Raw genomic sequence first — 57671 nt, forward strand, 5'->3', positions numbered from 1 at the left:
CGGGCGCCTGCGGCCAGGAGGGGTGCGAGGACGAACCGGACCGGCCGGACGACCGCCCCGAGGACGGCGGCGACGGCTGCCCCGAGGACTCGGGCGAGGACCGGTGCGCGGACTGTGGTGTGGACGAGGCGACCGTGACGTCCGGCCAGGACGGCTGTGCGGGCGGTTCGGGCCACGATGTGGGAACGTCCTGGCGACCGTTCTCGGGCCAGGACGTGGGAACCTCGCGCCGGGGAGCCTCTCGCGGAGGCACCTCGGGCCAGGACGGTGGGGGGTGCGGTGCTCCGGAATGCTCCGTTGCCATGGCTCCCGTACCTCCTGGTGGTGTTATGTCCTCGTTTGGCGCATGGCGCATGATCTCATGGGATTTTCCAGGAGACTCAGCGCGTTCCGCAGCGAAACGAGCGAAGCCGTAGGGATCCGTCGGCGGGTCCTGCAGGGGCAGGCCGGCAACGGATCCGTCGTACTCCGCCCGAGATCTCACGGGGTTGAGGGTAATCTAATGGGACATATGAGGTCACAACGGATAGATCACCATCGGGTATCGCGTGACCTGAAGTGCCTATTGTGCCGCTCCGCCTGCTTCGAGTATCGGCATTCCCTTGAAGAGGTGCGCTAGGCTTGACCTATGCGTGCCGCGACCCTGCTTCTTAGCGGGCCGCGACGGCCCTAGGTCTCGCCGTCGCGGCTGCCCCTCGTCCTGCGCACGAGGGGTTTTCTTATGGGTCCGAGTCGAGCCAGAAGGACAATCGCCGTGAGTGAGTACGATCCGCAGGCGCTGCAGGCCAAGTGGCGGCAGCGATGGGAGGAGCTGGACCCGTTCCGGGCGGGGGAGGACCCCACCGACCCCCGGGAACGGCGCTACATGCTCGACATGTTCCCCTATCCCTCCGGTGACCTCCACATGGGGCACGGCGAGGTCTTCGCGATCGGCGACGTCGTCGCGCGCTACTGGTTCCAGCGCGGCTACAACGTGCTGCACCCCATCGGCTGGGACTCCTTCGGCCTGCCCGCCGAGAACGCCGCCATCAAGCGCAACGCGCACCCGGCCGAGTGGACCTACGCCAACATCGAGACCCAGGCGCACTCCTTCAAGCGCTACGGCATCTCCTTCGACTGGTCGCGCCGCCTGCACACCAGCGACGCCGACTACTACCGGTGGAACCAGTGGCTGTTCAACCGGTTCTTCGAGCGGGGCCTGGCCTACCGCAAGGGCGGCCTGGTCAACTGGTGCCCCAACGACCAGACGGTGCTGGCCAACGAGCAGGTCGTGGCCGGCAGGTGCGAGCGCTGCGGCGCCGACGTCATCCGCCGCGAGCTGACGCAGTGGTACTTCAAGATCACTGACTACGCCCAGCGGCTGCTGGACGACATGAGCCAGCTGGAGGGCGGCTGGCCCGAGCGCGTGCTGACCATGCAGCGCAACTGGATCGGCCGCTCCGAGGGCGCCGACGTGCTGTTCGAGATCGAGGGGCGCGAGGAGCCCGTCCACGTCTACACCACGCGCCCCGACACGCTGTTCGGCGCGACGTTCTTCGTGGTGGCCGTCGACGCCCCGCTGGCCGACGAGATCGTCACCGAGGAGCAGCGCGAGGCGTTCGAGGCCTACCGCGCCGAGGTCGCCAAGCTGAGCGACATCGAGCGGCTGTCCACCGACAAGGAGAAGACCGGCGTCTTCCTGGGCCGCTACGCGATCAACCCGGTCAACGGCGAGCGCATCCCGGTCTGGGCCGCCGACTACGTGCTGTCCGACTACGGCCACGGCGCCATCATGGCGGTGCCCGCGCACGACCAGCGCGACCTCGACTTCGCGCTGAAGTTCGGGCTGCCGGTCAAGGTCGTCGTGCACACCGGCCTGGCCGACCCGGGCGAGACGGGCGAGGCCACACCCGGCGAGGGCACCCTGGTCAACTCCGGGCCGCTCGACGGGCTGACCAAGGTCGAGGCCATCCGCAGGATCATCGAGATCCTGGAGGCCGACGGCAAGGGCACCGCCTCGGTCAACTTCCGGCTGCGCGACTGGCTGCTGTCCCGCCAGCGGTTCTGGGGCACGCCGATCCCGATCATCCACTGCCTCGACTGCGGCGAGGTGCCCGTCCCCGACGACCAGCTGCCCGTCACGCTGCCCGACCTGCGCGGCGAGGCGCTGGCCCCGAAGGGCATCTCCCCGCTGGCCGGCGCGACCGACTGGGTCAACGTCGAGTGCCCCAAGTGCGGCGGTCCCGCCATGCGCGACACCGACACGATGGACACCTTCGTCGACTCGTCCTGGTACTACCTGCGCTACTGCTCGCCCGGCTACACCGACGGCCCGTTCGACGTCGAGCAGGTGCGCAAGTGGGGTCCGATCAACCAGTACGTCGGCGGTGTCGAGCACGCCGTGCTGCATCTGCTGTACTCCCGCTTCTTCACCAAGGTCCTGCACGACATGGGCATGGTCGACTTCACCGAGCCGTTCCTGCGCCTGCTCAACCAGGGCCAGGTGATCAACGGCGGCAAGGCCATGTCCAAGTCCCTGGGCAACGGCGTCGACCTGGGCCAGCAGATCGACGCCTACGGCGTCGACGCGGTCCGGCTGACCATGGTCTTCGCCGGGCCGCCGGAGGACGACATCGACTGGGCCGACGTCTCGCCGGCCGCGTCGCAGAAGTTCCTGGCCCGCGCCTTCCGCGTGATGGACGAGGTGAGCAGCGCGCCGGGCGTCCCGTTCGACGGCGGTGACCTGGAGCTGCGCAAGGTCACCCACCGCACGATCGACGAGGTCACCCGGCTGGTCGAGTCGCACCGCTTCAACGTCGCGGTGGCGCGCATGATGGAGCTGACCTCCGCCGCCCGCAAGGCCATCGACGCCGGACCCGGCGCCGCCGACCCCGCCGTGCGCGAGGCCGCCGAGGCGCTGGCCGTCATGCTCTCGCTGGTCGCCCCCTACACGGCCGAGGAGGGCTGGGAGCGGCTGGGCCACACCGGCTCGGTGGCGCACGCCGGCTGGCCGGTCGCCGACCCCGCCCTGCTGGTGCAGGAGTCGGTCACCTGCGTCGTCCAGGTGGCCGGCAAGGTCCGCGACCGCCTGGAGGTGCCGCCCTCCATCACGGAGGACGACCTGCGAGCCCTGGCCCTCGCCTCGGAGAAGATCAAGCCCTACCTGTCGGGCGAGCCGCGCAAGGTCATCGTGCGGGTGCCCAAGCTGGTCAACATCGTCCCCTGACGACCCGTCGGCCGCGCGGCGCACCCGCACCGCGCGGCCCGCCGTGGGAAGCGTTCCCGGCCGCTACAGCTCGCGCAGCGCCGGCAGCAGCTCCTTGCCCGCCCAGTCGAAGAACGGCTCCTGCCGGTCGTGCCCGATCTGTACGAGCGCGAGGTGGGTGTGGCCCGCCTCGACGTACGCGCGCACCGCCTCCACCACCGCGCCGACGTCGTCGCCGCACGGCACGCTGGAGGCGACGTCCTCCGGCCGGACGGTCTGGGTGGCGGCGGCGAAGTTCACCGGTCCCGGCAGCTCCGCCATGACCTTCCAGCCGGACGTCGCCCACCGCCACAACCGGTGGGCCCGCCGCCTGGCGGCGTCGGCGTCGGTGTCGTACGACACGGCGAGCTGGCCGTACACCGGCTTGCCCGAGCCGCCCTCGGCGCGGAACCGCTCGACCGCCTCGGGCGCCGGCTCGTTGGAGATCAGCAGATCGCCGTACTCCGCCGCGACGCGCACCGACTGCGGACCGGAGGCGGCCACGCCGATCGGGACCGGCTCCTCCGGCAGGTCCCACAGCTTGGCCGAGTCGAGGTCGAAGAACTCGCCCTGGTAGGTGACGTAGTCGCCCTCGAACAGCTCTCGGATGATCTGCAGCGCCTCCCGGAACATCCGGTGCCGGGTGTCCGCGGGCGGCCAGCCCTCGCCGATGACGTGCTCGTTCAGGTTCTCGCCCGCGCCGAGGCCGAGCGTGAACCGCCCGCCGCTCAGCACGCCCATGGTGGCGGCCTTCTGCGCGACGACGGCCGGGTGGTAGCGCATGGTCGGGCAGGTGACGTACGTCATCAGCGGCAGCCGCTCGGTGGCCTGCGCCACCGCGCCGAGCACGGACCACGCGTACGCGGAGTGCCCCTGCTCCTCCAGCCACGGGAAGTAGTGATCGGAGATGACCGCGAAGTCGAAGCCGGTCCGCTCGGCCGTGACGGCGTCCTCGACGAGCTGACGCACCGGCGTCTGCTCACACATCAAGGTGTATCCGATTTGTACCATGATGGGCGGCTACCCGGCAGAGGTCCGGACTAGCGTGGCGAGGCCGCTCAGCGGTGGAGCAGCTCGTCCAGCACCAGGCCGAGCCCGATGCCGAGCAGCCAGACGTCCTTGGCCAGGCCGAGCCCCTGCTGCGACGGTCGCAGGCTGCCCTCCTCCCGCATGCCCGGCGTCTTGAGGTACAGGCCGAGCAGCCCGCCCGCGAACCCGGTCAGCGCGGCGCCGACCGGCAGCGACGGCACCGCCGGGACGAGGAGCGCCACCCCCAGCGCGATCTCGGCTTTCGACAGCAGCCGGGTGAAGGCCTCGGGCTCCAGTTTCCGCAGGAACGGGTACGTGCCGGCGGCCATGCCGTGCACGCCCTGCGCGGTCTCCCGGTCGGCCGTGGTCTTGGACAGCCCCGAGCTCAGGAAGAAGGCGCCGGCGGCCACGCGCGGTGGCATCTGGTGCGCCTGGGCGAACATCCTCATGATCCCTCGCAGTGTGCTCTGGTGAGCTTTCACCCCTGCCCAGGCGCCCCGTGCCCATCCCCGGCCGTCCCCCAGGGCAGGACAAATTTATGCCCGGTCACGATCGACGGCATTAGTGTTCACCTGTGACTACTGGCGCATACCTGAGATATCCGCATCTGCACGGTGATCTGGTCACCTTCGTCGCCGACGACGACGTCTGGCTGGCCCCGCTGTCGGGAGGCAGGGCTTGGCGGTTCACCGCCGACCGCGTCCCCGTGTCGTACCCGAGATTCTCACCCGACGGCGCCCGCCTGGCGTGGACCAGTCACCGCGAGGGGGCGCCGGAGGTGTTCGCCGCCGAGGTCGACGGTCCCGAAGGCGATCGGCTCACCCACTGGGGCAACGCGATGACGGGGACCCGAGGGTGGACCGCCGACGGCGACGTGCTGGCGGTCACCTCCTTCGGCCAGGGCGGGCGCAGCCGGATGTGGGCGTACGCGGTCCCGCTCGACGGAGGACCGGCCGCGCGCCTGCCGTACGGCTGGGTCAGCGAGGCCGCGACCAGCGGCGACAAGGTCGCGACCGTCTCCGCCGTGTGGCGCGAGCCGTCGCAGTGGAAGCGCTACCGGGGCGGCACGGCCGGCAAGATCTGGGTGGACGCCGAGGGGGACGGCGCGTTCACCCGGCTGTTCGCCGACAACGCGGCGCAGCACTGGTCCGTCATGTGGGTGGGGGAGCGGCTGGCGTTCCTCGCCGACACCGACGGCGCAGGGAACGTCTACTCGTCCCTGCCCGACGGCTCCGACCTGCGGCGGCACACCTCTCACGACGCGTTCTACGCCCGCCACGCCTCGACCGACGGACGGCGGGTGGTCTACAGCCACGCCGGCGACCTGTGGCTGCTCGACGGCCTGGACGCCGAGCCGTACAAGCTGGACATCACGCTCAGCGGCCCGCGGCCGGCCCGCGCCCGGCGTCCGGCGCCGGCCCGCGTCGGCGGCTTCTCGCCGGACGCGACCGGACGGGCGAGCGCGGTCGAGATCCGCGGGACCGCCCACTGGGTGACCCACCGTGACGGGCCCGCCGGCACGCTGCGGGCCCAGCCGGGTGTCCGCGTACGGCTCCCGCGCGTGCTCGGCGGCGACGGGCAGGCCGTCTGGGTGTCCGACGCCTCCGGCGAGGACGGGCTGGAGATCGGCACGCCCGGCGGAGAGATCCGCACCCTGGCCGCCGGCGAACTGGGCCGGGTGCTGGACCTGGCCGCGGCGCCCGACGCCAAGCACGTGGCCGTGGCCACCCACGACGGGCGGCTGCTGCTCGTCGACGTCGAGTCCGGGCAGAGCAGGGAGCTCGACCGGACCGCGCACGGCGACATCAGCGGGCTGACGTTCTCCCCGGACTCCGCCTGGCTGGCCTGGGTGCACCCGCACCAGATGCCGCTGTCGCAGATCAGGATGGGCCGCGTCGACGGCACGTCGGTCATCGACGTGACTCCGGTGCGCTTCTCCGACTACGACCCCGTCTTCACCCGGGACGGCAGGCATCTGGCGTTCCTGTCGGTGCGGACGTTCGACCCGGTGTACGACGCGCACGTGTTCGACCTGGCCTTCCCCTCGGGGTGCCGGCCGTACCTGGTGCCCCTGCAGGCGACGACGCCCTCCCCCTTCGACCCGAGCCTGCAGGGCCGCGGCTTCAACGGCGAGGATGACAAGCCCAGCAAGGACGACAAGCCGGGCAAGGATGACGCGCCGCCGCGGACGGAGGTCGACCCGGACGGGCTCGCCTCCCGCGTCGTGCCGGTGCCCGTGCCCGCCGGCCGCTACGACAACCTGCGCACCGCCAAGGACGCGCTGCTCTGGCTGCGGCTCCCGCTGACCGGCCAGCTCGGCGACGGCACCGAGAGCACGGGCGAGGTCGTGCTCGAACGCTACGACCTCAAGAAGCGCAGCAAGGTCGAGCTCGGCACGGAACTGCGGGCGTTCGAGGTGAGCGGCGACGGCACCCGGCTCGTCCTCAACGGCAAGAACGGCCTGCAGACGCGTTCGGCCGGCGAGAGCGAGGAGGTCGTGACCGTCGACCTCGACCGGGTGTCGGTCCAGCTCGACCCGGTCGCCGAATGGCGGCAGGGCTACCTGGAGGCCGGCCGTCTCATGCGCGACCACTTCTGGCGGGCCGACATGAACGGCGTCGACTGGCAGGGCGCGCTCGACCGCTACCTGCCTCTGGTGGACCGGATCGGCGCCTACTCCGAGCTGATCGACCTGCTCTGGGAGGTGCAGGGCGAGCTGGGCACCTCCCACGCCTACGCCCGTCCCAGCGGTGTGCCGGCCGACCCGCGCCGCCGCCAGGGCCTCCTCGGCGCCGACTTGGCCCGCGACGACGACGGCACGTGGCGGGTGACGCGCATCCTGCCGGGCGAGACGTCCGACCACGACGCCCGCTCGCCGCTCCTCGCGCCCGGCGTCGCCGTACGCGAGGGCGACGCGATCATCGCGGTCGGCGGGCGGCCCGTCGACCCCGTCCGGGGCCCGCTCCCGCTGCTGGCCGGCACCGCCGGGCGGCCCACCGAGATCACGGTACGGCCCGCCTCCGGCGGCGACCCGCGCCGCGTCGTCGTCACCCCCATCGACGACGAGACGACGCTGCGCTACCACGACTGGGTGGAGGGCCGCCGGGCGTTCGTCCGGGAGGCGTCGGGCGGCCGCCTCGGCTACCTGCACGTGCCCGACATGGTGGCCTCCGGCTGGGCGCAGTTCCACCGCGACCTGCGGACCGAGATGGCCCGCGAAGGGCTCGTCGTGGACGTCCGCGAGAACGGCGGAGGTCACACCTCGGAGCTGGTCCTGGAGAAGCTGTCGCGCCGGGTCACCGGCTGGGCGCACGCCCGCGGCTACGAGCCTACCCGCTACCCCGACGACTCTCCGCGCGGACCCATCGTGGCGGTCACCGACGAGTTCGCCGGGTCGGACGGCGACATTGTCAGCGCCGGCATCAAGAACCGCGCCCTCGGCCCGCTCGTCGGCACCCGGACGTGGGGCGGCGTGATCGGCATCGACTCGCGCTACTCGCTGGTGGACGGCACGGTCGTGACCCAGCCCCGCTACTCGTTCTGGCTGGAGGGGCCGGGGTGGGGCGTGGAGAACCACGGCGTGGACCCGGACGTGGAGGTCGTCGTCACGCCGCAGGACCGGGTGGCCGGGCGTGACCCGCAGCTGGAGAAGGCGGTCGAGCTGGCGCTGGCCGCCCTGGCGGAACGCCCGGCGGCGACCCCGCCCGCCCTGCCCCCACTCCCGTAACGCCCGGGGTCGGTGAGCCCCGGCCGGCTCCCGCAGCCTGCGCCGCTCGACGGACCGGCGGCGCAGCACGTCGGTGGCGCGGTCGCGGGCCACGGTCATGAGCCGGCCGCCCGGGTTGGCCGGCACGCCGTCCCCGGGCCACCGCGCCCGTCGGAGACGAGAAGCTCGCCGTCGCGGACACGGATCGTGGTCGTCGCGGACGTCGGCGCCAGCGCGTCACCGTCCAGCCGCCGGCCTCGGGCGTCGTTGTCGGCCACCCACGTCTCGACGTCGTCCGTCAGGTCGGTGTCCGGTTCGCTGTCGGTGCGGACGAACATCATGTACTTCACGCTTCGCTCCTCGGTGTCGAGCTCTCACCAGCATGACGAACACGTCCCCCCGACCCGGACACCCGAGGAGTGAAGAACCCGGACGGCCCGTCAGTCGCGGCCCCGGCCCGTCAGCGCGTCACGGATGCGGTCCACCAGACCGGTGCCGGGCCCGAGAAGCTTGTTGCCGGGCGGAGTGTCGGGCGCTGACGGGTGCGGCCGGGTCGGCGCCATCTTCTTCGCCCGCTGCACCTTGGCGCCCAGCTCGGTGAGCTCCTCCGCGGAGGAGGCGGCCCGCAGCCGCGGGAAGAGGTCGTTCTCCTCGTCCTGGATGTGATGGCGGATCTGCCGCATCAGCGACTCCATCGTGGGCCAGAAGTCGGCGTCGCCCGGCTCCAGGGCCTCCAGCCGCTTCATGGTCTCCTCGGCCTCGGCGTGCTCGGCGATCTCGTGATCGGCTTCCTTGTCCCCGCCGGGCACGCGCTCGCGGACCGCGGGATACAGATACTGCTCCTCGGCCACCGAGTGGCGGACCAGCTCGATGACGACCTGCTCCGCCAGGGTCTTGGGCCGCTCACCGATGGCGCCGACCATGGTCTCCAGCTCGGAGAACATCTGCTCGACCTCACGGTGGTCGGTCATCAGGACCTCGATCACGTCCTGCTGCTGCTCAGCCATGTCCCATCCCTTCCTCGGCCGATGCCGGGCCCCGTCGCCGGGGTACGGCCTGTCGGCATCTGCTTTCCGCACAGGAAGGGTGAAAACCAGGACACCACCTGCGGCAGGCCGCCCCGGCCGATCCGCCCGCCACACCACCGCCCCCCGAGCCGCCAACTCACCCAGCCACCCACCGACCGCGCACCCCACTCCGCCGCCCGTGACGTCCGGCGTCGTGACGTCCGGCGTCGTGACGTCCGGCGTCGTGATGCGCGGTGTCGTGATGCGCGGTGTCGTGATGCGCGGTGTCGTGATGCGCGGTGTCGTGATGCGCGGTGTCGTGATGCGCGGTGTCGTGATGCGCGGTGTCGTGATGCGCGACCTCGAGACGTACGGTGTCGTGACGCGCGATCACGTGACGCGCGATCTCGTGACGGGCGGCGTCCTGACGCGGGTTCTTGCGACGGGCGGCGTCGTGGCGTGCGGTCTTGGGAGGCGCGGTGTCGCGGCTCACGGCCAGAGGCGGTCCAGGATCTCGGTGAGGATCTCTTCGGTGGTCGCGAAGTTGAGCCGTACGTGGTGCTCCCCGCCGGGACCGAAGGCGGCACCGTCGCTCAGCAGGACCTTGGCCTCCCGCTCCAGCACCTCGGCCATCCCCGGCCTGCCGTAGTCGAGCCAGGCCAGATAGGTCGCCTGCGGCATCCGGTAGCGGACCGTCGCCGGCACCCGGGCGGCGATCATCTTGCGGTTGCGGTCGAGCAGGGCTCTGGTCTCTTCCAGCCAGGCGTCGCCGTGCCGCCAGGCAGCGACGGTCGCCTCCACGCCGAACAGGTTGGCCGAGCCGAACACGAACGGTGGCTGCGCGTCGAGCGCCTTCCGCAGCGCCGGCATGCCGACGTGGGCGACCGAGCACCGGATGCCGCCCAGGTTGAACGCCTTCGTGGCGGAGGTGAGCGTGACCGTCCGCTCGGGCAGGAGGGTCGCGAACGGGATGTGCTCGTGCGGCGCGTACGTCAGGTCGGCGTGGATCTCGTCGGCGATCACCAGCAGGTCGTGCCGCTCGGCGTGTTCGGCCAGCTCTTCGAGCTCCTGCCGGGTGAGCACGCGACCCGTGGGGTTGTGCGGGTTGACCAGCAGCAGCACGCGGCACCCCGACAGGTCGGGCACCTCGAACCGCCACGAGTCGCCGTCGGGGCGGAACTGGACGGGCCGCAGCGGGCGTTCCATGACCTCCAGCGTGGTCAGGAACGGATGATAGGTGGGGGTGTGGACCGCCACGCCGTCGCCGGGCCGTGTCCAGACGTGCAGGAGCACCTGGAGTGCCTGGTTGACGTCGGTGTAGGCGCGCACGTCCTCCGGCGCGGGCCGCCAGCCGTAGCGGGTGGCCATGCGTTCGGCGAACGCCTCGGCCAGGGGACCGCCCTGAGGGGCGTCGAGCCAGTTCGGATAGCCGAGGTCACCTTCGGCCCGGCGCCTGAGCGCATCTATGACCGCGGGTGCGGTGGGCAGGTCCATGTCGGCCACCCAGGCCGGGATCACCCCGAGGCCGGGTTTGGCCCACTTCAATCCGTCGCGACTGGCTTTGAGGCTATCTAGGTGCTTGGCGTCGATCACAACTTCAGTCTAGATACGTCCCTTTCTCCCGCTCTTGGCCGCGGGTGACGGTGGCACGAGCGGTGAAACGACGCGGATCGTCAAGCGGTGCACGCCCGGCTTGGCGGTGGGTGAGCCGGGCACCACCGGGCGTCAGCCGTACCGGACGGACGGGCGACCGCCTCGCGCGAGCGAAGCGGGCGCCTCCAGAACGCGGTCAGCCGGCGACGCGGTGCCCCCACGGCCGGTTGCCCGGGCGCACGCGACGACCGGCCGGTGGGGTGACCGGTGGGTCAGAGGCGTCGCAGCACCGCCACCACCTTGCCGAGGACGCTGGCCTCGTCGCCGGGGATCGGTTCGTAGTTGGGGTTGTGCGGGACCAGCCAGACGTGACCGTCCTTGCGCTTGAACGTCTTGACGGTGGCCTCGCCGTCGATCATGGCGGCCACGATGTCGCCGCTCTCCGCGACCGGCTGCTGGCGGACGACGACCCAGTCGCCGTCGGCGATGGCGGCCTCGATCATCGAGTCGCCGGTGACCTGCAGGAGGAAGAGTGTGCCTTCGCCGACGAGCTGCTTGGGCAGGGCGAAGACGTCCTCGACGCTCTCCTCGGCGAGGATCGGGCCACCGGCGGCGATCCGGCCGACGAGCGGCACGTAGGCGGCCGTGGGCCGGTTGACCGTGGACTCCTCGTTGGCGGCGTCGGGGTCGACCCAGAGCACGGGCTCGCCGGGCAGGCGCACCTCCAGGGCGCGCGGCCGGTGCGGGTCGCGGCGCAGGTAGCCCTTGCGCTGCAAGGCCGTCAACTGGTGCGACACGCTGGACGTGCTCGTCAGCTGCACCGCCTCACCGATCTCGCGCATGGACGGCGGATATCCGCGCTGCTGGACCGAGTCGCGGATCACCTCGAGAATCTTGCGCTGCCTGGGCGTCAGACCCAGGGAGTCGCGCCGGCGCACCGCGAGGTCGGTGACCCCGTTCGCGTCATCTCGCTCGCTCATGCTCTCCTCCTAGCCCGCCGGGTCGCCGCAACCGGCGCACCTCCCGGTCCGTGGTCTTCATGTCGCACACAGCGACCGTATCTCTGTTGAAGATCATCTTCAAACAATTGTTCGAGTCTTCCTCGAAATTGTCGCCAGTGTGGTGTACAACATCGTACGGGAGTTCGATCGACACCGTGTTCGATTTGCTGATCATTATCGGGGCTTTTTCTCGGGCTGCGACGGTGTGGGAGGTCAATCGTGCGAAAGGCCCCAGCCACTGACCCGACCGACGACGACATCGGGCGGCGAGCCCGGTTCCCGGCGCTGGCCAGCGCCGTTCCGGTCCCGCGAGGGCCGGGTCCGAAACACGGGCGCACCATGCGCCGGGTTGTTCGTGTGACGAGTCCGCCCGACACGACGTTCGCGGGTGGATGTGATGTCGAGGCGTGATGCGACGTTCTCTGCGAGTTGCGGCGTTCTGTATGAGTTGCGGCCATTGGGCGGGTGGCCGGGTCCGGCGGGAGGCGGGTGTTTCGCGGCCTTAAGTCATTTTCCTGGACAAGCTGCTCGCCTGCCCGGCCCTCGACGGTGCGAGGGTGCGACTGACGTCCGTACGTGACGCCGTTCCGGCCCGGTGCGGCCGGAAGGACGGGGGGTGAGCGCGGCCGACGCGGGATGGGTTTTCGGGCGGGCCATTTCGAGGGGTGGGGTTCAGATGCGGGAGGACAGGCCGCGGCGCGGCGGCATGTCATCGGACGGGGCCAGGTTGCCGAAAAGGGGAGCCGGTCTCTCGCGGAGACAGGGCCGGACGGCCGGTCTCGAGGCGAACGGGCGGCCAGGGAGTCGGCGTGGTGCCGTGGAGGACGTGCGCGGTGCCTCGCGAGCTTCCGGGCCTGATGGTGGCTCGCCCGTGCGTGGCCCGCAGGCCGGCACGGCCCAGCACTCTGCCGGTGCGCCAGCGGGCGGGGGCCGCGCCACGGCAGGTCGGCGGCCATGGCTCTGGCTCGTGCCGCCGCCGCGGGGCGGGGCGGACTCCGACGACTTCCGACCCGGCGTCTCCAGCGGTTCTCCCCGGCCGGGTTCGGGCCTGCGGGAGCCGGACGGGCGGGGTGCGGAGTCCCGGGAGGCTGCCGGGTGGGGCGGCGACTCTGGGGAGGTGGCCGGGTGGAGCGGGGAGTCTCTGGAAGCTGCCGGATGTGGTGGGAGCGTGGACGTCGTGCCGTCGGCTCCAAGGTCGGGAGGTGCGGCACCGACGGTCGGTGAGGCGCGGTCCTTCACCGGCTCCGGTCAGCAGGGGCGGGGGGCCGTGCCACGGGGGGAGCAGGTGAGCGACAGAGTGCCGCCCGTCCGCGGGGTGCGAGCGGTCGCCCGGCAGGAACACCGTGAACGTCCTGCCGTGACGCCGGCGCGAAGGAGTGGGGATGCCGGATCGCCAGGGCGGCGGAGCGGAGGGACGCCGGGGCGGGGGAGTGGGGATGCCGGGACGCCGGGGAGCGGGGGTGCCGGGACGCCGGGGAGCGGGGATGCCGGGACGCCGGGGAGCGGGGATGCCGGGACGCCGGGGCAGCGGGGTGTGAGCCCTGTCCCGCCTGGCTGGAAGGGGCGGACGGATGGTTCGCCGGCCCGGGGGGTGCCGGGCACCGGGCGCGAGGCTGGGCAGGAGCCGCAGCGCGGGAGCGGTCGTGGCAGGGCGGTCGAGGCCGGGTGGCCGGAGGAGGAGAGTCGCGTCCGTGAGGCGGCTGCTCGCGGGGGCCGCGCCGTCCCTCCCCGTGGCGAAGTGCGGCCGGGTGAGGGGAGAGAGCCGGTCCAGGCGGCGGAGGCCGTGGAGTCCGGTGGCGGTGACGGACGGGGTGGGAGGCGCAGGCACCTCTCCGTGGTGCCGGGTGGCGGAGGTGGTGCCGTCGCGCGGAGGACGGGTGCCGGGTCGCCCGCGGGGATGCGGCGTGGTCTGCGTACGTCGCCGGGAGGACAGCTGCGCGGGCGGGAGGTTTTGACCGGGGGGCAGCGTGGTGAGCAGGCGGTGTCGCCTGGAAGGCGGCGCCGCACGGTGCCGCCGCGAGGGCGGCGGGGGCCGGCGGGGCCGGCCGGAGGGTTGCCCGGCGGGCGGGCGGTGCCCGGAAGGGTGCGTGGGAGGGACGTACCGCCACCCGTGCGCCTGACGCGGCGGGGACGTGCGGCGGTGATGCTCTGCATGCTGTTGCTGTCGCTCGGCGGGTTCTGGCTGGGCACGAGGGCCGCCGGTCATGCGGACGTCCGTCCCGCGACGGGGCCGACAGCGGTCGAGCCGGGGCATCGCGCCGAGCGGACGCCGTTCGCGCCGGTGAGCCGGGTTCCTGAGGCGCGTTCTCACGTGGCCTGAGACCCGGGTACGGGGTGGAGGTTCGGCGCAGGACGTCGTGGTCGCTCCCATGTCCGTTTCGGGGCTCCGGCCGGGTGCGGCGGCGTCAGAGGCGCGGCCGGGCGGGCGCACGGCCCGCACCGGCCCGCGCCTCCAAGACGTTCGGCGGTGTAGGTGCTGGGTGACCCGGTGGCGCACACCTGCAGGGCGCGCGGGCGGTGAAGGCCTTCGGTGTCGTCGGGCGGCGCAAGCCTGCGGGCTGGTTGGGCAGCGCAAGCCTGGGGGTCGGGGCGGGTGGTGCAAGCCTGCGGGGTGGTTCGGTGGCGGGCCTTGGAGGAGGGGCGGGGCGTGTTCGCCTCGGGGTCACTCCTGGAGGGCCGTGTGGCTGAGCACCTCCTCCGACAGCCGCTGGTCCAGGGCCGACGGCAGGGTGTGGCCCATGCCTTCGATGACGACCAGCCGGGCACCGGGGATGGCGGCGGCGGTGGCCTCGCCGTGTGCCGGAGGGAACATCGGGTCCTCCGTGCCGTGCAGGACCAGGGCGGGCGCGGTGACGGCGGCCAGGTCGCCGGCGCGGTCGGAGTCGGAGGCCCCGGCGAGTGAGTGGTTGAGGGCGGCCTGCGGGTCGCGCGCCCGCTCGTACGCCCGTCTCTCCATCGCGCGGTACTCGTCCGGGAGGAAGGGGAGCACCTCGCCGTGCAGGACGCGCCACAGTGGCAGCCGGGCGGTGAGGTACTCCTCCACGCTCGCTCCGGGGGAGGGGAGGGACGTGGTGAGGACTGTGAGCAGTTCGGAGGTGGGCGGAGGGAGGTGGCCGGGCAGCGGCGGCAGGTCCGCGAGGGCACGCTGGACGGCCCCGGCCGTGTCCGTGCCCAGGGGCGTGGAGGAGATGCTGGTCAGGGTGCGTACGCGGCGCGGGTCGGTGACGGCGAGCCGCTGGGCGATGATGCCGCCCAGGGACACGCCGACCAGGTGGGCCTCGGCGACGCCGAACGCGTCCAGGACGTGGAGCGCGTCGGAGGCCAGGTCGGCGACGGCGTAGGGGTGGGCGGCGAAGTCGACGGTGGAGGAGAGCCCGGTGTCGCGGTGGTCGTAGCGGATGACGCGGCGGCCACCGGCGGTCAGACGCCGGACGAAGCCGTCGTTCCACTGGATGCCCTGCGCCCCGGCGCCCATCACCAGGAGCACGGCCGGGTGCTCCGGGTCGCCGAACTCCTCCGCCCACAGGTGGAGATCGCCTGCGACGCGTACGGTGCGCTCGCGGCCATGGAGGGGGACGTCTGCACGAGTATTTTCCTGCATGGTCGTTCAAGATAATGGGGGCGGGGAGCTCGCCGCCATCGCTTTACGGGGAGCGCCGAGTTGGAGGTCCCGGGTCCCGCCGGGCACTCTGATCCTCATGGCGGGAGTCAAGGGGCAGGTGCAGAAGCGGGGGGTGGAGCGACGTCGGGCCATGGTCGACGCCGCGATCACGTTGTTCGCCCGTCAGGGTGTGCGGGGGACCGGAGTCGCCGCCGTCGCCGAGCGTGCCGGGGTCACCCCGTCCGCGCTCATCCACCACTTCGGCAGCAAGGACGGGCTCGTCCGGGCCGTGCTGGAGGAGGCCGACCGGCGCGCTCTCGAACGGCTGGAGGCCACGCCCGACGCCGAGCCGACGCTGAGCCAGGCGTTCGACTGGTTCGTCCGGGACGCGCTGCACACCGCCGCCGCCGAACGCGAGCTGGCCGCCCTGCGCACCACGCTCGTCGCCGAGAACCTGGAGCCCGGCTCCCTGCTCCACGCCTGGTTCCGGGACCGGGGGCGGGCGCTGCGTGACCGGCTGACCGACCTGTTCGCCCGTGCCGCGGCCGACGGTTCGGCGCGCGCCGACCTCGACCCGGCGACGCTGGCCGCGGAGACGGCCGCGTTCCTGGAGGGGGTGCACCTGCTGTGGCTGCTGGACCCCGACCGGGTGGACCTCGTCGCCGTGCACCGCGGCTACTTCCAGGGGCTGGCCGCCCGGCTGGATCCTGGGGGCGACGCGGTGCCGGGGCACCCCGCCGGTTGAGGCGCGCGCCGCCGGCCGGGCGCCTGGGGCGGCAGTGGCCCCAGCTGGTGTGGTGGTGGCGCGCCGCCCCGGTTCGGATGGTGCCGCGATGCGGTGGTGTGCTCGGGAACGGGCGGGTCAGGATGCCTCGGAAGGGGGTGGAAGGCGCATCCCGGGGCGACACGCCGGGATCTCGGGGCGGTGGCCGCACTGATCAGCGACTTTCTCGGGGAGGGTCCGGCCAACTTGCGTTCATGGTCGCTCGCTTCTACGGTTGGACCACAACATCTAGTAGTTACACCGATGTAGTTCACCACACCTTGTGTTTCCGTGACCGCCCCATGGGGAGCCTTGGGGCGTGCGCAAGCGTCCCGTGACGGGGGATTCGCGTCTGTGGTGACCGCCGGCCAAGGAGGCGAAACGCGTGCATTGTCCGTTCTGTCGCCATCCTGACACCAGGGTCATCGACAGCCGCTCGACGGACGACGGCGCCGCCATCCGGCGTCGCCGCACCTGCCCCGAATGCGGCCGCAGGTTCACCACCCAGGAGACCGTACTCCTCATGGTGAGCAAGCGCAGCGGCGTGACGGAGCCGTTCTCGCGGGACAAGGTGGTCGCAGGCGTGCGCCGGGCCTGTCAGGGCAGGCCGGTCGGTGAGGACTCACTGGCCCAGCTCGGCCAGCGGGTCGAGGAGGCCATCCGGGCCAAGGGCGCGGCGGAGATCCCCTCCAACGAGGTGGGGCTGGCGATCCTCGGGCCGTTGCGGGAGCTGGACGAGGTCGCCTACCTGCGGTTCGCATCGGTATATCGCGGTTTCGAGAGCCTGGCGGACTTCGAGGCCGAGATCGAACAGTTGAAGGCGGAGAAGGGGGAGTCATGACGGAGACGACCAGCGGTTCGGTCGCGCGCGGTGGCAGTGGAGGCAAGCGCCCGCGCAAGGGGCTGAAGATGAAGCGGATCTTCACCAAGCCCGGTGTGCACCCGTATGACGAGATCACATGGGAGCGCCGCGACGTCGTCATGACCAACTGGCGCGACGGCTCGGTCAACTTCGAGCAGCGGGGCGTCGAGTTCCCCGAGTTCTGGTCGGTGAACGCGGCCAACATCGTGACGACCAAGTACTTCCGCGGCGCGGTCGGCACGCCGCAGCGTGAGTGGAGCCTGAAGCAGCTGGTCGACCGGGTCGTCGGCGTCTACACCCGTACGGCCGTCGAACACGGCTACTTCGCGGGCGACGAGGACGCCGAGATCTTCGACCATGAGCTGAAGTACGCCCTGGTGCACCAGATCTTCGCCTTCAACTCGCCGGTCTGGTTCAACGTGGGCACCCAGTCGCCGCAGCAGGTCAGCGCCTGCTTCATCCTCTCGGTGGACGACCAGATGGAGTCGATCCTCGAGTGGTACAAGGAAGAGGGTGTGATCTTCAAGGGCGGGTCGGGCTCCGGCGTCAACCTGTCGCGCATCCGCTCGTCCAAGGAGCTCCTGTCCAGCGGCGGCACGGCCAGCGGCCCGGTGTCGTTCATGCGCGGCGCCGACGCCAGCGCGGGCACCATCAAGTCCGGTGGCGCCACCCGCAGGGCCGCCAAGATGGTCGTGCTCGACGTCGACCACCCCGACATCGAGGAGTTCATCGAGACCAAGGCGCGCGAGGAGGACAAGGTCCGCGCGCTGCGCGACGCCGGGTTCGACATGGACCTGGGCGGCAAGGACATCGTCTCGGTGCAGTACCAGAACGCCAACAACTCGGTCCGCGTCTCCGACGAGTTCATGCGCGCGGTCGAGAAGGGCGAACGGTTCGGCCTGCGTGCCCGCCTCACCGGCGAGGTGATCGAGACGGTGGACGCGCGCGACCTGTTCCGCAAGATGGCCAAGGCGGCCTGGGAGTGCGCCGACCCGGGTGTCCAGTACGACGACACGATCAACGACTGGCACACCACGCCGGAGACCGGCCGGATCACCGCCAGCAACCCGTGCTCCGAGTACGTGCACCTCGACAACTCCTCCTGCAACCTGGCCAGCATCAACCTGCTGAAGTTCCTGAAGGACGACAACACCTTCGACATCGCGAACTTCGTCAAGCTCACCGAGCTGATCATCACCGCGATGGACGTGTCGATCACGTTCGCCGACTTCCCGACGGAGAAGATCGGCGAGACGACCCGCGCCTACCGGCAGCTCGGCATCGGCTACGCCAACCTGGGCGCGCTGCTCATGGCCACCGGCCACGCCTACGACTCCGACGGCGGCCGGGCCGTGGCCGGTGCCATCACCTCGCTGATGACCGGCGTGTCCTACCGGCGCAGCGCCGAGCTGGCCGGGGCGGTCGGCCCGTACGACGGCTACGCCCGCAACGCCGAGCCGCACAAGCGGGTCATGCGCAAGCACGCGGCGGCCAACGACAACCTGCGCACCATCGGCTCGATGGACACCAAGATCCACAACGAGGCGTCGCGCCAGTGGTCGGAGTGCCTCAAGCTGGGCGAGAAGAACGGCTACCGCAACGCGCAGGCGTCGCTGCTCGCTCCGACGGGCACCATCGGCCTGATGATGGACTGCGACACCACCGGCATCGAGCCCGACCTGGCGCTGGTCAAGTTCAAGAAGCTCGTGGGCGGCGGCTCGATGCAGATCGTCAACCAGACCATCCCGCGCGCGCTCAAGCAGCTCGGCTACCAGCAGGAGCAGATCGAGGCCATCGTCGAGTACATCGCCGAGCACGGCCACGTCGTCGACGCGCCGGGGCTGCGCCAGGAGCACTACGAGGTGTTCGACTGCGCCATGGGCGAGCGGGCCATCGCCCCGATGGGCCACGTGCGCATGATGGCCGCCACCCAGCCGTTCCTGTCGGGCGCCATCTCCAAGACCGTCAACCTGCCCGAGTCGGCCACGATCGACGACATCGAGCAGGTCTACATGGAGGGCTGGCGTCTCGGCCTGAAGGCGCTGGCCGTCTACCGCGACAACTGCAAGGTCGGCCAGCCGCTGTCGGCCGGCGGCAAGAAGGACGAGCCCAAGGACGCCAAGCCGGCCGAGCCCGAGGTCAAGGTCATCGAGGTCAACCGCCCGACCCGGCGCCGGATGCCCAACCAGCGCCCGAGCACGACCACCCGGTTCACGGTCGGCGGCGCCAAGGGCTACATGACGGCCTCCTCCTACCCCGACGACGGGCTGGGCGAGGTCTTCCTGAAGATGTCCAAGCAGGGCTCGACGCTCGCGGGCGTCATGGACGCCTTCTCGGTGGCGATCTCCATCGGCCTCCAGTACGGGGTGCCGCTGGAGACGTACATGAGCAAGTTCGTCAACATGCGCTTCGAGCCGGCCGGGATGACCGACGACCCGGACATCCGGATGGCCACCTCGGTGATGGACTACATCTTCCGGCGGCTGGCGCTCGACCACCTGCCGTACGAGGAGCGGGCCGCCCTCGGCATCTTCTCGGCGGCCGAGCGCGCGGCGCAGCAGCGCGGCGAGGACCCGGCCGCCCTGCAGGAGACCGTTGACCGGGAGGCGCTCGCACAGTCGGCGCCGATCGAGGAGAAGCCCGAGCCGCAGCGCGCGGCCAAGGAGCTGACGCTGGAGAGCCACCAGCGCTTCACGGCCGACGCGCCGCTCTGCATGACGTGCGGCACGAAGATGCGCCCGGCCGGCAGCTGCTACGTCTGCGAGGGCTGCGGCTCGACCAGCGGCTGCAGCTAGCCCCGCGACGCCCGGCCTGACCGGCCGGGCGTGACCACGCCCGCCGGCGAGGGGGATCCGGACCATGGTTCCGGGTCCCCCTCGCCGCTGTCGCGTGACTCCTGGCTCTCAGAGTGGGCCGGCATCCTGCCAGCCGGCTTCCGCGGGCCCAGGATGACGCGCGGTGCATGCCTGATGCGGAGAGTCGGCCGCTAGAGGAGGGCGGCGGCCGCCCCGGTGCTCGCGACGATGTCGAGGTGGCCCCAGCGGATGGGCCAGGAGAAGCGGCGGTCCACGGTCCACGCGAGGACGGCGTCCAGCTCGTCCAGGCGGTCCCCGTCGGCGATCACCAGCGCCGCGGCGGGGCCGACGGCGGGGTCGGCGATGGCGCACCACGTGGAGTCCGCCAGCGGGAAAGCCTGCGCCCGGAACATCCCGCGCAGGCTCGCGAACTCGTCGTCGAGCACGCTCCGCCCGCTGTCGAAGGAGCGGCCGAACGTGAAGTCGCCCAGGACGGCACCGGAGAAGGCGGCGACGAAGCGGAGCGTCCGCGCGCCGATCAGCGCGAGCACGCCGTCAGCGCCCCACAGCACCGCCTGCGTTCCCTCGGGCGTCCCGAGGGAGCCGACCCTGGCCGGTACGTCGCCCAGCGACCACACCTCCACCCGCCCGTCGGCCGTCAGGCACGCGCCGAACTCCCCCGCCGGCTCCCAGGCCCACGGGCGCTGCTGGCCGTCGTAGAAGTACTCGCCGATGCGCTTTGTGCTGGTGATGGGCAGGTGGTACTCGTGGTAGCCGTGCTCGTCGTACACGTCGACGCCGCCGCCGTCCTTCACCACGACAGCCAGCCGGGCCCCAGCCCCGCGCATGCCCCAGTGCAGCGACCCTTCGGCCTGGTCCGCAGAGTCGCCCACCGGCAGCCCGGTGCCGGCGTCGAACACCGTCAGCCGGGACGGGCGTCCCGGCCGCAGCGCCGCGGCACGCCGGTCGTCCGGGCTCCATTCGACGGGGCCGATGGTGAGCGCCAGCCAGCGCATCCGTCCGTCCGGGAGATCCAGCACGGCGGCCCAGGGGCCGTCATGACCGAGCAGCCGCCCGCCGTCACGGGCCCAGCGCACCCGGCGGAAGGCGAACTCGTCGTTCTTGAGCTGTTCCTTCGCCTCGTCCGGCAGCGGCTCGGTCAGCATGCCGGGCTCGGGGCCCACGTTGTGGAGGCGGTAGTGGTCGTAGCGGACCTCGCCCTGGTCCAGCGCCGCGACGCAGCCCATCACCTCGTGCTCGCTGCCCATCGTGACATAGGCGCGCCGGCCGTCCGGGGCCAGGGCGAAGGTGGCCGCGGAGTCCTTCCCGTCCGTCACGTCCGCGGACCCGTACGGGTTGGTACGCGCGCCGAACGGGTCCCACACGCCCACGCTGTTCGTGCGGCACGCCAGCGCCACCCGCGTGCCGTCCGCCGACCACTGCACCGTGTCCCGGTGACCGGGCCAGCCGACGCCGTGCGGGATGTCGATCCCGTTGACGAGACGCCCTGTGGCCATCTCCCAGACCTGCAGGGGGCCGGTCCCGTCGTAGTCGTCCTGCGAGGTGCCCCGGCCCGTGGCGAGGTAACGGCCGCATGGGCTGAGCGCGTAGTCCTGGAAGTCACCGCCGAACGTGGTGTAGGGGTGGCGGAGCCGCGCACCGCGCTCGCGCAGGCGCGCGGTGGCCAGCCGGTGCGCCTCGGTGACACCGTGCCGTTCTTCGACGGTGGCCAGCAGGGCGCGGAGCGGCGGCAGATCCCGTTCCGGTTCGAACGCCGACCAGTCGGCGTCCTGCAGCAGAGCGAGCAGTGCCTCCGGGTCGTCCCGCACCGCTTCCAGGGCGGTGTGCCCAGGGAAGGCGCGGGAGGCGCCGGCCCGCCTTCGCCGGACGGCCAGCAGCGCCAGCAGCTCCTCCGCCGCCAGCACCGGCACGCCCAGCCGCTCCGCCTCCAGGACGCGCTCGTTCGGATAGGTGCCGTCGTCCCCGTCGAACACGGCGTCCACCGAACGCGACACCTCATCCACCACCTCCGCCCCGGCGCCCTGAAGCCGCATCTTCAGCCTCGCGGCCGACTCGGTGCGGTACCTGCCCGCCAGGACCACGGTTCTGCCTTGAAGATCCATAGCTGGGAAGGATATGGAGACCTGGCCGACGGGTGAAGGGCCGGCCGAGCTCGGCGGACCTTGACCGGTTGCGACTAGCCGGCGACGAAGAACTCCAGGAGTTCCGGCGCCAGCGACCGGGCCGCCACGGCGTGGGGCTGGCCGTCGAGGACGCGATGGGTCGCATCGGGCACCGCGGCGGCGACCGCCCGGCCCGCGTCGCGCATCCATCGTGGGCTGTCCGCGCCGTTCAGCACGAGGGTGGGCAGGCTGATGGCGGCGAGCAGCTCCGTGGGCAGGGCGTTGCCCGGACCCATGATCGCGGCTTCGTAGGCGAGCGTGTGGGCGAGCGCCTCCAGCCCGGGCCAGGAGGGGCCGGCGCGCATGGCGGTCACCGCGTCGGCCGGAACCTCGGCGGCCGCCACCATGAACAGCTCGACCGCGTCCCCGCGCCGGCCCCGCCGCACCAGGCCCTCCAGCGTCGCCGCGAAGCCGGCGGGCAGGCTCGGCGCGCAGGCGCCGACGTGGTACGGGGGCTCCCACAGGGCGAGCTTGGCGACGGCCGGGTCCCGCGCGGCGGCGGCCAGCGCCAGCGCGGCACCGGACGACCCGCCGAAGAGCATCACAGGCCCGCCGGGGGGCGCCTCCGCTCTGCCGGGGGGCGCCTCCGGTCTGCCGGGGGGCGCCTCCGGTCCGCCGGGCGGCTCACGCCCCGGCGGGCCCGGCGATGCCCGCGGGGTCACCGGGTCGCCCGCGGCCGCCAGGGCGACGACAGCCGCGAGGTCCTCGATCTCCCGCTCGGCGGTGTGGGGCGGGGTGTCGCCACTGCCGCCCCGGCCGCGACGGTCGTAGTTGTAGACCGTGAACCACGGCGACAGCGCGACCGCCACCTCCCGCAGGGTCGGGTGGTCCCTGCCGGTGAACGCGCCGTGCACGAGCACCAGGGGCGGCCCGGCGCCGGACCGGTGGAAGGCGATGCGGGTGCCGTCGGCCGAGGTCACCTCCCCGGCCACGAGGGTGTCCATGACGTCAGCTCGCCGGGGGCACCAGGCACAGGGCCGACCACTGGTGGCCGTCGGGGTCGGCGAAGCCGCGCTGGTAGCGCATGCCGTCGTTCAGCGGCTCGCCCACGGGCGTGGCGCCGGCGGCGAGGGCCTGGTCGGCCAGCTCGTCCACCTCCTGCGGGCTGTCGAGGCCCAGGACGAGGATCACCTCGGTGCTCTTGCCCGGGTCGGCGACCTCCGCCCGCGCGTACGAGGCGAACGTCGGCTGGGCGAGCAGCATGACCTGGGTCCGCTCGCTGATGACCACGGAGGCCATGTCGTCGGTCGCCCCGTAGAACGGGAACCCGAGCGCGGTGAAGAACGCCTTGGACCTGGCGAGGTCGGACACCGGCAGGTTGACGAACAGCGTGGCGGACCGGGGGGCGGGCTGGGTGTCGGCCATCGGGTGGCTCCTCTTCCGGAGTGGGGGATGCGTACCCCTTCAGTGTGCTGACCGGCGCCCCGCCGGGCTTGTCGTCCCGTGCCGCCCGCTTGACGATCCGCGCCAGGCGTCAGAGCCGGGCGCGGCGGTACTCGACGGGCGGCATCCCGTACGCCTGTCGGAACACGCGGCTGAAGTGGGCCGCATCGGGCAGGCCCCAGCGCGCGCCGACGCCGCCCACGGGCAGGTCACGCAGGGCGGGGTCGGCGAGGTCGCGGCGGCAGCGCTCCAGGCGGCGGTGCCGGATCCAGGCTGCCACGGTGCTGCCGCGCGCCTCGAACAGCCGGTGGAGCTGGCGCGGCGAGACGTGGCAGGCGGCCGCGACGGTGCGGGGGCTGAGCTCGGGGTCGGAGAGGTTCGCCTCGATGAAGGCGTCCACGCGTAAGGACAGCGTCCGCGTCCGCGACTCCTCGGGCAGGGCGCCGGACCGCTCGGCCCGCTCGGCTATGACGGTGGCGAGCAGGTCCATGACGACGGTGGACAGCCGGGCGGCGCTGCCGGGCGAGTAGGTGTCGAGGTCGAGGGTCACCCGGCGCAGCAGCGGCGCGGCCAGCGCGGCGGTGCCGTCGTCCGTGGCGATCGGCTCCGCGGTGAGGCGGGCGACGGACTCGTACGGCAGCGGCAGCGCCTCGCGGGGCAGGCTGAACACCGCGAGGTCCACGCCGGCGGTGTAGCCGAGCTGGTAGGGCCGGGCGAAGTCGTAGAGGGTGAACTCGCCGGGACGCAGCCGGGTGGACCGGCCGTCCTGCTCGACCACGGGTCCGCCGGCCAGCGCCAGCACCATCCGGTAGAGCTCGCCGCCGCCCCGGCGGATCAGGCCGGGGGTGCGGTGGACGCTGTGCGGCGTGGAGGTGCGCACCCTGCCGACGCCGACAGGTCCGAGCAGCCCCGCGTCGATCTCGCCGCGCAGCGGCGCGTCGGGGTCGATGCGGATGTCGAGCGGGCCGAGCGTGTCGCACACGATGCCCCGCCAGGCCTCGTGGCGCCCGGCGGGCGGCACGTCGTCGGTGCGGATCAGGACGGCCATCTCGTCGCCCTCCGGTCGGCTGGTTGCCCGCCATCGTAGCCCCGCCCCCCACCCCCCCCTACCCCGCGCTGGCCTGCCTCGGGCTGCTGGCCGGGCTGTACCCGGCGCTGCGCGCCGCCCGCATGGAGCCCGGTCGAGGCGTTGCGCTGAGAGCCGCTCAGCGGGTGATCTCGGCCGGGACCCGGGTGCCGTACAGCCGCGTCACCCGCAACCTGATCACCATGCGGCGGTCGGCGACCGTCCGCCGCAGGTACGCCGTCTCCTCAGCCGTGTCGCGGGGCTCCGGCCGCAGGAGCAGCAGCTCCCTGCCCACCTCGTCGCCCGGCTCGGCGCTCACCGGGGACAGCTCCGCCAGGCCCTCGGCCACCGCGAACGCCGCGAAGTCGTCGCTGGCCACGTAGAGGGCGCCACGCGGGTCGTCGTGCAGCCGGTTCACCTTCAGCCGGTCGGCGGTCGTGGAGATCCGGACCACCCGCTGCGCCGGGTCCCAGGCGTACCGGACCGTGGACACGTGCGGACGGCCGGCGCCGGAGCCGGTCGCCAGCGCGCCGAACCGCTGGCTGCTCAGCAGATCCGACAGTTGCGCGGCACCGAGAGACGCAGGCTCCAGTCCGTGGCTTTCGTCCGGCATGGGTGAATTTCCTCCCTCTTTACGGGCACTGTACCGGCGTTCCGCAGAAACGCACGGGTGGATCAGGGCCCGCAAGCGGCCGTCAAGCGTCCGTAGACACCGCGGATCCATAGTGGGAGGTCCACCGAGAAAGGCGTGACGATGACGGTCCACCTCCGGTCGGCGCTGCCGATCCACCGGCCCAGCAAGGCCCTGCTGATCGGCCTGGTGACCTCCAGTCTGGTGGCCGTGGTCGTGCTGGGCATCTTCATGAAGGGCGGCGGGCCCGTCGGCTTCGGCCTGTCGCTGCTGCTGGCCGTCGCCCCGCTGCCCGTGCTGCTCGCCGCCGTGCTCTCGCTCGACCGGCTGGAGCCCGAGCCGCGCCTGCACCTGGCGTTCGCGTTCGCGTGGGGGGCGGGCGTGGCGGTCGTGCTGGCGATCGGGCTCACCCTGGCCGGCCAGGCGCTGTTCGCCCGGGCCGGGTACGGCTCACAGGTGGTCGACGCGGTGGGCACCGTGTTCCTGGCGCCGGTGATCGAGGAGGCGCTCAAGGGGTCGGCTTTACTGCTGCTCCTGCGCCGCAGGCGGGAGATCGACGGGCTCACCGACGGCATCGTCTACGCCTCCCTGGCCGGGCTCGGCTTCGCGGCCGTGGAGAACGTCGGCTACTACCTCAGCGCGTACACGCAGGCCGGGATGGACGCGACCCTGCAGCTCTTCGTGATCCGCGGGATCGTCGACCCGCTCGGTCACCCCGTCTACACCTCGATGATCGGCCTCGGCGTCGCCTACGCGCTCACCCGGCGCGGCCCCGCCCGGCTGGCCGCGATCCCGCTCGGCTACCTCGCGGCGGTCGTCCTGCACGGGCTGTGGAACGGCGGCGCCTCGATGCAGTCGCTGTCCTGGCTCGGTGGCGCGTACCTCGTCATCATGGCGGCGCTGGTGCTGCTCGTCGTGGTGACCGTGCGCGAGCGCCGCCAGCTCGTCGCCCGGATGGGCGCCTACCTGCCCTGGTACCAGTCGACCGGCCTGGTCACGCAGCAGGACATCACGATGCTCACCTCGCTGCCCGCCCGCCGCAGCGCCCGCAGGTGGGCCCGGCGCGCGGGCCTCGGCCGGGCGATGGGCGACTACCAGCAGGCGGCGACCGAGCTGACGCTGCTCCACCTGCGGGCCGAGCGCGAGGGAGTCGATCCCGACCGGTTCGCCGCCGAACGCGACGCGCTGCTCGACGTCATGGCCCGCGTCCGCCGCTGGTAGCCGCCCCGGCACCCCGCCGGAGGCCGGGCCCGCCCGCCTGACAGGATGGGCCCGACTTCGAAGGGAGATCGTATGAGCTGGGTGGAGATCGGGTCCGAATGCGAGCTGCGCGAACTGCTGGGGGAGGTCATGCCACGCGCGGCCGCCAAGGAACGGCCCCGCCTGCACGAGCGCGACCGGCAGTGGCTCGCGGCCTCGCCGTTCTGCCTGATCGCCACCTCCGACGCGGAGGGCAACTGCGACGTCTCGCCCAAGGGCGACCCCGCCGGCTTCACCCACGTCATCGACGACACCACGATCGCCATCCCCGACCGGCCCGGCAACCGCCGGGCCGACGGCTTCCGCAACGTCCTGCGCAACCCGCACGTCGGCCTGCTGTTCCTGATCCCGGGCCGCAACGAGACCCTGCGCGTCAACGGCCGCGCCCGGTTGCTGCGCGACGCCCCCTTCTTCGACGACATGGTGGTCAAGGGCCACCGCCCCCGCCTCGCGCTCGTCGTGGAGATCGACGAGATCTTCTTCCACTGCGCCAAGGCGTTCATGCGCTCCTCGCTGTGGCGGCCCGAGCGGTGGGGCCCCGACCCCCTGCCGTCGCACGCGGCGCTGCTCAAGGAGGTGCAGCGGGTCGAGGAGCCGATCGAGCAGCTGGAGGAGTACTACGGCGAGTCCTACGCCGAGCGGCTGTACGGCTGAGCCGTGACACGCGACGGCCCGCGCTCCCCGGGAGGGGGCGCGGGCCATCGGTCGCTAGGCCGCGGGAGTGGGCCCGCCGGGAAACCGGATGACGTTGCGGCCGGTGTAGGCGCGCAGGTCGACGACCTTGGGATCGGGGGGTGCGGGCCTGCGGCGCCCGGCGGAACGGATGTCGCGCACCTTGTGCCTGACGACGTGCGGTGACAGCACCGCCAGCCTCTTCATGGAGCCCCCCCGTGATGTTGCTGTTACCAAATCTATCTACAGAAACATCTGTAAGGCCAGTGTAAGAAGAGACTCGGCGGGGAATTCCGCGGTGGGCTCGTTACGCTCCCGCCGGCGGCTGGCGGGTGGGGACCGCGATCCGGTTCCAGAGGTTGATCATCGCGATCGCCACGACGAGCGCGGCGAGCTGCTCCTCGTCGTAGTGCGCCGCGGCCTCCGCCCACACCTCGTCGGGCACGGCCACCCGGTCGGCCAGCCTGGTCGCCTCCTCCGCCAGCGCCAGCGCGGCCCGCTCGGCCGGGGTGTAGCAGGTCGCCTCCCGCCAGGCGGCCACCGACCAGATCCGCTGGTCGGCCTCGCCGCTGCGCTGCAGGTCGCGGCTGTGCATGTCCACGCAGAACGCGCAGCCGTTGATCTGGCTGACCCGCAGCTTGAGCAGCTCCATCGTGCCGTGCGGCACGCTGCTGCGGGCCAGGAGGTCCTCCACGGCGAGGAAGGACCTGTACGCCTCGGGGGCCAGCTTCACCACGTCGAGCCGTGCGCTCATCGTCGAACCTCCATGGGTCGGAATGTCGTACCGAACCAAGGACGGGGCAGCGCCGCGGGATGTGACAGCTCGGGCGGGAGGATGTCGTTAACCCTGGCAGTTGCCCCAGGAGGTGCGCCCGCCCCACGCCGTGATCCGGTTGTCCGGGTCGCGGGTCCAGCCCTCGTACTGCACGCACTTCCAGCTGCCGTCGAGGTGACCGGTCTCGGCGTAGTAGCGGTAGCGCTGCACGTCCTCCGACCTGCCGCCGCCCTTGACCACGAGCCTCGCGCCGGTGACGGTGCGCTCGCCGGCCCACCGGGTCTTGATCGCGGCCACGCAGTTCTTGCCGCTGCGCTTGCTGTACATCAGGTAGACGTGCCCGTATACCGTGCCCTTGCGCGTCTTCATCGCCCGGTGGCCGTCCTTGACGCGGGTGAAGCCCTTGCCGCAGACCTGCTCCGGGGTGTGGCGGGCGGCGGCGACGGCGGCTTCCGCCGCGGTGGCCGGGGCGGCGGCGAGGGCGGTGGCCGGGGTGGCGGCGACCCCTGCGGCGGCCAGGGCGGCCGCGATGAGCGTACGGGTGAGCACGGTGCTCCCTTCGTCGGATGGCATCGTCGATCTTTACCATGGCTAGGCGATCATGTGAGGAGATTTAGTGAAATTTCGGGGCACTCCGCTCATCCTGGTCTGCGGTGCGTGGGGCGTGTTCTGGGGCGCCTGGTCCGCGCTGCTGCCGGCCGTCAAGGATCAGCTCGGCGCCTCGACACCCGAACTGGGACTCGCGCTGACCGCCGTCCCCGTGGGGGCGATCCCGGCGATGGCGCTGACCGGACGGCTGGCCCGGGGCAGGGAGCGCGAGGCCCTGCTCATCGTCACGGTGCTGTTCGCCGCCGGGGTCGCGGCGATCGGCTGGACCCGCTCCCCGGCGGCGTTCGCGGTGACGTTGCTGCTGCTCGGGGCCGCCAGCGGGGCGCTGGACGTGGCTCTCAACCTGGCCACCGGGCGGGCCGAGCGGGAGAGCGGCCGCCGGCTGTTCCAGCCGGTGCACGCGGCCTTCCCCGTCGCCGTCATCGCCGCGGCCCCCGCCACCGGGCTGGCCCGCCAGCTCGGGCTCGGCACGGAGGCGGTGCTGGCGACCGTCGCCCTGCTGGTGGTCGCCGCCGCGGCCGGCCTGCTGCGGCTGCCGATGGGCCGCGGGCCCGCCGCCGGCGGGCACCGCGAAGGACGACGCCGGTGGTCGCACGCGGCGGTGCTCGGCGGGCTGGCAGCCTGCGTGCTGATCATCGAGAACGCGGTGGAGCAGTGGTCGGTGCTGCTGCTGGAGGAGCATCGGGCGGCCTCGGCCGTGCTGGCGGGCGCGGCGCCGGCCGTGTACATGGCGGCGCTGACGGCGGGCCGGCTGATCGTCCAGGCCCTGCCCCCCGTACCCGTGCGCGCCCTGTCCCTCGTCGCCGGCCTGGGCGGCGGGGTGGGCATCGCCCTGGCGGGCTGGGGCGGGCCGGGCGGCCCCGGCTTCGGCCTCGGCGCGGGCGCGGGGCCGGTGGCGGTCTCCCTGGCGGGCTTCGCCCTCACCGGCCTCGCCCTGGGCCCCGTGGTGCCGGCGCTGCTCAGCCACGCCGCCGCCGACGACCCGAGCGGCACGCTCGTGTCGGCCGTCTCCGCCATCTCCTACACGGCCTTCGTCGCCAGCCCGCTCCTCGTCGGCGCGCTGGCCGCCTGGCACGGTCTGCCCGCCGCGCTGGCCATGCTCTCCCTGCTGGCCCTGCCACTGCTGGCCCGCGCGCTGCGGCCCTGACCGGACCGGTGCTCCTGGCCCGAACATGGACATCCGTTGGGGCAACACAGGCCTGGGATCGGGTATGGCACCGGCGAACCCGCAGCCCGAGGAGATCACGATGGCCGTCTGCGAGACCTGTGGCAACGACTACGACATGTCGTTCGAAGTGCACGCTCAGGGCGCGGTGCACACCTTCGACTCCTTCCAGTGCGCGATCCAGGCGATGGCGCCCATCTGCGAGCACTGCGGCGCCAAGCTCATCGGGCACGGCGTCCAGTCGGGCGAGCACTGGTACTGCTGCGCCCACTGCGCCCGCCAGGAAGGCAGCGAGGGCATCGTCGACCGCGTCGCGGCCGGAGTGGCGGGCTGACGGTCAGCCCGCCTCCTGCTCACCGGCCAGCCGGTCGCGGGCCCACGCCAGCGCCGCGTCCGGGTCCACCGTCCCCAGCACCGCCAGCCCGCCGGGCCCGGGGCTGCGCACCAGGTCGGCCAGCGACACGGTCGGCACGACGCTGGCCAGGCCCACGCAGCGCTCGGCGATCCGCGCGGCGTGCTCCGCCCAGAACCCGTGCAGGATCTCGGTGGCGCCCTTCTCCGGAGCGCCCCGCTCGCGCTGGTCCACGACCACCGCGAAGCGCCTGCCCTCGCCGTCGGAGCGCGCCAGCGCCTCCACGAGGCCCTCGCGCAGCTCGGTCGCGTCCTGGACGGTGAGCCTGCCGTCCTGCCGGGCCCGGACGAGCGGCCAGTCGGCGAAGTCGACCAGATTTCTCATGGTTCTCCCTCTCAGGAATCCTGGGTGGCGCGGGAGCGCCACAGCAGCCAGACGAAGTACGGGGTGCCGATCAGCGCGGTGACCAGGCCCGCCGGCACCTGGGCGGGTGCGATGACGGTCCGGCCCAGCGTGTCGGCCAGGCTGACCAGCAGCGCTCCGAGCAGCGCGGCGAGCGGCAGGACCCGGGCGTGGGCGGCCCCGGCGAGGGCGCGGGCCGCGTGCGGGGCGACCAGGCCGACGAAGCCGACGACGCCGACGGCGGAGACGGCCGTGGCGGTCAGCAGCACCGCGCCGCCGAGCGCCGCCAGCCGTACCGGCTCCAGCGGGACGCCCAGGACGCGGGGCGCGTCCTCGTCGAGGGCCAGCAGGTCCAGGTCGCGGCGCAGCCAGGCCAGCAGCGGGACGGCGACGAGCAGCGCCAGCGTGACAGGGACGAGCTGCGCCGGCACCCGGCCGTAGGTGGAGCCGGACAGCCAGGTGAGGGCCTTGGCGGTGTTCCACGGATCGGAGCGCGCGATGATCAGCACGGTGATGGAGGTGGCCGCCGCCTGCACGGCGACGCCGACCAGCACGAGCCGGTCCGAGCTGAGCCCGCCCCGCCAGGACAGCCCGTACACCAGCGCGAACGCCGCAAGGGCGCCGGCCCCGGCCGCGGCCGACATGAGCCAGATCCCGGCCAGCGGCGCGACCGTGAGCAGCGTGATCGCGCCGACGCCGGCGCCGGCGGTCACGCCCAGCACCCCCGGCTCGGCCAGCGGGTTGCGGCACACGGCCTGGACGGCCGTGCCCGCGACGGCGAGCGCGGCCCCGGCGAGCACGGCCGCGAGGACGCGCGGGTAGCGCTGGTCGAGCACGTACGTGAGCGCCCGCCCGGTGCGCCCCTGCAGCCAGTTGGCCAGGTCGCCGGTGAGCAGCCAGGTGTCGCCGCCGAGCATGCCGAGGACGATCGCGCCGGCCGACAGCGCCGCGCACAGCGTCAGCAGGATCGCGAACCCGCCGCGCGACCGGCCGGCGACGGTGCGCACCGAGGGGGGCCGCCGGGCCGGACCCGCGTCGCGGTGGCGGCGGGCCAGCCACACCATCGCCGCCGCGCCGAACACGGTGGTCATCACCCCCGGCGGCACCTCGACGCCGGCCTGACCGCCGAGCGCCGCGCGCAACGCGATGTCGGCGCACAGCACGATCAGCACGCCGGCCAGGGCCGACAGCGGCAGCAGCACCCGGTGCCGCCGCAGGCCGAGCGAGGTGGCGGGCAGCGACCGGACGACCACCGGCGCGCACAGCCCGACGAAGCCGATCGGCCCCGCGACGGTCACCGCGGCGGCCGAGGCCAGCACCGCGAGCAGGGTCGCCCACAGACGCAGCCGCCGCACGTTCACGCCGAGCACCGAGGCGGTGTCGTCGCCCAGGCCGAGGATGTCCAGCCGCGGCCCCGCCAGCATCGCCGCCAGCAGCACCAGCGCGATCACCGGGCCGAGCTGGGTGACGGCCGTGAGGTCGGTGTGGGTGAGGGCACCGCTGCCCCAGGCGAACAGCCCGGCCGTCTCCTCCTCGAAGAGGATCATGAGCAGGTTCGTCAGCGCGCTGAACGCCAGTGCCGCGGCGGAGCCGGCCAGGATGAGCCGGGTCGTGCCCGTCCGGCCGCCCGCCGACAGCGCCAGCACCAGCCCGGCCGCCGCGAGCCCGCCGAGGAACGCCAGCCCGCCCGACATCGGCAACGGCAGCACCAGCCCGAACGCCGCCGCGGCGACCACCGCGAGGTAGGCGCCCGAGCTGACGGCCAGCGTGTCGGGCGCGGCCATCGGGTTGCGCGCGATCGACTGCAGCAGCGCTCCCGCCACGCCCAGTGCCACGCCGACGGCCACTCCGGCCAGCAGCCGGGGCAGCCGGGAGGCGACCAGGACCCGGGCCGCCTCCTGGTCCTCGCCGCCGAGCGCGAGCCCGAGCAGGTCGAGCGCCCCGATCGACGAGGTTCCCTGCGTGAGGTGGACCGCCGCGACCAGGACGGTGACCGCGACGGCGACCGCGAGGACCCCGGCGGTCCCGGCCCGCCGCAGCGGGGTGAGCGGGGGCGCCGGGGTCAGCAACGGAGTGCTCAAGCGGTGTACGCCTTCACCAGGGCCTCGGCGTACTGGGCGCACGACAGCGGGCCGCCGAAGGTCCAGATGCCACCGGGCAGCTTGGTGACCTGCCGCTTCTGCACGAACGGCAGCGACTTCCAGATCGCGTTGGAGGCCAGGCCGTCGGCGAAGACGTCGTCGCCGTCGGAGGCGTTGTAGAAGAAACGGGTGGCGGGGTCCTTGAGCGGGGTGAGGCCCTCCACGTCGGTGGTGCCCAGTCCCCAGGCGGGATCGACCTTGCCGGTCCAGGCGTTCTTCAGCCCGATCTGCTCGGCGACGTCGGAGACCAGCGACCCCTTGCCGAACATGCGGATGGAGATCGTGCTGCCCTCCTTCCAACCGTCGGCCATCGCGAACGGCTTGCCGGCCGCGCCGGCGGCGGCGAGCTTCTGCCTGGCGTCGGCCAGGGTGGCGTCGAGATCGGCGAGCAGCTTGCCGGCCTCCGCGGTCCTGCCGACGGCCGTGGCGATCATCGTGAGGTCGTCGCGCATGCGCCGCATGTTGCCGCTCGCGTCCGAGCCCCTGGCCACGAGGACCGGGACGATCTTCTCCAGCTGGGCCACCAGCGGCGAGTCGCGCGTCTCCTCCATGACGATCAGGTCGGGCTGGAGGGCGGCGATGGAGTCGACGCTCGGCTCCTGCCGGGTGCCGACGTCCTTGACGGAGGCGTCCAGCTCGGCGGCGGTGACCCAGGTGCCGTAACCCTTGACGTCGGCGACGCCGACCGGCATGACGCCGAGGCCCACCAGCATCTCGACCTCGCCCCACTCCAGGGCGACGACCTTCGTGGCCGGGCGGTCGAGGGTGACCTGCTTGCCGCGGCCGTCGGTCACCGTGATCGGGCCGGCGGCGGCTCCGGCGGGGCTGCCGGCGGCGGCGGCGGGCTGCGCGGTGGGGGTCTCGGTGGTGCCGCAGGCGGCCAGGGCCAGCACGGCGATCAGGCCGGTGAGGGCGCGGCGGAGGAGGGGCATGGTGGTTCCTGTCATGTTCGTGCGGGAGGTGCGGTCCTGGGGGCGGGCCGGCGGCCGCCGATCGGGCCGCGCGGGGTGCCGGGCGCGTCGGTCAGGGGACTACGGCCTCGGTGATCGCCGGCTGGGGGATGGCGGCCTCGGTGATCGCGGGGACGATCGCCGGCTGGGGGATCGCGGGCTTCGTGGGCTTCGCGCGGGTGGGCTCGGTGTGGCGGCCGATCGGCCGCGTGCGCACCACGCCCGTCCGGGGGTCCCGCGTCACCTCGATGCGGATGCCGTACGTGCTCGTGAGCAGGCTCTCCGTGAGGACCTCGGCGGGCGCGCCGTCGGCGTGGACGCGTCCCCGGCAGAGCAGCACCACCTGGTCGGCGATCTCGGCCGCCTGGTTGAGGTCGTGCAGCACCACGCCGACCGCCACGTCGTGCAGGTCGGCCAGGTCGCGCACGAGCTCCAGCAGCTCCACCTGGTAGCGCAGGTCGAGGAACGTGGTCGGCTCGTCCAGGAGCAGCACGCCGGTGTCCTGCGCCAGGCAGGTGGCCAGCCACACGCGCTGCAGCTCGCCGCCGGACAGCTCGTCCACGGGCCGTCCGGCCATCGGCGCGACGCCGGTCAGCTCCATCGCCCTGGTGATCGCCGCCGCGCCGTCCGGGTCACCGGCCCGCCACCGGCCCCGGTACGGGTGCCGGCCGTAGCCGACGACGTCCCGCACGCGCACGCCGCCCGGTGTCGGGCGGCTCTGGGCGAGCAGGGTCACCCGCCTGGCGAAGTCGCGCGGCGCCAGGTCCAGCGCGGAGACGCCGTCCTCCAGCGTCACCGTGCCGGTCTCGGGCCGGTGCAGCCGGGCCAGGGCGCGCAGCAGGGTGGACTTGCCGCTGCCGTTCGGCCCGACGAGCGCCGTCACCTGGCCGGGGCGCAGGGTGATGCGGCCGTCCTCGACCACGGCGGCCCCGTGGTAGCCCAGGCGGAGGCCCACGCCGCGCAGGGAGATCCTCTCGGTCACGTTGCTTAGGTTAGGCTAACCTTTGTGTCCGAGCAATATGTCGGAATAAGTGCTCTTCGTCACCAAGATGCGCTCCGCCGCCCCCGGCGACCCCCGCCCTCAACGGTCGGCGGCCTGTAACGGTCGGTGGCCCTCAACGGGCAGCGGGCCTCAACCGTCCTGCGAACTTCAACCGTCCTGCGAACCTCGCCGGCCGCGCTCGGCGAACCAGTCCGGCATCATGCTCCTGCTCATCTCCCAGCCGTTCTGCACGTCCTTGATGTTGCGGTAGCCCATGAAGGGGAGTTGGACCTCCTTGAACGGGATCTCGTCCAGCACCCCTTCGGACGCGCGCAGGCGGTGATTGCCGTCGACCACGAACATCCTGTCTTCGTGATGCACCACGAAGATGGGGCGGCCCTTCCACCCTTCACTTCTCATGCTCTCCCTGATCTTCGCTATCTGCTCCTGGCCCCACGGCGACACGGGCGGATCGGTCGGCTCGAAGTCGTACGGGGAGGCGTTCCCGGCGCTCGGCGGCGGCGTCGCCCTGGCGGGAACCGGCGGCGCCTCATTCGCGGCGACGGCCGGCGTCTCCTCCGCGGCGGCGGGTGGCGCGTCCTTCGCCGGGCCGGATGGTGGGTCCTTGGGGGCACTCGGCGCGGGAACTTCCCTGGCGACGCCCGGCGGCGGCACTTCCCCGGCGACCTGGCGCGCCGGCTCGTGGGCACCGGATGGGGCGCCGGATGGGGCGCCGGACGCGGTGCCGGACGCGGTCGTGCGCGGCGTGTCCGGAGCCGCCGGCTTCGGGGCGGCCGGTGCCGTGGTCGCCCGCGCCTGCGCGGTGGTCCGGCGCGCGGCGCCGGCGGAGCGGGGACCCCGGGCCTTGAGAATACGACGCAGGCGGGTCTCCACGCCGCGGACGACCGCGTGGGCGAGGAGCTGTTCGAGCCGCCGCCGGAAGGCGGTCATGGCGCGCTGGGCGACGCGGCGCAGCCCGGCGATCACCGTCCGGGCGCTGAGCGCGGCGGTTCCCCCGCTGACCACGGCGGCGATCGCGGCCCACACCAGAGCGGCGGCCACGAGGCCCGCCAGCACGAGCAGGAACCGTTTGGCCACCGCGACGAGGCGGGCGGCCACGTCGTGCACGTCGGCGAGGGCGTTCAGGACGGTGGTGAGGCTGGACAGGTGCCCGGAGTCGTCGCCCTCGTGGTGGTAGTCGGCCCAGAACGCGGTGACGTCGTCGATGGCGTCTCCCGAGTTGTTCGCCCCGGCGTGCCCGATGGCGTGGTGGGCGGCGGGGATGATCTCCGTGGCGAGCGCGTGGGCGAAGGCCCGGTAGGCCACGGCGCACGTGCGCAGCACTCCCTCGTGCTGAGTCAGCCACGGTACGCCCAGCATCCCGAAGGCGGTCTCCACGCTGGGCGGGAGCATCAGGGCCTGCTCGTCCCCGGCCGGCCGCTCCAGAGCCGCGGGGGCCGCGCGGCCCCCGGCCGGCGCGCGGCCGGCCGGGCCCGCCTCCCCGTCGAGGGCCGGTAAGGAGGTCGCGCCCGCGGCCGCGTTCCCGACACCCGCCGACGCGAGGACGGCGGCCAGGGCGGACTGGCGGGCGGCGGCGTGCAGACCGGCCATCGTCCCAAGACCCGCGCCGCTCGCCGCGAGGTTGTCGTGCAGGTGACGGCAGGCCGTGCCGAGCGACTCGTTGACCCGGTCCATGACCATGCTGATGGCGCCGACTCCCCAGGGCGAGCGCGCCCCACCGGCGGTGACCGCCAGGAGCGCCTCGGTGTGCCGCCCGAACAGCTCTGTCGCGTCCCGCAGATCGCGCGCGGCCCTGATCAACGACGCCTCATGGATTCTCATGTCGGATCCCACCGGCACATCATCGGGGAGGAGAGCTCGGCCACGCACGTATGCGGTCGAAAAAGCGGAAATATCCGGCGCAACTTGTCGGCGCTGACCGCTACGCTCCCGAAGGATTCATCGAGCAGGAGGCGCGGAGTGCGGACCAGGGCTGTGGGACGGTGGCTGCCGGGATTCGTGGCACTCGCCGCGATCTGGGGCAACAGCTTCTTCTTCATCAAGGTGGCCGTGGGCTCCCTCCATCCGCTGCAGGTGTCGTTCGGGCGGATGGCGGTCGGAGCGCTCACCCTGCTGGTGGCGCTCGCGATCGGCCGCAGAGCTCTCCCGCGCGACCCCCGCCTGTGGGGACACTTCCAGATCGCCTCCGTGGTGCTCACCACGCTCCCCTTCACCCTCTTCGCGTACGGCGAGCAGTACGTCTCCTCGGTCGTCGCCTCCATCTGGAACGCCACCACGCCTCTGTGCACCCTGGCCTTCACCCTGCTCCTGCGCACCGAGAAGGCCACTCGGAGCCGTGTGGCCGGGCTGGGGCTGGGGTTCGCGGGCGTCATGGTGGTGCTGGGCGTGTGGCAGCCGCTGGGCGGCGGCCAGCTCGCCGGCAGCCTGGCCTGCTTCGCCGCGGCGATGTGCTACGGCGTGGGCGGCGCCTACCTGGGCCGGTTCGTCACCGGGCGGCGCAGCGAGCCGGCGGTGGTGCTGGCGACCGGGCAGCTGCTGAGCGGCACGGCGCAGCTCGCGGTGGTGACGCTGCTCGCCGGGGTGCCGCTGGTGGACACCAGCGCCCCGGCCGCCGTCTGGTGGAGCATGCTGGCGCTCGGCGGGCTCGGCACCGGGCTGGCGTACCTGCTGCTCTACTGGGTGCAGGTGCGGGCGGGGGTGACGACGACGTCCACGGTGACCTATCTGCTGCCGGTGTTCGCGGCGCTCTCCGGCGTGCTGGTGCTGGGGGAGACGCTGACGTGGAACCAGCCGGTGGGCGCCGTCGTCATCCTGGCCGCCATCGCACTCACGCAGGGCCTGCCGTTCCGGCGCGCGAGCGCGGCGGTGCCGGTGGATGACAAGGTGCCAGCCAACAGCGACTAGGCTCTCCGCCCGCCGTGCCGCCCGCCGTGCCGCCCGCCGGTCTGGGCGCCGGTTCCGTCGGGCCCGTCCGTGTCGCCTGCCGTGTACCCCGCCGTGTACCCCGCCGGTCCGTCGGCGCGCCCGTCAGCGCCGCCCTGACCCGGCATGCCGGACCGGGCCCATGACCCTGTTGTCCGGCGTCCTGCCCAGCCGCCGTCCGGGCTCAACCCCCTGAGGCGGGCCGGCGGGTGCGCGGCTGGGGCTTCCTGCGGCCGGCCACCAGCGTGTCGCCGGGCGCGGCGGAGGGAGCGGGCTCGTCTCCCTTCACGGGCTCGTCGCCCTTCACGGGTCCGGCGTCCACGCCCTGGACGGGTTCGGCGTCCACGACAGGGTGCGGCGCCGTGTCCTCCATGCGATCCGCCAGCTCGTCCGACGAGGCCGCGCCCCTTCGGGCGGCTCCGGGCCGCCCTCCCTGCGCCGCGGCCCGGCCGGTGGGTTCACCGTCCGGTGCCGGGCCGTCCGGGCCCGGCTTCTCATCGGAGACGACACCCACGGCGGTGCCGTCCGTCGTCCTTCGCTCGCCCGCTCCCCGGCCGGCCGGCTCCGCGGCCACCACCCCGCCCGTCGTGCCGCCTGTGGCCCCGCCCGTCGTGCCGCCCGTCGCGTACGGGGAGGCGCCGCGCCGCGTGGGGGCGCCGGACCCGGTCGGGGCGGGCTCGTCGGGATCGCGCAGGGAGGCGATCACCTGGTCGGCCTCCGAGTCGGCGGCGAACTCGCTGGCCGCCGCCGACTCCCTGCGCCGGATCACCACCATGTGGTCCACCGACACGCGCCCGGCTCCGACCACGGCGAGCAGCAGTGCCGCGACGCCGAGCAGGACGAGCTCGTTCAGGCTGATCGGGTTGAGCGGCGGCGCCACCACGAAGACCGCCAGCGACTCGGCGAACAGCAGCAGCCCCACCACCGGCACGATCAGCCCCGCGATCAGCAGCGCCCCGCCGATCAGCTCGGCCAGCATCGTCACGGTCGCCCAGGCCCGCGGCGCCGGCGCGCCCTGCGCCAGGAAGTCGGCGCCCGTGGCGTTGAGGCCCTCCTCCAGCTTGTGCCAGCCGTTGGCGAAGGCGATGCCGCCGACGCCGAGGCGGGCGACTAACGCGGCGATGTCACGCAGGGCCTGTTTCACGGTAGATGTCTGCCCGGAGCGGGCCATGGCACACCTCAATCACGGCGCAGCAGCACGGCCACGGCGACGGCGGTCAGGCTGAGCAGGACGACGCTCACGACCACGGTGGTGTGCAGGGCGTTGACGAAGGCCCACCGGGCCGCGGACAGCAGCGCGTCGCCGGTGCTGCCGCCCATCTCGCTCGCCACGTGCGCGGCGCCGGCGAGCGACTGCCGGGCCTGGTCCATGCCGCCCTCGGGCACGCCGGGCACGGCTCCCAGAGCGGGCGCGTAGACGATGGTGGTGATCGTGCCGAGGACGGCGACTCCCAGCCCGGCGCCCAGCTCGTACGCGGTCTCCTCGATGGCGGCCGCGCCACCCGCCTGCGACTCCGGGCAGGCGGCCATGATGGTGTCGGACGCGGCGAGCAACGCCACCTGGACCCCGAACCCGATGCCCACGAAGCAGACCGCGAGCATCACCGGGTGCCCTTCCACGCCCCAGCCCAGCGTCGGGGTCAGGGAGAGCGCGACCAGCCCGAGCCCGCCGCTCATGGTGCCCCGCAGCCCGAGGCGCGGCAGGATGTGCGCGGCGGCCAGTCCGCCGGCGACGGCCGACAGGACGAGCGGCAGCATCCGCACCGCGGCGCGCAGCGGGCTGTCGCCGAGCACGAGCTGGAGATACTGCGCCAGCATGAGCTGCAGACCCACCAGCGCGAACACGCCGAGCAGCACCCCGGCCACACCGGTCGTGAACCCCCGGCTCCTGAACAGGCCGACCTCCAGCAGCGGCGTCGCCAGCCGCGTCTGCCTGCGGACGAACCAGACCAGCAGCAGCACGCCGCCCGCGAAGACCGCCAGCGCGGCGCCGGGCGGCATCAGGCTGCCCGAGCCGGCCTCCTTGAGCCCGAATGCCAGGGCCAGGATGCCCAGCACGGACAGCACCGCGCTCAGTCCGTCCCAGCTGTGCCCGGCGCGCCCGCGCGAGTCGGGGAGCAGCCGGACGGCGGCGGGCAGCAGCACGAGCAGGATCGGCACGTTGACGAGGAACACCGCGCCCCACCAGATGCCCACCAGCACCCCGCCGACCAGCGGCCCGACGGCGGCGCCGGCGGCGGCGACCGCGCTCCAGACGCCCAGCGCGATGGCCCGCTCCCGGCGGTCGGTGAAGACCTGGCGGATCAGCGACAGCGTGGCCGGCATGATCATGGCGCCGCCCACGCCGAGCAGCGCCCGGGACAGGATGAGGGCGAGCGGGGTGGGGGAGAAGGCGGCGGCGGCCGAGGCCACCCCGAAGAGTACGAAGCCGGCCAGCACCAGCCGTTTTCGCCCGTACCGGTCGCCCAGCGCGCCGAACATGATCAGCAGCGGCGCCACGACGAGCGAGTAGACGTCGATGATCCACAGGAGCTGCACCGCCGAGGGCTCCAGCGCCGCGGTGAGCGCGGGCACGGCGATGTGCAGGACGGTGGCGTCCACGGTGATCAGCAGGAGGCTCAGGCAGAGCACGAGGAGGATCGCCCAGCGGTTGTGCTGCGGCTGCCGAGCCGTCCGCCTGATGGCGGGCGCGGCATTCGTGACGGTCATGGGCCTCCTTGCGGGCCTGTCCGGTCACGACGGTCCCGCACGTGCTGGTGCTCGCCGCCGCCGCGGAACCCGCCGGCTCGTGCCTCGCTCTCCGCTCTCGGGCTCTCCGGCTCCGGCCTGCGTGGCAGCTTAGGCCATGGCATGCACTTGGTATAGCGGTATCGACGCATCCAAAGGTCCCCACCCGTACCTCTCTAGAGAGATACAGCCCTATGTCGGGATCTGTTCAAGGTTCACCCACCGGCCGACGATGGGCAGCGTGGGGATAGCTCGAAATAGTAGCAAAAGCGACGAAAATGCGGACAAATCCTCACGTGACTGGTGTGGGGAGGCCGCCGCCCGCCTCCACGCCGAACGGCCCGAGGACGCGCTGACCGCCGCCCGCGCCGCCGCCGGCCTCGACCCGGCGGGGGAGTGGCCGCACCGCCTCACCGGACTCGCCCTCGAACGGCTCGGCCGCGACCGCGACGCCCTCCCACCGGCCCGGCAGGCGGTCCGGCTGGCGCCCGGCTCCTGGGCCGCCAGGCTGGGGCTGGCCACGGTGCTCAGCCACCTGCCCGGCCACTGGGACGAAGCCGCCGGCCAGGCCGCGCTGGCCCGCAGATACGCCCCCGGACACCCCGACCCCCTCGTCCTGGAAGGCGACCTGGCCCTGCTGCGCGGCGCGCACGGCCGCGCCGAGGCCGCCTACCGGGCCGCCCTCCGCCTCGACCCCGGCCACCTCCAGGCCCACGTCAACCTCGGCCTCGCGCTGCTGCGCTGGGACCCGCCGCACGTTACGGGCAGCTCGGGGACGGGCGGCGCTGAGAAGGGCGGTGCCGGGACAGGTGGTGTCGAGCGAGGCGGCGTCGGGGCGGCTGGTCCCAGAACGGGTGGTGTCGAGCGAGGCGGTGCGCGGGCGGCTGGTGTCGAGATGGGTGGTGTCGAGGGAGGCGGCGTCGGGGCGGCTGGCGCGGGGGTGCGGGTGGCGCGGCGGAACGTGGGCGTCGCGCTGTGGATTCTCGTCGGCCGCACCTGGTCCGTCCTCGCCGCGCTCACGGCCGTCGCGCTGGTGGCCGGACCGCGGGCCGCCCCCGTCGCGATGGCCGCCGGGGTCCTCGCCGCCGTCGCGCCGTACCCCCTGCTGCGCGCCTCCTGCCGCGCCCACCGCGGCTGCCCCTGGCACACCGCCGCGGCCGTGCTCCTCGTGCTCGCCGCCGCCGGCTGCGCGGCCGGCGGCGCGCTCGGGGCCGCCTGGGCGTGGTGGGCCGGACCCGGCGCGCTGGCGGCCGTGGCGGCGCTGCTCGCGCTTCTGTCGGCGCGCGCCTGGTGGCGTGGCGCGCCGGGCCCGTGGCGGTCCTCCCTGCTGCGGTGCGACCTGCCCGCCGGCACCGACCCGTCCGTGCCGTTGCACCCCCGCGTACGGCGGGCGTTCGCGTACGCCAGGACCGCCGTGCTGTCGTTCGGCGACGCGCTCGGCCCCCGGATGGTGGGAGCGGCCACCTCGGTGGGGCCGTCCGGCGACCTGAGGGTGGTCGTCGGGGACGAGGCGTGGGAGGCGGTGGAGGCGGACCCGCGGGTGGCGGTGTTCGCCGCCGACCCGGACCGCGGGCGGCGCTGGGTGGAGGTGCGCGGCATCGCCGTCGCCGGACCGGGCGCCCTGCGCGTCACCCCCGAACAGGTGCTGGTGGGAGAGTTCCCGGGACGGCATCAGCGCCTCCAGCGCGGCACCCGGCGTTAGACGGGCCCCCGCCGCGGGGAGTTCCAGAGCCCCGGCCGTCACCGTCACCTGGCGTGTCAGGTCCGCCCAATCGGCGGTCCGGTGCGGTATAACCGGGGTCGGACCGGGGAGGCGTGATGCGGGAGTCCGGCAGGACCCAGGCCGCGGGGCGGGCCGCGGCGAGGGATCTGTTCGAGAGGGTGCGGCTGCGCTACTTCGGCCTTCCCCCGGCCGTCCGGAGGGTGCTGTACGCCGCGGTGCTCATCGGCTCCGTGGGCCTGGCGGCCGCGCTCGGCTGGGACCTGTGGCAGACGTTCCTCGTCACGCTCGTCGCGCTCGGGTTCGCGGCGCTCACGCTGCGCTTCCCGCGCGCCGCCGCCACCGCTCTGGTGGTCGCGGCCTGGGCCGCGCTGGTGCCGGTGCTCGGCGTCCTGTTCCCCGCGCGCTCGCTCGCTCCGACGCTACTGCTGGTGCTCGCCGTCCCCGTCGCCGCCTGCGCCCATCTGATCCGGTGGGTCGCGCCGTGGCTGACGGCGCTGCTCGCCCTCGTCCCCGCCGGGCTGCTGGCCGCCGCGGTGTCGCCCGTCTCCGACGGCATCGCCGTCTGGGTCGCGTACGGCGCCGCCGCCGCCGTGCTGCTCTACCGTTTCGTGCTGGCCCGCCGGGCCAGGGCCGAGCTGACCACGCGCGAGCAGGAGCAACTGCGCGTTCGCGTGCGCGAGGGCAGGCCCGGGACGCAGGCCGACAAGGCCGCGGCGCCGCCTGCCATCTCGGTCGAGGAGGCGCTGGGCGAGCTGGAGAGCATGATCGGCCTGGCGCCGGTCAAGGAGCAGGTCCGGTCGATCGCCGCCTCCATCGAGGCGTCACGGCTGCGCGCCGAGGCGGGCTACACCGCCGGACGGCCGACCCGCCACTTCGTGTTCGTCGGCCCGCCGGGCACCGGCAAGACGAGCGTCGCCCGCACCCTCGCCAAGATCTTCTACGCGTTCGGCCTGCTGGAGACCCCGTACGTGGTGGAGGCGCAGCGGGCCGACCTGGTGGGCGAGTTCCTCGGCGCGACCGCCATCAAGACGAACGAGCTGGTGGACCGGGCGCTCGGCGGCGTGCTGTTCATCGACGAGGCGTACGGGCTGGTCAACTCCTCCGACGGGCAGCCCGACCGGTTCGGCGCCGAGGCCGTGCAGACGCTGCTCAAACGGGCCGAGGACGACCGCGACCGGCTGATCATCATCCTGGCGGGCTACGAGCAGGAGATGTCCTCCTTCCTCGCCTCCAACCCGGGTCTGGCCAGCAGGTTCGCCACCCGGGTGCGTTTCCCCAGCTACTCACCGGCCGAGCTGGCCGAGATCACCGGGCTGCTGCAGCACCGCCGCGGTGACAGGATGGCGCCCGACGCCAGGGCCGCGCTGCTCGGCCTGTTCGAGGACGTGCAGCGCCGCGGGCTGGTCGACGAGCTGGGCAACGCGCGCTTCGTCCGCAGCCTGGTGGAGGCCGCCGCGCAGGCCCGCGACGTCCGGGTGGTGGGCGCGGGCGGCACGCCGACCACCGAGGACCTGGTCACCACGACCACGCCCGACGTGACCAAGGCGTTCGACGAGCTGACCGCCCGCTTCCGCGGTTACGAGGCCACGCCCACCCTGGAGGAGGCGCTCGCCGACCTCGACCGCATGGCCGGGCTCGCTCCCGTCAAACGCCAGGTCCACGCCATCGCCGCACAGTTGCAGGTGGCCCGGATGCGCCAGGAGCGCGGCCTGCCCACGCCGCCGCAGACGCGCCACTTCGTGTTCGTCGGCCCGCCCGGCACCGGCAAGACCACCGTCGCCCGCGTGGTCGGCCGCGTCTTCGCCGCGCTCGGCCTGCTCGCCCGGCCCGACGTGGTGGAGGCGCAGCGGGCCGACCTGGTCGGCCAGCACCTGGGCGCGACCGCCATCAAGACGAACGAGCTGGTGGACCGGGCGCTCGGCGGCGTCCTGTTCATCGACGAGGCCTACAGCCTGGTCAACCCCGGCTACTCCGGTGGCGACGCGTTCGGCGCCGAGGCCGTGCAGACCCTGCTCAAACGGGCCGAGGACGACCGCGACCGGCTCGTCATCGTGCTGGCGGGCTACCAGCGCGAGATGGACGCCTTCCTCGCCACCAACCCCGGCCTGGCCAGCCGGTTCAACCAGCGGGTGGCCTTCCCCAGCTACACCCCGGGCGAGCTGTCGGAGATCGCCGTGCTGCTGGCGGACAAGGCGGGCGACCGCTTCGACGAGGCGGCGCTGCGCGACCTGGACGAGGTCTTCACCTGGGTCTGCGAGGAACGGCTGATCGACGGGCTGGGCAACGGCCGCTTCGCCCGCTCGCTGTTCGAACGCGCGGCCATGCGCCGCGACGTGCGGCTGGCCGCGCTGGCCGCACGGGGCGGCTCCGCCACCTCGGCCGAGCTGACCACGATCACCAGCGACGACGTGCGCACCGCGGTGGACGAACTCTCCGGACGTTGAGTCCGCACTTGCGTGCACCCTCCCCCGCGCATGGTGTAGCTATATGACTACGCACCGTGCGCGGGAGGGGGGACGATGGCGGGGTTCCTGGCCCGCAGGCTGCTCAACTCCCTCGTGCTCGTCGCCGTCGCCGCGAGCCTCGCCTACCTGCTGGCCGCCGCCGCACTCGACCCGCGCTCCAACTACGCCGACCGCACGCCCAGGCCGCCGGCCGCGGTGGTCGACGCCCAGCTCACCGCGCTCAACCTCAACGACCGCACCCCGCTGATCCAGCGCTACGCGACCTGGGCGGCCGGGGTGCTGCACGGCGACTTCGGCAGGAGCGTGACGGGCTCGCCCGTCGGCGACGACCTCAGGCGGCGGGCCGGGGTGACGTTCCGGCTGGTGCTGCTCGGCCTGGTCTTCGGCAGCCTGGCCGGCGTGGCCGCCGGCGCGCTGGCCGCGATCGGCCAGTACGGCTGGTTCGACCGGCTGTCGGCCGGCCTGTCGTTCGTGGTGCTCGCCGTGCCCGTGGTCGTGCTGGCCAACATGCTCATCCTGGCCGGCACCTGGGCCAACGAGCGCCTCTTGGGCCACCAGGTCTTCCTGGTCAGCGGCGAGTACAGCGACGGGCTCGACGCCGGGTTCTGGGGTCGGGCGGTCGACCGGCTGCAGCACCTGCTGCTGCCCACGGTGTCGCTGTCGCTCGGGCTGGTCGCGGTGTTCAGCCGCTACCAGCGCAACATGATGCTCGACGTGCTCGGCGCCGACTACGTCCGTACCGCCAGGGCCAAGGGGCTCAGCCGGCGCGCCGCGCTCGTCCGGCACGCGTTGCGCACCGCGCTGATCCCGGTCGTGACCTACTTCGCGTTCACCTTCGGCGTCCTGCTCACCGGCGCCACCTTCACCGAGAAGATCTTCGGCTGGCACGGCCTCGGTGAGCAGCTCATCGACTCGATCTTCACCAACGACGTCAACACGGTCGCCGCCGTCTCCGTTCTCGCCGCGGTCGCGGTCCTGTGCGCGTCGCTGGCCGCCGACCTGCTGCACGCCGCGCTGGATCCGCGGGTGAGGGCCGGATGACGCTGTCGGAGGAGCAGTTCGCCGAGGACCTGACCGGCGGGCCCGAGCGCCGGCCGCCCTCCAGGAGCCGGGTGGTGGCCCGGCGCTTCCTGGCCGCCCCGCGCGGGCGCGCCGGCCTGACCCTGCTCGGCCTGCTCTTCCTGCTCGCGTTCGCGGGCCCGCTGGTGAGCCCGTGGTCCTACACCGACCGCGACTTCACCGCGTTCCTGCAGCCGCCGTCGGCCGCCCACTGGCTCGGCACCCTGCAGACCGGGGCCGACGTCTTCGCGGTGACGCTGCGCGGCATGCAGAAGTCCCTCGTCGTCGGCCTGCTCGCGGCGCTGGTGTCCACCGCGCTGGCCGCCCTGGTCGGCGCCTTCGCCGGCTACTTCCTCGGCTGGACCGACCGGACGCTGACCTGGCTCACCGACCTGCTGCTGGTGCTGCCCGCGTTCCTCGTCCTGGCCGTCATGTCGCCGCTGTTCGGGTCGGGGGCGTGGGTGCTGTTCGTGGTCATGCTGGCGCTGTTCCTGTGGATGGTCACCTCGAAGATCGTCCGCGGGATGACGGTCTCGCTGAAGCGGCGCGAGTTCGTCCAGGCCGCCCGGTTCATGGGCGTCCCACCGGTCACGATCATCTTCCGGCACGTGTTGCCCAACCTGTCGTCGCTGCTCATCGTCGACGCCACCCTCAACGTGAGCGCGGCGATCCTCACCGAGACGTCCCTTTCCTACTTCGGGTTCGGCATCCAGCCGCCCGACGTGTCGTTCGGCACGCTGATCGCCGGCGGCGCCAGGACGGCCGTCTACGCGCCGTGGACCTTCTGGTTCGTCGCCGGGCTGCTGGTCGTCACCGTGCTCGCGGTCAACCTCGTCGGCGACGCCCTGCGCGACGCGTTCGACCCGTCCGCCACGAGGACGCGATGACCCCCGAGCCCGCCACCCCGCCCCTCCCGACGGCGCCCGTCCTCCAGGTGCGCGACCTCGACGTCCGGTTCGGCGACGTGCACGCCGTACGCGGGGTCGGCTACGAGGTGCGCCGGGGCGAGGTCCTCGGCATCGTCGGCGAGTCCGGCTCCGGCAAGTCCGTCAGCTCGGCCGCCGTGATGGGGCTGCTGCCGCGCGGCGCCCGGGTCACCGGTTCGGTGCGGCTGCACGGCAGGGAGCTGATCGGCGCCCGCGACAGGGAACTGGACGCGCTGCGCGGCCGGACCATGTCGATGGTCTTCCAGGACCCCATGTCGGCCCTCACCCCCGTCTACCGGGTGGGCGACCAGATCGCCGAGGCCGTCCGCGTCCACCAGCGGGTCACCAAGGAACAGGCGCTGGTCAGGGCCGTCGCGCTGCTCGACCTCGTCGGCATCCCCCACCCGGCGCAGCGGGCGCTGGCCTTCCCGCACGAGTTCTCCGGCGGCATGCGGCAGCGCGTCGTGATCGCCATGGCCATCGCCAACGACCCCGACGTGATCATCTGTGACGAGCCGACGACCGCGCTCGACGTCACCGTCCAGGCGCAGATCCTGGAAGTGCTGAAGACGGCGCAGCGCGAGACCGGCGCCGCGATCGTCATGATCACCCATGATCTGGGCGTGGTGGCCGGGTTCGCCGACCGGGTGATGGTCATGTACGCGGGCCGCCCGGTCGAGGTGGGCGGCGTGGACGACGTCTACTACCGGCCGCGCATGCCGTACACGGTGGGGCTGCTCGGGGCGGTTCCGCGGATCGACCGTGACGGGCGACGGCCGCTGACGCCGATCGAGGGGAGCCCGCCCGCGCCCGCCGCGCTGCCGCCGGGCTGCTCGTTCGCGCCGCGCTGCGCGCTGCGGGCACCGGCCTGCGACGAGGCGGAGCCGCCACTGTTCGACGTCGGCCCCGGCCACCGGGCCGCCTGCCTCCGGTGGGAGGAGACGGGGCCGCCCTCGGCCGCCGCCCCCGGCGTGGCCGGCGTCCCGGCCACGCGCGTCCGGCCCGAGGAGCCGGTGCTGCGGGTGGAAGGGCTGGTCAAGCACTACCCGCTGCTGAAGGGCACGCTGTTCAGGCGCCGGATCGGCACCGTGCAGGCGGTGGCGGGCGTCAGCTTCGACCTGCGCCGGGGCGAGACGCTCGGCCTGGTCGGCGAGTCCGGCTGCGGCAAGACGACGACGCTCATGGAGATCCTCGAGCTGGCCGCGCCGCAGCAGGGCCGCATCGTCGTGCTCGGCCGCGACACCGCCGGCCTCGGAGCGGCCGGGCGCAAGGCGGTCAGGCGCGACATGCAGGTGGTCTTCCAGGACCCGCTGGCCTCGCTCGACCCGCGCATGACCGTCCACGACATCATCGCCGAGCCGCTGCGCACCCACGGCGCGGGTCACCCGGCCCGGCGCGTGCGCGAGCTGCTCGACCTGGTGGGCCTGGCTCCGGCGCACGCCGAGCGCCACCCGCAGGACTTCTCGGGCGGCCAGCGGCAGCGCATCGGCATCGCCCGCGCACTGGCGCTGGAGCCGCGGCTGCTCGTGCTGGACGAGCCGGTGTCCGCGCTCGACGTGTCGGTCCGGGCCGGGGTGATCAACCTGCTGGCCGAGCTGAAGTCCCGGCTCGGCCTGTCCTACCTGTTCGTGGCGCACGACCTGGCGGTGGTGCGCCACATCGCCGACCGGGTGGCCGTCATGTACCTCGGCCGCATCGCCGAGATCGGGGCCGTGGACGCGGTCTACGACGCGCCCGCCCACCCGTACACGCGGGCGTTGCTGTCGGCCATCCCGCTGCCCGACCCGGCCCGCGAGCGCACCCGCGCCCGGATCCTGCTCGAAGGCGACCTCCCGAGCCCGGCGCACCCGCCGTCGGGCTGCCGCTTCCGCACCCGGTGCCCGAAGTTCCGTTCGGAGCTGACCGACGACGAGCGGGCCCGGTGCGTCGGCGACGAGCCCGTCGTGCGGCCGCTCGCGGGCCCCGCCGGCGGGCGCGGCGCCAACCACGGTGGCGATGACCACGGTGGCGATGACCACGGTGGCGATGACCACGGTGGTCATGACCATGGCGTCGCCTGCCATCACGCGCGGCGGCTCGACGTCCTCTAGACCAGGAAGGTCGCTTCTCATGAGAGCAACACGACTCGCCACCGCGCTGCTGGTGGCGGTGACGGTGACCGGACCGCTGGCCGGCTGCGGCGGCCGGAGCGATCCGGGCGGCGCGCCCGGCGACGACGGCGGCCTGGCCGTCAAGGCGTACGACATCAACCCGCAGCCGCGCGAGAAGGTCAAGGACGGCGGCACGCTGCGCTGGGGCGTCAACGAGTTCCCCGCCCAGTGGAACCGCAACCACGTCGACGGCAACCTCGCCGTCGCCGCGATGGTGACCAACGCGCTGCTGCCGTCGCCGTTCCTGTCCGACGAGACGGCGGAGATCACGCCCAACCCCGACTACCTCCTCGGCGCCGAGGTCACCCGCCACCAGCCCAAGCAGGTGGTCACCTACCGGCTCAACCCGAAGGCCAGATGGTCGGACGGCAAGCCGATCACCTGGGCCGACTACGAGGCGCAGTGGCGGGCGCTCAACGGCGAGGACCCCGCCTTCCACATCGTGTCGTCCACCGGCTACCAGGACATCGAGAAGGTGGCCAGGGGCCGCGACGACCACGAGGTGGTGGTGACCTTCGCCCGGCCGTTCGGCGACTGGCAGTCACTGTTCGGGCCGCTGCTGCCCGCCTCGGCCAACCGGACGCCGGAGGCGTTCAACACCGCGTGGCTCAACCGCATCCCGGTGACGGCCGGGCCGTTCCGGTTCAAGGCGTTCGACCAGACGGCCAAGACCATCACGCTGGTGCGCGACGAGCGGTGGTGGGGCGAACGGGCCAAGCTCGACCAGATCGTCTACCGTGCCTCCGAGCAGGACTCGCTGATCGGCGCGTTCGGCAACGGGGAGCTGGACATCGCCGACATCGGCCCCTCCGCGCCCGACTACGCCCGCGCCCGCTCCACTCCCGACGCCCAGGTGCGCCAGGCGGCCGGCCCCGACTTCCGGCACCTGACCGTCAACGGCTCCAGCGACCTGCTGCGTGACGTGCGGGTGCGCCGGGCGCTCCAGCTCGGCATCGACCGGCAGGCCATCGCCCGCTCCGACCTGCAGGGCCTCGACTGGCCCACCACGCCGCTGAACAACCACTTCTTCATGAACACCCAGGACGGCTACCAGGACAACGCCGGCGACCTCGGGCGATACGACCCCGAGCGGGCCCGGAAGCTGCTGGACGAGGCCGGCTGGAAGCTCGCCGGCGCCGTCCGCCAGCAGGCCGGCAAGCCGCTGGCCCTGCGGTTCGTGGTGCCGTCGGGCGTGCAGGTCAGCAAGTCGGAGGCCGAGCTGACGCAGGCCATGCTGGAGCAGATCGGCGTCAAGGTCACCATCCAGGCGGTCCCCGGCGACGACTTCTTCACCAAGTACGTCATCCCCGGCAACTTCGACATCACGGCCTTCGCGTACATCGGCACCCCGTTCCCGGTGTCGAGCAGCTACGGCATCTACGTCAACAGCCCCGACGGCACCACGTGGAACGCCAACTTCGGCCGTACCGGCTCCAAAGCCATCGACGACGCGATGAACAAGGCGGCCAGGAGCCTCGACCCCGCGCGGGCGCGGGAGGCCGCCAACGCGGCCGACCGGCTCATCTGGCAGGAGGTCAACGTGCTGCCGCTCTACCAGCGGCCGCAGAACGTCGCCGCCCGCGCGACGCTGGCCAACGTCGGCGCCCGCGGCTTCTACGACCTGCGGTACGAGGACATCGGCTTCACCGCCTGACCTGCCTCCCGGACTGTCGGCCGGGTCCGGTAGAAGAGGACGGTGACCCTTTCCCTGACCTGGCCGCAGATCCTGACCTGGCGGCTGACCCGGCAGTTCGTGACCGGCCCCGGCGGTCCCGGCGCGGTGGCCGTCGCCCGCCGGCTGTGCGGCGTGCAGACCCAGGTGGCCTCCTCGGCCCAGCTCGCCGTGGCGCTCAGGAGCGCCCGGCCGGCGGCCGGTGAGATCGACACGGCGCTGTGGGCCGATCGCACGCTGGTCAAGACGTGGGTCATGCGCGGCACGCTGCACCTCGTCCCCTCCGACGAGCTGCCCGCCTACTGCTCGGCCCTGTCCACGCTGCGCTTCTGGGAGAAGGGCTCCTGGCAGCGCGGCCACGGCGTCACCGCCGCCCAGATCGGCGCCGTCATCGAGGCCGTGCCGCACGTCCTGGGGGAGGGGGCGCTGACCCGTGAGGAGCTCGTCGACGCCGTCGTCGAGGTCACGGGCGAGGCCCACCTGCGCGAGGCGCTCACCTCCGGCTGGGGCGCGCTGCTCAAGCCGCTCAGCCGGCTGGGCGAGCTGTGCTACGGGCCGCCGCGCGACGGCAAGGTGACGTTCACCGCGCCCCGCCGCTGGCTGCCCGGCTGGCCCGCCGAGCCGCCGCCCCAGGAAGAGGCGGGGGTCGCGCTGGCGCGCGCCTTCCTCGGCGCCCACGGTCCGGCGACGCCCGAGATGTTCGACGCGTGGCTGTTCGGCGGGGTGGCGCGCAAGGCCGTGCTCAGGGCGTGGTTCCGCGACCTCGCGCCCGAGCTGGCCGAGGTGCGCGCCTCCGACGGCCGATCGCTGCTCGCCCTGGCCGAGCACCTCGACGAGCTCGCCGCCGTCCGGCCGGGTGGCGAGGTCCACCTGCTGCCCGGCTTCGACCCCTACATCCTGGGCGCGCCCCGCGGCCTGGAGCCGCTCGTCCCGGCCGCGGTCAAGGCGCGGGTCAGCCGCCAGGCGGGCTGGATCTCACCGGTCGTCCTGCACGACGGCCGGGTCACCGGCGTCTGGGAGCCGAAGGACGGCCGGGCCGTCGTGGAGCTGTTCGAGCCGGTGCCGCAGCCCGCGCTGGACGCGGCGGTCGCCAGGATCGAGGCCCTGCTGGCGTCGCGCGACCAGGGGAGCGACCGCTGAGCCCGCCCGGCGGTCACGGGCGATCGGCCGCGTCCGCCGACGTCGCCCGCGGCGGGGCGCCGCCACCGGCCGCCACCGGCCGCCACCCGCCAGCGGCCGCCCGCCACCCGCCACAGGCCACCCGCCGCCACAGCCGAGCAACCAGGAGACCCTCGCCCATGTCCCGTCCTTTCGCCCAGGTCGACGTCTTCACCGACGTCCCCTACCTCGGCAACCCGCTCGCCGTCGTCCTCGACGGCCAGGGGCTGACCACGGCGCAGATGCAGCGCTTCGCCCACTGGACCAACCTGTCCGAGACCACGTTCCTGCTGCCGCCGTCCGACCCGGCCGCCGACTACCAGGTGCGCATCTTCACCGGCTCCGGCGAGCTGCCGTTCGCAGGCCACCCCACGCTCGGCACCTGCCACGCCTGGCTGGAGGCCGGTGGCGTCCCGGCGACCCCCGGTGAGATCGTGCAGCAGTGCGGGGCCGGGCTGGTGCGGGTGCGCCGGACCGGCGACGGTCTCGCCTTCGCCGCCCCGCCGCTGCTGCGGTCGGGGCCGGTGGACGAGCCGCTGGCGGGCCACATCGCCGGCCTGCTCGGCATCGGCCGCGACGAGATCGTCGATTTGGAGTGGGCCGACAACGGGCCCGGCTGGGTGGCGGTGCTGCTCCGCGACGCCGAGGCGGTGCTCGCGCTGCGGCCCGGCCGCGTCGATCTCGACCTCGGCGTGGTGGGCCCCCACCCGCCCGGCTCGCCCCAGGCGTTCGAACTGCGCGCCTTCTGCCCGTCCGAGGCCGGCACCGTCGAGGACCCCGTCACGGGCAGCCTCAACGCCTCCGTCGCCCAGTGGCTGCTGCGCACCGGCCGCGCCACCGCTCCCTACGTGGCCGCCCAGGGCACCGCGCTCGGGCGGGCCGGACGCGTCCACGTCTCCACCGACGGCGGCGACGTGTGGATCGGCGGCTCGTGCGTCACCTGCGTCACCGGGCGGGTCGAGCTGTGAGCGGCCCGCGACAGCCGCCCGCGCCCCGGAGGCGATCGGCGTCACCTCCCGGCGGACGTCATCAGCGGGCGCATGCGAGCGACTACATGACCGCCGGTCATGCGAACGGCTGGAGGACCACGCCCGCCTCCAGCAGCCCGTCACGCACGGCCCGCGCCAGCCGTACCGCGCCGGGCGTGTCGCCGTGCACGCACATCGACCGCGCCGCCATCGTCACGGCCGTGCCCTCGACCGACGTGACCAGCCCGTCCACGGCCATGCGCACCGCGCGCTCCGTCACCGTGCGCTCGTCGTGGATCACCGCGTCCGGCTCGCGGCGCGGCACCAGCGTGCCCGCGGACGTGTACGCCCGGTCGGCGAACGCCTCGGTCACCGTGGGCACCCCCGCTGCCGCCGCGATGGCGTGGACCACCGACACCGGCAGCGTGAGGACCGGCAGCGACGAGTCGTAGTCGGCCACGGCGTCGATCAGCGCCGCCGCCTGCTCCTCGTCGTGGCAGACCCGGTTGTACAGCGCGCCGTGCGGCTTGACGTACGACACCCGCCCGCCCATCGCCCGCGCGATGCCGTCGACCGCCGCGAGCTGGTAGAGCACCTCGGCGCACAGCTCCTCGGGCTCCAGGAGCACCTCGCGCCGCCCGAAGTGGGCCAGGTCGCGATAGGACACCTGCGCCCCGATCGACACCCCCCGGTCCACGGCCGCCGCGCAGGTGCGCCGGATGGTCACCGGGTCGCCGGCGTGGAACCCGCAGGCCACGTTGGCGCTCGTGACGATGTCGAGCAGCGCGAGGTCGTCACCGAGCCGCCAGATGCCGAAGCCTTCGCCGAGGTCGGCGTTCAGGTCCATCACCATGGATCCCATCATCGCGCGCCCGGCCGCGGCGGCGCGACGGACAACGCCCGAGTCGCCGTGCCGGCCGCGCCGCTCCCGTCGTGGAGGGCGGACCGGGTCAGGCCGCGCCCCGACGGGCCTGCCGTATTAGGAGCCGGTGCTCGGCCACGACGGGCGGCCACGGAACGGGACCCTAGATCCCGTCGGGGATGTCGGCGATGTCGTCCAGGGCGGCGGCCAGCTCGTCGGGGTCGTCGCCGATGCGCTCGGCGATCTCGATGAGCACGTGCAGCACGTCGTGGCGGTCGTGGCCCAGGTCGAGCAGTCGCTGCGCCGCCTCCCACAGCTGCGGCGGGTCACCCTCCCACAGCCGGGTGGCGATCTCCTCGTGCCAGGCCAGGTGCTCCTCGTCGACCGGGCCGACATGGTCGATCTCCAGCAGCGTGCGCCGGTCGGCCTCGTCGGCCGGGTTGAGGTCGTCGAGGGTGACGCCGTTGTGCACGCCCTGCAGGAACGGGAACGCGAACACCCGCCTGGCCAGCGCCGACAGGTCTCCGTCGGGCAGCAGCCGCTCCAGCAGCGGCAGGTCGAGCCCGAACGAGGTCGGATCGCGGTAGGCCTCGGGGAACTTGCCGATCGCCTCCCACACGGCGTCCAGCGTGGCCTTCAGGCCGGGCTCGGGCAGGCCGGTGCGCACCGCCGCGAACCGCACCCACGCCGCCAGCACGTGCGGCATGGCCTCCTGCTCGGCCGTGCTCAGCATGACCTTGCGCGGCAGCCAGTCGAGCAGGAAGGTCTCGCACTTGGTCGGGCTGACCCGCAGCGGCCGGCTGAAGTCCTGCTCGCAGCCGTAGTCGATGATGTGGTCGGCGCAGCGCGAGGCCGCCGACGGGTCGGACAGGTGCTCGGCCGCGTCGGAGGCCAGGAACTCCGCAGCCAGCATGGCGCGCCGCTCGCGGCTGTAGGGCGCCTCGATGTGCAGCGGCGCCGGTCGCTTGCGGCCCGGCGGCAGCGCCTTGAGCCGGGCTCGGGCGAAGGCGTGGTAGGCGCTGTAGCTCTCGCTGACCGGCGGCGGGGTCTTCGGCTCGCCGGTGGCCTTCATCGCCGACTCCAGCAGCGCCCTGGCCTGCTGGGGCTCGATCTCCTCGAACAGCAGCATGGGGTTGCCCGCCGCCTCGGCGCGGGCCTTCTCGAGCAGCTTGTCCACGTGGGAGGAGACCCAGGCGTCGCGCGCCATGCCCGACATGTTGTGGTCGACGACCATGACCAGCGCGTGCGGCTCGCGCACCGGCCCGACCGGCTCGGGACGCGCCTGCTCGCCCTCACCGAAGCGGTAGGCGAACGTGCAGATGACGGTGTCCTGGTCGCCGTAGGCGTCGCGGGAGACGTAGCAGCCGGTGGGCTTGACCGCGCCGACCCGGTCGGCCCAGCCAGGCCTGGCCACGCCCGACTCCATCATCGCCAGCGCCGCGCCCTCCGCCTTGGCGCCCTGGCGCGCCGTGCCGAGGTAGGCCAGGCAGATGAGCAGCGTCAGCGACGCCGGCGTGCCGGCCTTGGCCGCGTAGTCGACCAGCCCCTCGCCGAGCACCTGCTCGACGTCGCCGCCCCGGACCCTCCGACCCCACCAGGCGCCGATCATGTCGGATACCATCAACTCCGCGTCAAGGGGGCTGCGTACGGCGAGCAGCTCGCGTGCCGCCTGCACCATTTCCTTGAACACTTCGTCCGGTGGAGTGCTCTCCCTGGGATCTCGTCGGTGTCGGCGCACGCCCTCACTCTCTCGCATTCCAGGCGCAAACGGTGCGTAGAACGCGGCCCGGTGACCTCGATGTTATCGGGGAGACCGGGGCGGCGGGGCGGAGTTGACGATCGCGAGCAGGTGCTCGCGCGCGATGCGTTCGACGATCTCCGGTGTCGCCGAGATCCCGAGGTGCTGCGCGCAGGCGCACACGTCGGCGACGCAGCGGTCGATCGTGTCCACGGGCACGGTCAGGAACTCCTCGGCCAGCCTGAGACTGACCGGCTCCCTGAGGAAGCGAGTGGCCAGAGCGAGCATAGGTGTCAGATTCCTCTGGATGCCCAGGGGCAAACCCCTAGGAACGGAAGCAGGGCGACTTGCGCTCCCATTCCACCTTTTCTCGGGCCCGTGTCAAGCCTCCACTACGCCTGTGTTCGCTTCTCGGCAACTCCTTTCGTGCGAAGCTGTTCCCATGCGCATCCAGCTCGCCCAGCGGACGGAGGCCGACGACCTGCTCGGCCGCAGTCCGCTCGCCCTCCTCGTCGGCATGCTGCTCGACCAGCAGATCCCGATGGAGCAGGCGTTCACCGGGCCCTACACGATCTCCCAGCGGCTGGGGCACGACCTCACCGCCGAGGAGATCGCCTCCCACGACCCCGAGGCGTTCGCCGCGTTGCTGGCCGAGAAACCCGCCGTGCACCGCTACCCCTCCTCGATGGCCGCCAGGGTCCAGCAGCTGGCCGCCTACCTCGTCGAACACTACGAGGGCCGTCCCGAGCGCGTCTGGACCGAGGCCGCCGACGGCAAAGATCTTCTCCGCAGGCTTCAGGCGCTTCCTGGTTACGGCAAGCAGAAAGCCCAGATATTTTTGGCATTGCTCGGCAAGCAACTGGGCGTCCGGCCGCCAGGATGGCGCGAGGCGGCGGGGCCGTACGGCGAGGAGGGATCCTTCCGATCGGTGGCCGATGTGGTCGACGCCGACACGCTGGGTCGCGTACGGGCCGCCAAACAGGACGCCAAGCGGGCGGCCAAGGCCAAGTAGCCTGATCTTGCTGCGCAACGTGGAGCGACTTTGACAGGATGCGTTGATGGTATGGCTGCCGGGACTTCCGTCCGCGCATGCCCATCGCCGATGATGTACAGCAGGATCCGGTCGCCCGGAGCCGCGCTACGCCGATACACAGTTATGGAGATGTGCCGCGTGGGAGACCCTGGCACGCGACGGAGGTGCCGAGCATGAGCGCCGAGACCTCCGTTCCCCGTCCCCGGGAGTCGGATGTGGACATCTCAGACTCCGCCCTGTTCAAGGGCCTGCTTTCCGAGGCGCAGTTCGCCTTCGCCTTCCTCGAGCCCGACGGCCGCCTCCAGCGGGCCAACGACGTGTTCAGCGACGTCGTCGGCGTGCCCGCCGACCGGCTGGCCGGCCGCGCCCCGGCCGAGGCCCTCGCGGCCGACCTGGCGCAGGTCGTCACCCACGCGGTGCAGGGCGTCGTCGAGAGCGACGCGCCGGTCACCGAGAGCCGGGTACGGGTGCGCACGCCCGAGGGCGAGACCCGCCACTGGTCGCTGTCGTTCTCGCCGGTCCACGACGACGCGGGCGAGCTGCGGGCCGTGGCGCTCATCGGCATGGACGTGACCGAGAGCCGCCAGACCGAGGAGGACCTGCGCCGCAGCGAGGAGCGCTACCGCTCGCTGGTCGAGGCGCAGTCGCAGCTGGTCTGGATCACCTCGCCCACCGGCACCGTGGTCGAGGACGCGCCGCAGTGGCGCGCCATCACCGGCCAGGGCCTGGAGGAGTACCTCGCGCACGGCTGGCTCGACGTGGTGCACCCGGAGGAGCGCCAGCAGACCGAGGAGGCCTGGAAGGAGGCGCTGCGCGGCCGCACCATGTTCGAGTGGAACTACCGGGTGCGCACCCGCGCCAGCGGCTACCGCCACTTCGAGGTGCGCGCCGTGCCCATCATCCGGCACGGCCGGGTGGTCGAGTGGGTGGGCGCCAACACCGACGTCACGCCGCAGCGCGAGGCCGAGGAGATGCGCGGCAGGCTGACCGACCAGCTCGGCGCCGCGGCCCTGCGCACGGCCCGCCTGCAGGGCGCCACCGCGATGCTGGCCGAGGCCCTCACGGTCGAGCAGGTGGTGCAGGTCATCATCGACGTGGGCCGCACCGCGCTGGCCGCCGACCGTTCGGCGGTCGCGCTGCTCGACACCGACCGGGCCGCGCTCAAGCTGGTCAACGGCGAGGGCGTCCCCGAGGCGTCCGGCACGACCGGCGAGGAGATCCCGCTCTCCCACTCCAGCGTGATGACCATGGCCGTCAACAGCCGGCGGCCGGTGTTCGCCGAGTCGCCCGAGAGCCTGAAGTCGCAGCTGCTGGAGGCGGGCGGCGACGAGCGGGTGCTCGCCAACTACCTCAGCAACAGCGACGAGCGCGCCTGGGTGGGCCTGCCGCTGCTGGCCGCGGGCCGGGCCCTCGGCGCGCTGCGCTTCTCGTTCACCCGGCCGCAGAAGATCTCCCAGGAGGACGGCGTCTTCCTGGAGGCGCTGGCCGGGCAGTGCGCGCTCGCCGTCGAGCGGGCGACGCTGTTCGAGCGCGAGCACCGCACCGCCGAGACGCTGCAGCGCAGCCTGCTGCCCGACCGCCTGCCGGTGATCAAGGGCTTGGAGCTGGCTCAGCGCTTCCGCTCCGGCAGCCGTCACGTGCAGGTCGGCGGCGACTGGTACGACGCCTTCGTGCTGCAGGACGGCCGGGTCGCGGCCGTCGTCGGCGACGTCATGGGCAAGGGCGTCAAGGCCGCTGCGGGCATGGGCCGCATCCGCAACGCCATGCGGGCGCTGGCCCTGACCAACCCGCCGCCCGCGGCCGTGCTGACCGGTCTCGACCGGGTCTTCGACGCCACGGAGGAAGAAGAGCAGGTCACCACCCTGGCCTACATGGTCGTCGAGCCCGTCACCGGCGAGGGCACGCTCGCGCTCGCCGGTCACCCGCCGCCCGTGCTCGTCTCACCTCAGGGCACGGCCGTGCTGTGCGACGCGCAGCCCGGCACGCCGCTGGGCTGGCCGACCAGCCGCCGGCAGTTCAGGTTCGTGGTGCCGCCCGGCCACACCGCGGTGCTCTACTCCGACGGTCTGGTGGAGAACCGCAAGCGCGGCCTGGAC

The 57671-nt window shown here is 73.2% G+C and carries 46 protein-coding genes (1 of these 46 running past the window's edge); 20 read left to right on the forward strand and 26 right to left on the reverse strand.

All coding sequences use genetic code 11. The features are described from left to right. Positions 1–721 precede the first annotated feature (721 nt). The gene (gene leuS / locus CXR44_RS24260; protein WP_101788428.1) at positions 722–3205 is read left to right on the forward strand and encodes a leucine--tRNA ligase; all 2484 of its coding nucleotides are present in this window, start codon (positions 722–724) and stop codon (positions 3203–3205) included. A 63-nt stretch (positions 3206–3268) separates the two neighbouring features. Here the strand turns inward: leuS and CXR44_RS24265 are convergent, their stop codons facing one another. Together CXR44_RS24265 and CXR44_RS24270 are read right to left on the reverse strand one after the other, a co-directional pair. Next, positions 3269–4234 (reverse strand): TIGR03557 family F420-dependent LLM class oxidoreductase, encoded by a 966-nt coding sequence (locus tag CXR44_RS24265; protein WP_101788429.1) that lies wholly within the window; start codon positions 4232–4234, stop codon positions 3269–3271. Positions 4235–4281: 47 nt separating this feature from the next. Next, positions 4282–4701, reverse strand: a complete 420-nt coding sequence (locus CXR44_RS24270; RefSeq protein ID WP_101788430.1) for a hypothetical protein — start codon at positions 4699–4701, stop codon at positions 4282–4284. A 125-nt stretch (positions 4702–4826) separates the two neighbouring features. Between CXR44_RS24270 and CXR44_RS24275 the strand changes: the two genes are divergently transcribed. Next, positions 4827–7979, forward strand: a complete 3153-nt coding sequence (locus CXR44_RS24275; RefSeq protein ID WP_101788431.1) for a S41 family peptidase — start codon at positions 4827–4829, stop codon at positions 7977–7979. A gap of 95 nt (positions 7980–8074) precedes the next feature. On the opposite strand, the gene CXR44_RS24285 is transcribed toward CXR44_RS24275, so the two are convergent. The 6 genes from CXR44_RS24285 to CXR44_RS24315 all read right to left on the reverse strand — a co-directional run bounded on the left by CXR44_RS24285 (position 8075) and on the right by CXR44_RS24315 (position 15160). Continuing rightward, complete coding sequence (locus tag CXR44_RS24285; RefSeq protein ID WP_180903676.1) at positions 8075–8308, reverse strand: YciI family protein; 234 nt, start codon at positions 8306–8308, stop codon at positions 8075–8077. A gap of 90 nt (positions 8309–8398) precedes the next feature. Continuing rightward, positions 8399–8965 carry a hemerythrin domain-containing protein gene (locus tag CXR44_RS24290; RefSeq protein ID WP_101788432.1) on the reverse strand — a complete coding sequence of 189 codons (567 nt, stop codon included), beginning with the start codon at positions 8963–8965 and terminating at the stop codon, positions 8399–8401. A gap of 157 nt (positions 8966–9122) precedes the next feature. Then, entirely contained in the window at positions 9123–9458 is a 336-nt protein-coding gene (locus tag CXR44_RS24295) for a hypothetical protein (RefSeq protein ID WP_101788433.1), read from the reverse strand. Beyond that, positions 9455–10459: a MalY/PatB family protein gene (locus CXR44_RS24300; protein WP_101788660.1), complete on the reverse strand. Its 1005-nt coding sequence runs from the start codon at positions 10457–10459 to the stop codon at positions 9455–9457. Before CXR44_RS24300 ends, CXR44_RS24295 begins: the two co-directional genes overlap by 4 nt. A 371-nt stretch (positions 10460–10830) precedes the next feature. Further along, positions 10831–11538: a transcriptional repressor LexA gene (gene lexA, locus CXR44_RS24305; protein ID WP_101788434.1), complete on the reverse strand. Its 708-nt coding sequence runs from the start codon at positions 11536–11538 to the stop codon at positions 10831–10833. 2683 nt (positions 11539–14221) lie between these two features. Then, entirely contained in the window at positions 14222–15160 is a 939-nt protein-coding gene (locus CXR44_RS24315) for an alpha/beta fold hydrolase (RefSeq protein WP_101788436.1), read from the reverse strand. A 97-nt stretch (positions 15161–15257) separates the two neighbouring features. Here CXR44_RS24315 and CXR44_RS24320 point away from each other — a divergent pair, with 97 nt between their 5' ends. From CXR44_RS24320 to CXR44_RS24330, 3 genes are all read left to right on the forward strand, one after another. Beyond that, positions 15258–15905: a TetR/AcrR family transcriptional regulator gene (locus CXR44_RS24320; RefSeq protein WP_101788437.1), complete on the forward strand. Its 648-nt coding sequence runs from the start codon at positions 15258–15260 to the stop codon at positions 15903–15905. Between the two features lie 403 nt (positions 15906–16308). After that, positions 16309–16764, forward strand: a complete 456-nt coding sequence (gene nrdR, locus CXR44_RS24325; protein WP_101788438.1) for a transcriptional regulator NrdR — start codon at positions 16309–16311, stop codon at positions 16762–16764. Continuing rightward, positions 16761–19580, forward strand: coding sequence for a vitamin B12-dependent ribonucleotide reductase (locus CXR44_RS24330; protein ID WP_101788439.1), 2820 nt, complete (start codon positions 16761–16763; stop codon positions 19578–19580). The genes nrdR and CXR44_RS24330 overlap by 4 nt, the downstream gene beginning before the upstream one ends. Positions 19581–19771: 191 nt before the next feature. On the opposite strand, the gene CXR44_RS24335 is transcribed toward CXR44_RS24330, so the two are convergent. The 5 genes from CXR44_RS24335 to CXR44_RS24355 all read right to left on the reverse strand — a co-directional run bounded on the left by CXR44_RS24335 (position 19772) and on the right by CXR44_RS24355 (position 24825). Then, the gene (locus CXR44_RS24335) at positions 19772–21703 is read right to left on the reverse strand and encodes a hypothetical protein (protein ID WP_144070066.1); all 1932 of its coding nucleotides are present in this window, start codon (positions 21701–21703) and stop codon (positions 19772–19774) included. A gap of 74 nt (positions 21704–21777) precedes the next feature. Next, positions 21778–22707, reverse strand: coding sequence for an alpha/beta fold hydrolase (locus CXR44_RS24340; RefSeq protein ID WP_101788441.1), 930 nt, complete (start codon positions 22705–22707; stop codon positions 21778–21780). Between the two features lie 4 nt (positions 22708–22711). Then, complete coding sequence (locus CXR44_RS24345) at positions 22712–23128, reverse strand: VOC family protein (protein WP_101788442.1); 417 nt, start codon at positions 23126–23128, stop codon at positions 22712–22714. 109 nt (positions 23129–23237) lie between these two features. Then, positions 23238–24194 (reverse strand): AraC-like ligand-binding domain-containing protein, encoded by a 957-nt coding sequence (locus CXR44_RS24350; protein WP_101788443.1) that lies wholly within the window; start codon positions 24192–24194, stop codon positions 23238–23240. A gap of 157 nt (positions 24195–24351) precedes the next feature. Continuing rightward, entirely contained in the window at positions 24352–24825 is a 474-nt protein-coding gene (locus tag CXR44_RS24355) for a pyridoxamine 5'-phosphate oxidase family protein (RefSeq protein WP_101788444.1), read from the reverse strand. 141 nt (positions 24826–24966) lie between these two features. Here CXR44_RS24355 and CXR44_RS24360 point away from each other — a divergent pair, with 141 nt between their 5' ends. Then, a complete protein-coding gene (locus CXR44_RS24360) occupies positions 24967–26064 on the forward strand; it encodes a PrsW family intramembrane metalloprotease (protein ID WP_144070067.1) in 1098 nt (365 codons plus the stop codon). Between the two features lie 72 nt (positions 26065–26136). Beyond that, complete coding sequence (locus tag CXR44_RS24365; protein WP_101788446.1) at positions 26137–26757, forward strand: pyridoxamine 5'-phosphate oxidase family protein; 621 nt, start codon at positions 26137–26139, stop codon at positions 26755–26757. Between the two features lie 54 nt (positions 26758–26811). On the opposite strand, the gene CXR44_RS39620 is transcribed toward CXR44_RS24365, so the two are convergent. The 3 genes from CXR44_RS39620 to CXR44_RS39625 all read right to left on the reverse strand — a co-directional run bounded on the left by CXR44_RS39620 (position 26812) and on the right by CXR44_RS39625 (position 28123). Next, complete coding sequence (locus tag CXR44_RS39620) at positions 26812–26982, reverse strand: hypothetical protein (protein ID WP_180903678.1); 171 nt, start codon at positions 26980–26982, stop codon at positions 26812–26814. Between the two features lie 100 nt (positions 26983–27082). After that, complete coding sequence (locus tag CXR44_RS24370) at positions 27083–27529, reverse strand: carboxymuconolactone decarboxylase family protein (protein ID WP_101788447.1); 447 nt, start codon at positions 27527–27529, stop codon at positions 27083–27085. A gap of 87 nt (positions 27530–27616) precedes the next feature. After that, positions 27617–28123, reverse strand: a complete 507-nt coding sequence (locus tag CXR44_RS39625; RefSeq protein WP_180903679.1) for a hypothetical protein — start codon at positions 28121–28123, stop codon at positions 27617–27619. A gap of 43 nt (positions 28124–28166) precedes the next feature. On the opposite strand from CXR44_RS39625, the gene CXR44_RS24380 reads away from it, so the two are divergent. Continuing rightward, on the forward strand, positions 28167–29306 hold the full coding sequence (locus tag CXR44_RS24380) for an MFS transporter (RefSeq protein WP_101788449.1): 1140 nt from the start codon (positions 28167–28169) through the stop codon (positions 29304–29306). Positions 29307–29406: 100 nt separating this feature from the next. Then, complete coding sequence (locus tag CXR44_RS24385) at positions 29407–29658, forward strand: hypothetical protein (RefSeq protein WP_101788661.1); 252 nt, start codon at positions 29407–29409, stop codon at positions 29656–29658. Positions 29659–29661: 3 nt separating this feature from the next. Here CXR44_RS24385 and CXR44_RS24390 read toward each other — a convergent pair whose 3' ends face one another. From CXR44_RS24390 to CXR44_RS24410, 5 genes are all read right to left on the reverse strand, one after another. Beyond that, positions 29662–30060, reverse strand: coding sequence for a hypothetical protein (locus tag CXR44_RS24390; protein ID WP_101788450.1), 399 nt, complete (start codon positions 30058–30060; stop codon positions 29662–29664). 11 nt (positions 30061–30071) lie between these two features. Next, a complete protein-coding gene (locus CXR44_RS24395; RefSeq protein ID WP_101788451.1) occupies positions 30072–32159 on the reverse strand; it encodes an iron ABC transporter permease in 2088 nt (695 codons plus the stop codon). Continuing rightward, a complete protein-coding gene (locus CXR44_RS24400) occupies positions 32156–33151 on the reverse strand; it encodes an ABC transporter substrate-binding protein (protein WP_101788452.1) in 996 nt (331 codons plus the stop codon). The genes CXR44_RS24395 and CXR44_RS24400 overlap by 4 nt, the downstream gene beginning before the upstream one ends. A 91-nt stretch (positions 33152–33242) precedes the next feature. Continuing rightward, a complete protein-coding gene (locus CXR44_RS24405) occupies positions 33243–34151 on the reverse strand; it encodes an ABC transporter ATP-binding protein (RefSeq protein ID WP_101788453.1) in 909 nt (302 codons plus the stop codon). Positions 34152–34319: 168 nt separating this feature from the next. Beyond that, the gene (locus CXR44_RS24410) at positions 34320–35993 is read right to left on the reverse strand and encodes a ParB/RepB/Spo0J family partition protein (protein WP_144070068.1); all 1674 of its coding nucleotides are present in this window, start codon (positions 35991–35993) and stop codon (positions 34320–34322) included. Positions 35994–36131: 138 nt separating this feature from the next. On the opposite strand from CXR44_RS24410, the gene CXR44_RS24415 reads away from it, so the two are divergent. After that, positions 36132–37076 carry a DMT family transporter gene (locus CXR44_RS24415; protein ID WP_245899377.1) on the forward strand — a complete coding sequence of 315 codons (945 nt, stop codon included), beginning with the start codon at positions 36132–36134 and terminating at the stop codon, positions 37074–37076. Between the two features lie 202 nt (positions 37077–37278). Here the strand turns inward: CXR44_RS24415 and CXR44_RS24420 are convergent, their stop codons facing one another. Both CXR44_RS24420 and CXR44_RS24425 read right to left on the reverse strand, forming a co-directional pair. After that, positions 37279–38238 carry a DoxX family protein gene (locus CXR44_RS24420; protein ID WP_180903680.1) on the reverse strand — a complete coding sequence of 320 codons (960 nt, stop codon included), beginning with the start codon at positions 38236–38238 and terminating at the stop codon, positions 37279–37281. A gap of 35 nt (positions 38239–38273) precedes the next feature. Continuing rightward, entirely contained in the window at positions 38274–39803 is a 1530-nt protein-coding gene (locus tag CXR44_RS24425; protein ID WP_101788457.1) for an MFS transporter, read from the reverse strand. Positions 39804–40062: 259 nt separating this feature from the next. On the opposite strand from CXR44_RS24425, the gene CXR44_RS39020 reads away from it, so the two are divergent. The 8 genes from CXR44_RS39020 (at position 40063) to CXR44_RS24470 (ending at position 51942) form a co-directional block, all read left to right on the forward strand. After that, positions 40063–41523 carry a tetratricopeptide repeat protein gene (locus CXR44_RS39020; protein WP_144070069.1) on the forward strand — a complete coding sequence of 487 codons (1461 nt, stop codon included), beginning with the start codon at positions 40063–40065 and terminating at the stop codon, positions 41521–41523. Positions 41524–41639: 116 nt separating this feature from the next. After that, entirely contained in the window at positions 41640–43988 is a 2349-nt protein-coding gene (locus tag CXR44_RS24440; RefSeq protein WP_101788460.1) for an AAA family ATPase, read from the forward strand. A 75-nt stretch (positions 43989–44063) separates the two neighbouring features. After that, on the forward strand, positions 44064–45050 hold the full coding sequence (locus CXR44_RS24445) for an ABC transporter permease (protein ID WP_101788461.1): 987 nt from the start codon (positions 44064–44066) through the stop codon (positions 45048–45050). Next, entirely contained in the window at positions 45047–45955 is a 909-nt protein-coding gene (locus CXR44_RS24450) for an ABC transporter permease (RefSeq protein ID WP_101788462.1), read from the forward strand. The genes CXR44_RS24445 and CXR44_RS24450 overlap by 4 nt, the downstream gene beginning before the upstream one ends. Further along, positions 45952–48084 carry a dipeptide ABC transporter ATP-binding protein gene (locus CXR44_RS24455; protein ID WP_101788463.1) on the forward strand — a complete coding sequence of 711 codons (2133 nt, stop codon included), beginning with the start codon at positions 45952–45954 and terminating at the stop codon, positions 48082–48084. Before CXR44_RS24450 ends, CXR44_RS24455 begins: the two co-directional genes overlap by 4 nt. Positions 48085–48103: 19 nt before the next feature. Then, a complete protein-coding gene (locus CXR44_RS24460) occupies positions 48104–49798 on the forward strand; it encodes an ABC transporter family substrate-binding protein (RefSeq protein ID WP_101788464.1) in 1695 nt (564 codons plus the stop codon). Positions 49799–49840: 42 nt separating this feature from the next. Beyond that, the gene (locus tag CXR44_RS24465) at positions 49841–50956 is read left to right on the forward strand and encodes a winged helix DNA-binding domain-containing protein (protein ID WP_245899378.1); all 1116 of its coding nucleotides are present in this window, start codon (positions 49841–49843) and stop codon (positions 50954–50956) included. Between the two features lie 158 nt (positions 50957–51114). After that, on the forward strand, positions 51115–51942 hold the full coding sequence (locus CXR44_RS24470) for a PhzF family phenazine biosynthesis protein (protein ID WP_101788465.1): 828 nt from the start codon (positions 51115–51117) through the stop codon (positions 51940–51942). Between the two features lie 97 nt (positions 51943–52039). Here CXR44_RS24470 and CXR44_RS24475 read toward each other — a convergent pair whose 3' ends face one another. From CXR44_RS24475 to CXR44_RS24485, 3 genes are all read right to left on the reverse strand, one after another. Continuing rightward, positions 52040–52795 (reverse strand): LamB/YcsF family protein, encoded by a 756-nt coding sequence (locus CXR44_RS24475; RefSeq protein ID WP_101788466.1) that lies wholly within the window; start codon positions 52793–52795, stop codon positions 52040–52042. 172 nt (positions 52796–52967) lie between these two features. Then, positions 52968–54482, reverse strand: coding sequence for a hypothetical protein (locus CXR44_RS24480; RefSeq protein ID WP_180903681.1), 1515 nt, complete (start codon positions 54480–54482; stop codon positions 52968–52970). Between the two features lie 123 nt (positions 54483–54605). Next, the gene (locus tag CXR44_RS24485; protein WP_101788468.1) at positions 54606–54830 is read right to left on the reverse strand and encodes a hypothetical protein; all 225 of its coding nucleotides are present in this window, start codon (positions 54828–54830) and stop codon (positions 54606–54608) included. A gap of 154 nt (positions 54831–54984) precedes the next feature. Between CXR44_RS24485 and CXR44_RS24490 the strand changes: the two genes are divergently transcribed. Both CXR44_RS24490 and CXR44_RS24495 read left to right on the forward strand, forming a co-directional pair. After that, a complete protein-coding gene (locus CXR44_RS24490) occupies positions 54985–55554 on the forward strand; it encodes an HhH-GPD-type base excision DNA repair protein (RefSeq protein WP_101788469.1) in 570 nt (189 codons plus the stop codon). 194 nt (positions 55555–55748) lie between these two features. Next, positions 55749–57671: the 5' portion of a SpoIIE family protein phosphatase gene (locus CXR44_RS24495; protein ID WP_101788470.1), read on the forward strand. It continues 171 nt past the right edge of the window; the window shows 1923 of its 2094 coding nt (coding positions 1–1923); it begins with the start codon at positions 55749–55751; its stop codon lies off the right edge, out of view.

Source organism: Nonomuraea indica (genome assembly GCF_002850745.1).
Lineage (GTDB): Bacteria > Actinomycetota > Actinomycetes > Streptosporangiales > Streptosporangiaceae > Nonomuraea > Nonomuraea indica.

Coding starts and splice junctions, on each gene's coding strand:
- leuS (WP_101788428.1), top strand. CDS start 722: ATGGGTCCGAGTCGAGCCAGAAGGACAATCGCCGTGAGTGAGTACGAT.
- CXR44_RS24265 (WP_101788429.1), bottom strand. CDS start 4,234: ATGGTACAAATCGGATACACCTTGATGTGTGAGCAGACGCCGGTGCGT.
- CXR44_RS24270 (WP_101788430.1), bottom strand. CDS start 4,701: ATGAGGATGTTCGCCCAGGCGCACCAGATGCCACCGCGCGTGGCCGCC.
- CXR44_RS24290 (WP_101788432.1), bottom strand. CDS start 8,965: ATGGCTGAGCAGCAGCAGGACGTGATCGAGGTCCTGATGACCGACCAC.
- CXR44_RS24300 (WP_101788660.1), bottom strand. CDS start 10,459: ATGGACCTGCCCACCGCACCCGCGGTCATAGATGCGCTCAGGCGCCGG.
- lexA (WP_101788434.1), bottom strand. CDS start 11,538: ATGAGCGAGCGAGATGACGCGAACGGGGTCACCGACCTCGCGGTGCGC.
- CXR44_RS24315 (WP_101788436.1), bottom strand. CDS start 15,160: ATGCAGGAAAATACTCGTGCAGACGTCCCCCTCCATGGCCGCGAGCGC.
- CXR44_RS24320 (WP_101788437.1), top strand. CDS start 15,258: ATGGCGGGAGTCAAGGGGCAGGTGCAGAAGCGGGGGGTGGAGCGACGT.
- CXR44_RS24330 (WP_101788439.1), top strand. CDS start 16,761: ATGACGGAGACGACCAGCGGTTCGGTCGCGCGCGGTGGCAGTGGAGGC.
- CXR44_RS24335 (WP_144070066.1), bottom strand. CDS start 21,703: ATGGATCTTCAAGGCAGAACCGTGGTCCTGGCGGGCAGGTACCGCACC.
- CXR44_RS24340 (WP_101788441.1), bottom strand. CDS start 22,707: ATGGACACCCTCGTGGCCGGGGAGGTGACCTCGGCCGACGGCACCCGC.
- CXR44_RS24345 (WP_101788442.1), bottom strand. CDS start 23,128: ATGGCCGACACCCAGCCCGCCCCCCGGTCCGCCACGCTGTTCGTCAAC.
- CXR44_RS24350 (WP_101788443.1), bottom strand. CDS start 24,194: ATGGCCGTCCTGATCCGCACCGACGACGTGCCGCCCGCCGGGCGCCAC.
- CXR44_RS24355 (WP_101788444.1), bottom strand. CDS start 24,825: ATGCCGGACGAAAGCCACGGACTGGAGCCTGCGTCTCTCGGTGCCGCG.
- CXR44_RS24360 (WP_144070067.1), top strand. CDS start 24,967: ATGACGGTCCACCTCCGGTCGGCGCTGCCGATCCACCGGCCCAGCAAG.
- CXR44_RS24365 (WP_101788446.1), top strand. CDS start 26,137: ATGAGCTGGGTGGAGATCGGGTCCGAATGCGAGCTGCGCGAACTGCTG.
- CXR44_RS39620 (WP_180903678.1), bottom strand. CDS start 26,982: ATGAAGAGGCTGGCGGTGCTGTCACCGCACGTCGTCAGGCACAAGGTG.
- CXR44_RS24370 (WP_101788447.1), bottom strand. CDS start 27,529: ATGAGCGCACGGCTCGACGTGGTGAAGCTGGCCCCCGAGGCGTACAGG.
- CXR44_RS39625 (WP_180903679.1), bottom strand. CDS start 28,123: ATGCCATCCGACGAAGGGAGCACCGTGCTCACCCGTACGCTCATCGCG.
- CXR44_RS24385 (WP_101788661.1), top strand. CDS start 29,407: ATGGCCGTCTGCGAGACCTGTGGCAACGACTACGACATGTCGTTCGAA.
- CXR44_RS24390 (WP_101788450.1), bottom strand. CDS start 30,060: ATGAGAAATCTGGTCGACTTCGCCGACTGGCCGCTCGTCCGGGCCCGG.
- CXR44_RS24400 (WP_101788452.1), bottom strand. CDS start 33,151: ATGCCCCTCCTCCGCCGCGCCCTCACCGGCCTGATCGCCGTGCTGGCC.
- CXR44_RS24410 (WP_144070068.1), bottom strand. CDS start 35,993: ATGAGAATCCATGAGGCGTCGTTGATCAGGGCCGCGCGCGATCTGCGG.
- CXR44_RS24425 (WP_101788457.1), bottom strand. CDS start 39,803: ATGACCGTCACGAATGCCGCGCCCGCCATCAGGCGGACGGCTCGGCAG.
- CXR44_RS24440 (WP_101788460.1), top strand. CDS start 41,640: ATGCGGGAGTCCGGCAGGACCCAGGCCGCGGGGCGGGCCGCGGCGAGG.
- CXR44_RS24445 (WP_101788461.1), top strand. CDS start 44,064: ATGGCGGGGTTCCTGGCCCGCAGGCTGCTCAACTCCCTCGTGCTCGTC.
- CXR44_RS24450 (WP_101788462.1), top strand. CDS start 45,047: ATGACGCTGTCGGAGGAGCAGTTCGCCGAGGACCTGACCGGCGGGCCC.
- CXR44_RS24455 (WP_101788463.1), top strand. CDS start 45,952: ATGACCCCCGAGCCCGCCACCCCGCCCCTCCCGACGGCGCCCGTCCTC.
- CXR44_RS24460 (WP_101788464.1), top strand. CDS start 48,104: ATGAGAGCAACACGACTCGCCACCGCGCTGCTGGTGGCGGTGACGGTG.
- CXR44_RS24470 (WP_101788465.1), top strand. CDS start 51,115: ATGTCCCGTCCTTTCGCCCAGGTCGACGTCTTCACCGACGTCCCCTAC.
- CXR44_RS24475 (WP_101788466.1), bottom strand. CDS start 52,795: ATGGTGATGGACCTGAACGCCGACCTCGGCGAAGGCTTCGGCATCTGG.
- CXR44_RS24480 (WP_180903681.1), bottom strand. CDS start 54,482: ATGGTGCAGGCGGCACGCGAGCTGCTCGCCGTACGCAGCCCCCTTGAC.
- CXR44_RS24485 (WP_101788468.1), bottom strand. CDS start 54,830: ATGCTCGCTCTGGCCACTCGCTTCCTCAGGGAGCCGGTCAGTCTCAGG.
- CXR44_RS24490 (WP_101788469.1), top strand. CDS start 54,985: ATGCGCATCCAGCTCGCCCAGCGGACGGAGGCCGACGACCTGCTCGGC.